The organism is Bradyrhizobium oligotrophicum, from assembly GCF_051168495.1.
In the GTDB taxonomy this organism is placed as follows: Bacteria; Pseudomonadota; Alphaproteobacteria; order Rhizobiales; family Xanthobacteraceae; genus Bradyrhizobium; species Bradyrhizobium oligotrophicum_A.
The window spans coordinates 451,723-507,284 of record NZ_JBNPVB010000004.1; the positions used below are offsets into that span (position 1 = coordinate 451,723).

Below are 55,562 nucleotides of genomic sequence, written 5' to 3' on the forward strand. Positions count from 1 at the left end.
CTGGCAAGGCCGAGAAGCTGCAGACGCTGATCGAGGCGTTCGAGGAGGCGGAAGGGCGCCGTCCCCGCATCCTCGTTGCCAAGATCGGCCAGGACGGCCACGACCGCGGCCAGAAGGTGATCGCCTCGGCGTTTGCCGACATCGGCTTCGATGTCGACATCGGGCCGCTGTTCGCCACCGCCGACGAGGCGGCGCGGCAGGCGGTCGAGAACGACGTGCACATTCTCGGCGTGTCGTCGCTGGCGGCCGCTCATCTCACTGCGGTGCCGGAGCTCAAGGCGGCGCTGAAGAAACAGGGCCGCGACGACATCATGATCATCATAGGCGGCGTGGTGCCGCCGCAGGATTACGATGCGCTGCTCAAATCGGGCGCCGAGGCGATCTTCCCGCCGGGCACCGTGATCGCCGACGCCGCCGAGGAGCTGATCCACAAGCTCAACGCCCGCCTCGGCCACAGCGAGGCGGCGGAGTAGCCATCCGTTTCCTCGGATTTGACGTTGCGATCTCAACGCGCAGCTATGAATGGCCGCGCGTTCGATCTGGGCAGGATCGAACCTTTGCGGTAGGTGGGCGCACCGACCACCACAACCCGGGTCATATGTCTCATGCATTCTGCCAAATTGCTTGCCGCCATCCTGCTTGGCCTTCTCACCCTCTCATCAGCCCTCGCCGCCGAGGCCAAGCCCGATGCGGCGATCAAGACCAAGGCCGCCAAGGCCAGCGTCACGCTGAATGCCAGCGTCAAGGCCGATCCGGCGCTCGCCGCGAACTGCCTCGCCGAGGGCCGGAAGTGGATGAACGAGCAGGCCGCGGAAGCCGCCAAGGACTACAAGGAAGACAAGGCGCTGTTCCGCGACGGCCCCTACACCTATGGCCGCGACTATTCGGTGCGCTCGATCGTCGCCGACCGCTATGTCAGCGTGCTGCGCAGCGACTACATGGACACGCACGCGGCCCATCCCAACCGAACCGTCGATACCATCCTGTGGGACAAGGCCGCCGCCAAGCGCATCTCGATCCGCCCCTTCTTCAATGAGACCGCCGACAATGGTCCGACCATGATCGCGATCCGCAAGGCGATCATCGCCTCGCTGAAGGGAGAGAAGAAGGCCCGCGACGCCGGCGACACCGACGAGGAGTGGTCGAAAGGCATCGAGCCGAAGCTGCTCGGCATCGGCGCGGTCACGCTCGCCCCCTCGACGGTGGCCGGCAAGAGCTCCGGCCTGACCTTCCACTATCCGCCCTACGCCGTCGGCGCCTATGCGGAGGGCGACTATGTCGCCTTCGTGCCGTGGGAAACGCTGAAGCCGTTCTTGACGTCCGAGGGACAGGCCGTTTTCGGCGGCAGCCGGCCCAAGGGGGATGCGGAGGATAACTGATGCCCGGGCCGGCGTGCAGCCGGGAGCCGAATATGCTAGATTGGACTCATGAACGAGGTCGTCGACATTCCCCTGACGAGCATCATTGGCCGGCTGCAGGCTCTTGCGCCGGCGCTGCGGGCGGTCGGCGTGACGCGGCTGTGGCTGTTCGGATCACGGGCGCGCGGCGATGCAAGGCCGGACAGTGATCTGGACGTGCTGATCGACAGCCGTGCCCGGGGCGAGGAGCCTCCCTTCGACTATTTCAAGGTGCTGGACCTGATCGAGAACGCGATCGGGCTGCAGGTGCAGATCTCGCAGCGGCATCTGCTGAAGCCGCGCATCATCGAGCGGATCGCCGATGATCTGATCGAGGTGATTTGATGCCGCCGACTGTCGAGGACCGGCTGCGGGATATTCTGGAAGCCATCGCTGAAATCGATGATCTGCTCGCCGGCACCGACTTTGTCCAATTTGCCGCGGACAAGATGCGGCGGATGGCGACCGAGCGATATCTCGAAATCGTCTGCGAGGCGGCGCGGCACCTGAGCGACGACGTCAAGCAGGATGCACCTGAGATCGAGTGGCAGAGAATGGTCGATTTCGGCAATCGGCTGCGCCATGCCTATCATGCGACGGACGTCGCAGTCGTCTGGAGCATTACTCGAGATCATCTGCCTCCATTGAAGGCCTTCGTTGAACGCCGCATTCGTGCGTCCAACGGATGATGGACATGCCTTCCAAGCAGACGAGCGGCCCGAGCACGCCAGACGTCAAATCCCTCGCCCGCGACCTGCGCGCCGGCAGCCGCGCGGCGCTGGCGCGTGCGATCACGCTGGTCGAGAGCCGCCGCGCCGACCATCAGGCCGCTGCGCGCGCGCTGGTGCAGGCGCTGCTGCCGCAGACGGGGAACGCGATCCGCGTCGGCATCACCGGCTCGCCGGGCGTGGGCAAGTCCACGACGATCGACGCGCTCGGCATGTATCTGATCGAGCAGGGCCAGAAGGTCGCGGTGCTCGCGGTGGACCCCTCCTCGGCGCGCACTGGCGGTTCCATCCTCGGCGACAAGACGCGGATGGCGCGGCTGTCGCATCACGCGCATGCGTTCATCCGCCCCTCGCCCTCCTCCGGCACGCTGGGCGGCGTCGCCGCCAAGACGCGCGAGGCGATGCTGCTGTGCGAGGCCGCCGGCTTCGACGTGATCCTGGTCGAGACCGTCGGCATCGGCCAGTCCGAGACTGCGGTCTGCGACATGACCGATTTCTTCCTGGCTCTGATGCTGCCGGGCGGCGGCGACGAACTGCAGGGCATCAAGAAGGGCCTGGTCGAGCTCGCCGACATGATCGCGATCAACAAGGCCGACGGCGACAATATCAAGCGCGCCAACGTCACCGCGGCGGACTATCGCGGCGCGCTGCATCTGCTGGCGCCCCGCTCCGAGCACTGGCATCCGCCGGTCCTGACCTATTCGGCGATATCAGGTACCGGCATCGCCGATCTCTGGCAGAAGATCCTCGACCACCGCAAGGCGATGATCGCCTCCGGCGAGTTCGCCGCGCGCCGCCGCGACCAGCAGGTGAAATGGATGTGGACCATGCTGGAGCAGCGCCTGATGGCGCGGCTGCGCACCGATCCGTCCATTCGCACGAAGGTGAAGAAGCTCGAAATCGACGTCGCCGAGGGCCGCGTCGCGCCGGCGCTCGCAGCCGAGCAGCTCGCGGAGCTGCTGACATGAACGAGCCGCTTCGGATCCTGCTGACGGGGTTCGGCCCGTTTCCCGGCGCGCCGTTCAATCCGACCATGCCGCTGGTCAAGCGGCTGTCCGAGTTGCGGCGCCCTGCGCTGGATGACGTGGAGATCAGCAGCCACATCTTTCACGTCACCTACGGCACGGTGGATCGCGAGCTGCCCCAGCTGATCGCGGAACGCCGCCCCCATGCGCTGCTGATGTTCGGTCTCGCCGGGCGCACGCCGTATCTCCGCATCGAGACCCGCGCCCGCAACGCAGTCACCACGACCTTCCCCGACGCGGATCGCCACGTCGCGCGCAAGGGCGTGATCGTGCCGGGAGCGCATCCGATGCTGTTCGGTCCGCACATGGCCCGGCTGCTGCGCGCAGCACGGGCCACGGGCATCGATGCCCGGCCGTCGCGTGATGCCGGCAGCTATCTCTGCAACTATCTGAGCTGGCGCGCGATCGAAGCGACCCGGACCGCCGACGGGCCGCGGCTGGCGGCCTTCATTCACATTCCCCCGCTGCCGCGGGCCGGCACAGCGTTGCCGCGCGGCAACTCACGCATCACGATCGAGCCCCTCGTCGATGCCGGCGAAGCGATGCTGATGGAAATGGTCAGGCTCGTGCGACGGAAATCCGTCCGCACGAGCTGAACCCTCTGACGGTTACTCGGTCCGACACTCGTCAATCCCGGACGTCAGACACTCCAGCGCCGGCGGCCAAACCCGCCGCCGATCAGGCGCAGCACGAGCAGCAGGACCACCGCGCCGATGAAGGCGTTGACGATGGCCGCGACCAGTCCGACGCCGAGATGAATTCCAAGCCTCGGCAGCAGCCAGTTGCCGATGAACGCGCCGAGGAGGCCGACGATCAAGTCGCCGATCAAGCCGAAACCGCCGCCTTCCATCACGCGACCTGCAAGCCACCCGGCAACGATGCCGACGAAAAGAATAACCAACAGACTTTCATTGGACAGATGCATGACCTTCTCCGCGCCGACCCCCATCGGCGGAACAATGTCGGTGAGTCTAATTCGTTCCCCTCCCCCGGACGGCAGCAGCGCTTTGCGGAAAGATTTACCCCTCCCTGCAACAATGCCATCGGCCGGCGCTCATCCTCGGCCTCAGCATTCAGGCTGTCGTCCAAGTCTTGGCAGAACAATCAATTTTCGCGCGGGGGCCTTACCATGGACGTCAATCGCCGACGCATTCTGGCTGGATCGGCTGCTGGCGCCGCCGAAGCATTGGCCTTGCCCGTGGACGCCGCACGGTCCGCCCCCCTGATCTCCACGCTCGGCCGTGATGCCACGCAATATGGCGTCAGGCCGAACAGCCCCGACGACCAGACCCGCGCGCTGCAGCGCGCGATCGATGAGGCGGCGCGCGCCCAGGCGCCGCTGGCCCTGCCGCCGGGCAGCTATCGCAGTTCGATGCTTCGCCTCGCCAAGGGCAGCCAGCTGGCCGGCGTCCGCGGCGCCACCCGGCTGGTCTTCATCGGCGGCGGCCCGTCGCTGCTGTCCGCCGAGGGCGCTGACGGCATCGGCCTGACCGGCGTGTCGCTCGACGGCGCCAGCATCGCCCTGCCCCCACGCCGCGGCCTTCTTCATGTCGCCGCTGCCCGCGACGTCCGTATCGTCGATTGCGAGATCACCCATTCCGGCGGCAGCGGCATCTGGCTCGAGCAGGTCTCAGGCGACGTCAGCGGCAACATCCTGACCGACATCGCCGTCACCGCGATCGTGTCGTTCGATGCGCAGGGACTGATCGTCTCGCGCAACACCATCCAGGGCACGCGCGACAACGGCATCGAAATCCTGCGCACCGCGAGCGGCGACGATGGCACGATGGTCACGGACAACCGCATCGAGGACATCAAGGCCGGTCCGGGCGGCTCCGGCCAGTACGGCAACGCCATCAACGCCTTCCGCGCCGGCAACGTCATCATCAGCGGCAACCGCATCAGGAACTGCGACTACTCGGCGGTGCGCGGCAACTCCGCCTCCAACATCCAGATCATCGGCAACAGCGTCACCGACGTGCGCGAGGTCGCGCTGTATTCGGAGTTCGCGTTCGAAGGCGCCGTGATATCGGGCAACACCGTGGACGGCGCCGCGTTCGGCGTCTCCGTCTGCAACTTCAACGAAGGCGGCCGCATCGCGGTCGTCCAGGGCAACGTCATCCGCAACCTGATCCCGAAGCGGCCGATCGGCACCGCGCCCGACGACGATGCCGGCATCGGCATCTATGTCGAGGCCGACAGCTCAGTGACCGGCAACGTGGTCGAGAATGCTCCGTCCTACGGCATCGTCGCCGGCTGGGGCCGCTACCTGCGCGACGTCGTCATCTCCGGCAACGTGATCCGCAACGCGCTGGCCGGCGTCGGGCTGTCGGTCGTTCCGGGCGCGGGCACGGCTCTCGTCAGCAACAATGTGATCTCGGGCACGCCACGGGGCGCCGTGATCGGGCTCGATCACATCAAGCCGGTCACCCCGGACCTGACGCAGGATGGCGCGCAGCGCTTTGCGCAGTTCGTGATCAGCGGCAATGCGGTGCGACGAAGCTGACGTGCCGCTCAGACACGCTGTGGTCGGGGCGTCAGCCTGACCTGGGTCATGGCGACCCCGGTGATTGCGAGCAGCCCACCCACGATCAGATTCGGGGTCACGCGATCGCCGAGGAACGCCACGCTCGATATGACGGCGAAAACCGGCAGCAGCAGGCCGAAGGGCGCGACGCGACTCATGGAGCAGCGGGCGATCAACCAGAACCACAGGCCAAACCCAATAATTCCTCCGATGAAAATCGTGTAGCCGAGGGCCAGCCAGCCACGCTCATCGGCGGTGGCGAGGCTCCCAAGTTGCCCATGTTCGACCAGTAACGACACCAGCAACACCTGCGGGACCGTGAACAGCGACGACCATCCCGTCAGCATCAGCGGATCGAACGGACCGTACCGCTTGGTCATGACGTTGGAGACCGCGAATGCGAAGGCGGCCCCGGCCACGAGCAGCAGCGGCAGCGCGTTCGCCGACAGGCCGGAGCCCGCGGCCAGCACGACCACACCGAGGAACGCGAGCGCCACTCCGGCGGTCGTGGCGAGAGACGGTCGCTCCGCGAGCAGCGGCCAGGCCAAGAGAACGGTGAAGGGAGTCGCGAGTTGATAGGCGACGGCCGACATGCTTCCCGAGCCGAGCCCGAGGCCGACATAGAACAGGCCGAAATTCAGCCCTCCGAGAAAGACGGAAATGGCCGCGATGTACCCGAATTGGCGGGCCGTGGGCGTCTTGACGAACGGGACGAGCAGCACCGCGATGACCAGGAAGCGAACGGCGAGGAAGAACAGCGGCGGAAACTGTGCTACGCCCACCTTGATGGCGACGAACTGATACCCCCAGAGCAAGGGAACGGCGACCGCGCAAACCATCTGGATGGCAGACATGGGCTTCCTTTTAAAGACCGATCAGTCCAGATATTGTCCCGCCGATCGACAAGGACACGACTTGTCGTCTAGCTGATGAAGCAGTCGAGCAGAGCGTCGACCGTGGCTTGCGATGCGATGGGCGTCGGCCCCGGTTTGGCGACCACGCGCAATCCCTCGACGAAACAGACGAGAATGCGAGCGGCGCTCGAAGGCTCGACACCGTCGGCCAGCCTGCCCGCCGTCTTCGCGCGAGACAATGCGTACGCGACCTTGACTTCCATGGCTTTGAAGAAGCCCGCGATACGCCGGCCCGCCTCGGCATCCTGGCCGGCAAGCTCCATCGCGGTGGCAACCAGCAGGCAGCCCCGCCGACCATCGGCACCGCGCGTGCGCTCGACGTAACCGGTGAGATAGGCGCGCAGACCATCGACAGGATCTCGACCGGGGTCGAGCTCGGTCTCCATTCGTGTCAAGGCATCGGCAATGTAGCGGTCGAGGGCGAGCAGGAACAGCGAGTGCTTGTCCCCGAAAGCAGCGTAAAGGCTGCCGCGCGAGAGCTTGGTCGCGCGCAGGAGGTCAGGGAGTGCGGTGGCATGATAGCCGCGCGACCAGAACACACCCATGGCGCGTTCGACGGCGGCTTCCACGTCGAAACTGCGCGGACGGCCGCGGGGCAACTGCTCCGAGGTTTGGCGTCTCATCGTCGATATATAGACTGAACGGTCTTGAAATGCAAGGCGAGCGCCTGCGCGCTTTGACGGTCCTGGCGATGGCTAGAGGTCGAGGCAGCCCGGTCGTCAGGCGCGCGCTGCTCGGCTTCGAACAACGACGATGCCGGACGCGCGGCGACGAGCGCTCGACGAACGGCCGGCGAAATACAGCGATTGGTACCCTCGTCGCCGGTTCGACGAAAACTAATAGGCCACTGCCAGTGCCGGATAGCGGCGCTCGATGGCGTCGAGATCGACCACCGGCTCGTCATACCCGGTGTCGGACTCCATGCCGACGCTCAAGGCCTGCGCCAGCGCCGCCATGTCGATGCGCGGCGGCGCGACGGTCAGCTCCGGCTCGTAGCGATCTGCGGCGACGATGTCGTCTTCGGCCACGTCATCCGGCTCGATGACGTAGTCCGGCTCCGGCTCGTCTCCGGCCGGCTCCATCGCGGCGTCGATGACGATCTCGGACTCCGCCAGGATGGTTTCGAGCGAGCGCGGCAGTTCGATCTGGCGGTGCGCGACCGGCTGCGGCTCCGGCGGGCGCACGGGCGTCGGCGGCGTGGCCACGATCACGGCCGGCGTCTGGCTCGGCACGATGCTGACCTGCTCGGCTTCGCCGAAGGCCAGCGTCTGCCAGGTCTGCACGGCGGCCTTCGCGTGCCGAAGATCGTCCAGGAAAGACTGCTCGGTGTAGTAGCGGCGCCAGCGGCCGCTGTCGAACAGCTCGGTGAGATGGTTCAGCCGCCTTTCGGCGAGCGCACACCAGCGCGCCGCCAGATCGCGGCTGCAGGTCACGTCCGGTCGATGTGTCATAGGGGGAGCCCGCGAGAGAAGGGGACGGACGCACTCGGCACGAATCAACGCAACGTGACGTGAATATTTTGTGGAAAAGGTTAACAAAGTCTAGCTAACGCCATGTTCGTCAGCGGCCAAACCGTAGTCGTGCGGAATTTTTGTCCGCGTTTTTTCGGGCTTGCCCGGCATCCCGGCAACGTCAACGCGACTGCGTAGCTCACCGGCAACCCGAGGATGTGGACAACCCGACGCTGTCACGCTGACCGGTGAGACGCCGGCCGGTCAGAGGACGTGCTGTGTTTGGACATCGGCCAAAACGAAAGAGCCGTCCGGGGGGACAACCGGACGGCTCGAGCCATATGGGCGCTTGGGGTGGATGGGCGCTCGCGCCTTATATAGCTTCGGGGAGGGGATCACCGCTCCCACGTACCTTCTGTCGTGACCGCGCCGGCCCACGTTCAAAGCGATGGCAGGAATTCCGGAACGTTCACGAAAACGTTGACGCTATGGCTGCGCGGGCCTGGGCGTGTCGGCAGCCGGAGCGCCGCCGGTCGCCATCGCTGCGTTCGAGGTGACCGCGTTCGAGCCGGCCGCGGCCGGACCCAGCTCGCGCGCAGGCGTTGTGTCCCGCCCCTGCTCGCGCGGCAGACCGGCCGCAGGAGCGGCCGAGAGCGCCGGTGCATCCTGGGGCGCCGCCACTGCCTCGACCGCCGCCAACGCATCAGCCTCCCCTGCTCCGTACAGATCGTCCGGCCCGGGGGCGCCAAGATCGCGCGCGGTCCTGGTCAGCACCATCCGCACCGTCTCCGGCTTCAGCGCCGGATTGCGCTCCAGCACCAGCGCCGCGAGGCCGCTGACATAGGCCGCGGCGAACGAGGTGCCCGAAATGATCTGATACTTGCCGTCGGGCGCCGGCACGAAGATGTCGGCGCCGGGCGCAGCCAATGCGATGTGGCGGCCGCGGTTGGATGCCGGCAGCAATTGATCCCCGGTGTCGGTCGCGCTGACGGCGATGACGTTCGGATGGGCGGCGGGATAGAGCGGCGGCGATCTCGCGCCGGCATTGCCTGCGGCGGCGATCATCACGACGTCCTTGGCGGCAACGGCCACGACCGCGCGTGCGACCACCGCATCGTTCGGCCCGGCGAAGCTCATGTTGACGATCTGCGCGCCATGCAGCGCCGCGTAGTCCAGCGCCTTGAGGATCACATAGGAGTTGCTCTCCGGACCGCCGCCCGTCCTGGCCACGCCGAAGGCGCGGATGGCGATGATCCGCGCATAGGGCGCGCTGCCCATCAGCCGCTTGTGCGACACGATCACGCCGGCGACGCCGGTGCCGTGGACGTGCGGCTTCTCGTCGCCGCCGAGCGCGTCGAAGGCATCGAATGCGGCATCGTCGAATTCCGGATGCGCAAGATCGACTCTGGAATCGATCACCGCGATGGTGACGTTGGAGCCCTGCGCGAGCTTATGGGCTTCGGGCAGTCGCAGCTTCGCCAGCGCGTATTGCGCCGGGTCGCCCTCCGTGGGCGTCGCGCTCTGCTGCAGCGTGTAGCGATAGTTCGGCTGCACCGAGCGGACGCTGCGATCGGCGGCGAGCCGGCGGCTCACCGTCTCGACCGAGCTTCTGTCGGTGATCCGAAACAGGCCGATGGTGGCGCCGATCAGCGGAAAGCTCTGCGAACTGATGCGCCGCAGGCCATGGCGGCGCGCCAGCGCGTCGGCCTGGTCGGCCGACAGGCTGCCGTCGATCTCGGCGACCAGTTCGTTGGCAATGGTGTTGGGATCGGCAGCGGCCTTGGCCGTCGGCTCGCGCCGCTGCGCGGCCTTGGCGGACTTGCCGTTGTCCAACCTGCCCTTGTCCAACTTCCCTTTGTTCAAATTGCCGTTGCGCGATGTCCGCGTGCCGGATCCGCCGTCGGCCGTCGCCGGGGGACGTCTCAGACATTCGCTGGAGGCGCTGCGATCGGCCGGGCTGCAGGACGTCTGCAGGTTCGGCGCAAAGCGCGCGTTCGGCAGCGCGGGCCGCACTGCAAGGCCGGGGCCCGGCCCAGGCACGCGCATCGCCGCGCCCGGATTGATGCTCGGCACCCGGCTCTGGATGTTGATGTTGGGCGAGCGCATCATCACCTGCGCCGAGGCGCTGATATCGCCGCTCGCCATGGCGAGCACCACGCCCGCGCTCAGCGCGGCGAGATGTTTTGCGAAGCGCCGCAACGCAACGGACGACATGGAGCCTCCGAATGACGTCTCGGACGGCACGGGCTATTGAGCGGCCACCGCGAGGCTGACGATCTTTTCCCGCGACAGGCGGCCGATCAGGCCATCGGCCTCGGCCTTCGACAGCGGCTGATTGCCCAATTGCAGCTTGAACAACCCGCCCTTGGCGCCCTCGACGACCGACGCCTGGTAGCTGTCGAGCAGCGCCGTGATGTCGGCCATGCGCGCATCGGGCGCGAACCGCACCAGCGCGTAGGCCGGAGCGGCGAATTGCGGCCCGAGGCCGCGGATCAGCGGCGCGGCGGGCGACGGCGCCTCGGCCATGCGCGAGCGGCTCATGCCGTCGGCCGCCCGCTGCTCCGCCGGGGCCACAGCGCTCGGCGGCGGCGCGGCGGGTTTCGGCGCGTCGGCGACCGCCTTGTCCTCGGTCAGCGACGCGGTCTGATAGGTCGCGCTCTGCGAGCGCATCAGCACGGCGCCGATGATGCCGGCCTGCGCCACCACCAGCAGCGCGCCGAGGCTCACCGTCCAGACCAGCGTGCGCGGCGACAGGTTCTCGAAGAATGCCATGAGGCGGGAGCCCAGGCCGGGCGACGCCTTGGGCGCCTGCTCCGGCTCGGCCTCGATCGCTGCGAACAGCTTCTGCATCGCGCGCATCGACGGCGCGCCGAGGGTTTCGTTCAGCGCGATGGTCTCGGCATATTCCTTCTGGATCTCAGCATACTGCCGGGCGAGATCGCCGTCCTGGGCCAGCGCCTCCTCGACCCGGCGCATGTCGCGCGCGCTCAGCGTGCCGGCAGCGTACCACGGCAACAGGAGTTCGATGTCACCGGGCTCTTGCTCCAGCATTTTCTTGCTCAAAGCCATCATGGCCAGCCTCTTTCAATGCCGGCCGCCTTCAGGAGTTCGGCCAATTTCTTGCGCGCATAGAACAGGCGCGTCTTCACGGTGTTTTCCGGAATTCCGACGATCTCGGCCACCTCCTCCACGGATTTCTCGTGGTAGTAGACGAGATCGACGATCTCCCGGTGATCAGGCGAAAGCGCGGTCAGGCACTTGCGCAAGGCTTCCCCGGTATTCTTCTTCTGCACCGCCACTTCCGGATCGTCGGACGTGTCCTCGATCGCGTTCGCGGCGTCGTCTTCCAACTCAACGTCCTTCCGGCGCCGAAGTGCCGAGAGAGCCTTGAATCGCGTGATGGCCAACAGCCAGGTGGAAACGGCAGAGCGGCCCTCGAACTTGCCGGCCTGACGCCACACGTCGAGAAAGACCTCGCTGATGAGATCCTCCGCGGCCTGTTCGTCCCGCACGAGCCGGAGCCCGAAACGGTACACCCTGACATGGTGCCGTCCATACAGGACCTGCATGGCGAGCCGGTCGCCTCGAGCGATCCGGGCAATCAGGGTTTCATCTGACGCCGCTGCTGTCACGCTCAATGGCCGTCTCGCAAGGTTGGTCTGGAGGAACGAGTTTGCGGTTCGAATACAACCGCAAAATTGTTCAAAATACCGGAAAGATACGTCCCCACGTGTGAGCTGGCGCACAGACACGCAATTTTTGCTGCCACGTCCGGGACGGTCGCGCCCAGCGGGTTCCCGCCTGCCATGTTACGCCCCGCCCTCGCCAACTGCGCCCCAAACGTGAATTCCGCACCGCGGCACGCCGCGACGTCATGGTCATCCCGGTTCCCTAGATACCAAAGTTAAAGGCTTTCCCACGTAGATTTTCAGTTGAACGACGAAGAATTGCGAGCAAATGGACACTACGGTACCGCCCTATCGCAGTCCCGACATCGCCGAGGCGGACGGCGCGCGGTCGCCCCCGGCGCGTGACCTGCGCGACCGGCGCGCCGGCCGGCGGCGGCAGATCCTGGCGATGATCGCCGCCTGCTACCTGATCGACGCCGTCATCCTGTTCATCTACGCCCAGGCCGGCACCGTGCCGTCCACGATCGCGCCGTCCTATGCCGCGATCGGCGTTCTCACCGTCGCGCTGTGGACGGTGCTGTCGGAGAGCGGCTTCAACGATCGCTTCCGCGATCACTATCTGGTCGTGCCGCAGTCGATCATCAGCATGATGACGACGGTGGCGTTCTGCTACATCGCGCCGGAAGTCAGCATCGTGTTCCTGTGCACGCTGTATCTGGTCGTCGGCTTCAGCTCGCTGCGCGCCACCCCGCGCCAGACCGCGATCTGCTGGACCTTCCTCGCGCTCGGGCTCGCCGGCCTGTTCCTGCTGACCGACAAGCCGCTCGGCATGCCCACCGGCAACGCCCTGGAGCGGCTCGCCACGCTGCTGGAGTTCCTGCTGACCATCGCCGGCTGCATGTTCCTCGGCATCTTCTCCAGCGCGCTGCGCGAGACGCTGTACCAGAGCGGCCTGAAGCTGAAGGAGGCCTATCGCCGCATCGAAGAGCTGGCCGAACTCGACGAACTCACCGGCGCGCTGAACCGGCGCTCCATCATGGACGTGCTGGAAGACGAGATGGCGCGGTCGCGGCAGGCCGGCAAGCCGTGCTCGGTCGTGCTGATCGATCTCGACTGGTTCAAGCGCATCAATGACGAGCACGGCCATCCGACCGGCGACGACGTGCTGCGCACCTTCGCCATCACCATGTTCGCCAACATCCGCAGCAGCGATCGCTTCGGCCGCTATGGCGGCGAGGAGTTCCTGCTCGTTCTGCCCGGCGCGCCGCCCGAGCCCGCATGCCGGCTCGCGGAACGGCTGCGTCGGATCATCGCCGACCTCGACTGGAGCGCGTTCTCGACCGGGCTGCAGGTCACGTTCTCGGCCGGCGTCGCCACCGCGCGCGGCGACGAGACGACCGAGTCGCTGTTGTCCCGGGCCGACCGCGCGCTCTACGACTCGAAGGCGCAGGGACGCAACCGCGTCACCCGCGCCTGACCGGACGATGTCCGCATGACCGGCAAGACCATGGCCAACGAAAGCCTGCTGGACGAATTGGAGGACACGCTCGCGCACGGCACCGTTGCGCGGCGGGTCGAGACCCTGCGCAAAGTGACCGACCTGTTCGCCGATGGCGCGGCCGACTTCGCCGATGACCAGATCGCGCTGTTCGACGACGTCTTCGCCTGCCTGATCGACCACATCGAGACATCGGCCCGGATGCTGCTCGCGAACAGGCTGGCGCCGCTCGATCGCGCGCCGCCACGGACCCTGCTCCGGCTGGCCGATGACGACGCCATCGAGGTCGCCGGTCCGGTGCTGTCGAAGTCCGAGCGGCTCGATGATGCGGCGCTGATCCGCACCGCGGAGACCAAGAGCCAGGCGCATCTGCTCGCGATCTCGATCCGCCGCGTGCTGAGCAGGGCCGTCACCGACATCCTGCTCCGGCGCGGCAATGAGGCGGTGGTCCACAGCACCGTCAGCAATCCCGGCGCCGATCTGTCGGAGCGCAGCTTCGACACGCTGGTCGACCGCGCCGCGCTCGACGAAAATCTCGCCGCATGTCTCGCCATGCGGCCCAATCTGCCGCGCCATCTCTATCTGAAGCTGGTGTCGAAGGCGTCGGCTACGGTACGCGCGCGGCTCGAAGCAGCGAACCCCAATCTGGCGCAGGAGGTCTCCTCGGCGGTCCGCACGGCAGGCCGGCGGGCGCGGTCGAGCGCCGTCGCGCTGACCAGCGAGACCGAGATCGCGCATGCGCTGGTGCGCTCGCTGCGGGCTGACGGCCGGCTCGACGACCGGCTCCTCGGACAGTTCGCCGAGCAGCGCAAGTTCGACGAGGCGAACGCCGCGATCGCCGCCATGGCCAAGGTGCCGGTCGCCGTTGCCGAGAGCATCATGATCGAAAGCCGCGCCGAGGGCGTCATGATCCTCGCCAAGGTCGCCGGCCTGTCATGGCCGACCGTCGTGTCGATCATCCTGATGCGCGACGAACTGGCTGGCGCGGCCCCCACCGATCTCGTCGCCTGCAAGGCCACCTATGAGCGGCTCCGGCGGTCCACCGCGCAGCAGGTGCTTCGCTTTCATCGCGTCGAGGATGCCGCGAACTCGGCGCGGGCTTGAACTTTGCTCAGTAGCGCAGCACCCGCGCCCCGATCGCGGCCCCCAGACCGGCAACGATCAACGCCGCCGCTGTGTACCAGGTGGCAACGAACAGCGGCGAATCGTCGATGCAATGGGCAGCGTACAGCGTGGCCGCAACGCCCGCCGACACCAGCCCGGCAATGGCGCCCGTCAGGGCCGGGCGCGACGGCGCGCCGTGACGCAGGCCGAACAGCGCCGCCGCCAGCAGCGGCAGCGACAGCACCGGGATCGCGCCGACGCACAGCATCGAATTGTGCCCGACCAGCCGCGCCATCATCGGCGCGCGCTGCGGCAGCATCATCTCCGCCGCCATGCCGCCGACCAGAACCACGATCGGCGCGATCAGCAGCCAGCTCCAGCCATGCAGCGACGCTTCGGGCCGCGACAGATGCAGGCTGATGATCAAGGCCGGAACAGCCAACGCCGTGGTGACGACGAACTTCAGGTCGAAGAACGGATTGCGCACTGCGAGCCAGATGTCGGGCCGGATGCCGAGACCGATGAGCAGCATCGCGGTCGACACCGGCGTCGCCGCCATCAGGGCCAGCGCCAGCACGATGCCGACCGGCAGCGCGCGTTGCGCATTGTCGGCTGCGAGGGTGCGGATGAGCTGATCGGTGTCCATGGTCATGTGTCCCGTAGCTTGGCCGTGAGGCTCGCGAGCGCCCGGTGCAGCGCCACCCGCACCGCGCCCTCGCTCATCGAAAACTTCTGCGCCGTCTGCTTGATCGAGGCAGCTTCCACCGCGATCGACTGCAGCACATCACGCTGGCGCTGCGGCAAGGTCTTCAGTTGCGCCTCCACCTCGCCGGCGGAAACGGACGGTGCAGGCGGCTCGTCGGCCAGCACGTCCTGGAAATCGTCGATATCGACGAACACCCGCCGCCCGCGCCGGCGCAGCATGTCGATCAGCTTGTTGCGGGCGATCGCGAACAGCCAGGGCGCGAACGGCGCGCTGACGTCCCAGGTGTGCCGCTTCAGATGAACCGCCAACAAAATTTCCTGCACGATGTCCTCGGCCTGGTCGGGCGGCTGGCCGGCGCGCGCCAGCCCGCGCCGCGATGCTGCGCGCAGCACCGGCGTGATCGCCTTCAGCAGACGATGATAGGTCTCGTCATCCCCGGCGACGGCCTGGCGCATCCAGGCCGTCCACTCGTCGTCACGCTCGCGCACCTGCGCTCCTACCCCGATAGTTCGTCCGGACCTTCGAGTCGTTACTTAGCAATAGCATCCATCACAAATTCGTGATCACTAGATTGGCCTCGGAACTATCCGACTTGCGCCACACGGAGAGCACGCCAACGGGCGAGTCTCGGAACCGATCGGAACCACTCTCTGCGAACGCTCATAGCACCGAATCGGGCGTTGCAGGATCGGACTTGTGAGCAGCATCGCCAAGGCCGCCGACCGGATCGGCGTCGCCTCTCTTTCGCCGTGAGCGGCAGGAAGATACCCACTTTCTGCCCATTTCTCGACATTTGTCAGGGTCTCACTTCCACCTGGGCTGGCAGGATGGGGAGAAGGCCAACATGACGATCCAAGCCAGTGGACGTTCAGCATTCATCATCGCCGCCGCGTTGGTCCTGAGCCTTGCCGGCACTGGATTGGGACGCGCTGCCGACACGCAGACCTACAGTCCGTTTCTGCCGGTCGGCACAGCCGACGGCGCGGCCGCAGCCAAGCAGGACGTGTTTCCGGCGCCGACGGCGGTCGAGGCGCAGGCTGCGCCCGCAGCGGCCCAGCCGTCCGAGAGCGAACCGGCGCCGGCCGAGCCCGCCACCGTGAACCTCGTCACCGTCAGCAATGACGACAGCTCCGGCTGGGACAAGGCCTCGATCATCGGCAAGATCTTCATCGCCTGCGGCACCCTTCTCACCCTGGGCTCCGCGGCGCGGATGTTCATGATCTGAGACGCCCGAGCGCGGCTCGCTCCTACTTGATGCACACCCCAGCAGCGGGCACATTGCCCGCTGTCTTGATTTGCGGGGTGGCATCATGAGCGTTTACGAGCACATCATCGTCGAGGGCAAGGGCGCGGTCGGTGTCATCACCTTGAACCGGCCGAAGATGCTCAATGCGCTGTCGTTCGGCGTGTTTCGCGAGATCGCCGCCGCCGTCGACGATCTGGAGGCCGACGACGCTATCGGCTGCATCGTGATCACCGGCAGCGAGAAGGCGTTTGCGGCCGGCGCCGACATCAAGGAGATGCAGCCGAAAAGCTTCATCGACATGTTCTCGAGCGACTTCACCGCGATCGGCGGCGACCGCGTCGCACGCTGCCGCAAGCCGACCATCGCCGCCGTGTCCGGCTACGCGCTGGGCGGCGGCTGCGAGCTCGCGATGATGTGCGACTTCATCATCTGCTCCGACACCGCCAAGTTCGGCCAGCCCGAGATCACACTCGGCACCATCCCGGGCATCGGCGGCACGCAGCGCCTGACGCGCGCGATCGGCAAGGCCAAGGCGATGGACCTCTGCCTCACCGGCCGCATGATGGACGCCGCGGAGGCCGAGCGCGCCGGCCTCGTCAGCCGCATCGTGCCGGCCGACAAGCTGATGGACGAGGTGATGGCCGCTGCCGAGAAGATCGCCGCGATGTCGCGCCCCGCGGCCGCGATGGCCAAGGAGGCCGTCAACCGCGCCTTCGAGACCCCGCTCTCCGAAGGCATGAACGTCGAGCGCAACCTCTTCCACGCCACCTTCGCACTCGAAGACCGCGCCGAGGGCATGGCCGCCTTCATCGAGAAGCGCAAGCCGGTGAACAAGAACCGGTGAGCGTCTGACGTTTCGGCCACAAAGCAAAGCGATTCGCCTGCACGCGATTGACGTCCCGCGTCGACCTACGCACCCGCTTACCGCGCGGCCATGCCGCAGCACCGCGACGATTGGTCTGTGGCGAGGGCGCCACAACAAACCATGGAAAAGCCTACGGGATTTCACATCCGCGGTTTGTGTGTGGCCGCCATCCGCCCTAAACGGGTAAACGACTGGTTAAGACAATGGGACGCGGCGGAGTCGGATGGTGGGTCGAGCCAAAGAATTTGGCGTCGGCAGGGTGTGTGTTCGAAGGGGCGGCCTTGGCCTGACCCTGGTCGCCAGCCTTGCTGCCGTCTGCTCGCCGGTGCACGCCGAGGATCTCGCGGCCGCGCTGGCGAAAGCCTATCAGACCAATCCGGCGCTCAATGCCGAGCGCGCCCGTCAGCGCGCCACTGACGAGAACGTGCCGCAGGCGCTGGCCGGCTATCGTCCGCAGCTGATCGCGAGCCTCGGCGCCGGCCTGCAGGCGGTGCGCAACCTGCTGCCCGGCAACACGATCCAGACCGCGACCCTCAAGCCCTGGACCATCGGCGTGACGGTGACGCAGACGCTGTTCAATGGCTTCAAGACCGCCAACAGCGTACGCATGGCCGAGCTGCAGGTGCAGTCGGGCCGCGAGGCGCTGCGCAATGTCGGCCAGGGCGTGCTGCTCGATGCCGTCACCGCCTACACCAACGTGCTCGCCAACCAGTCGCTGGTCGAGGCGCAGCGCTCCAACGTCGCCTTCCTGCGCGAGACCCTGTCGGTCACGCAACGCCGCCTCAATGCCGGCGACGTCACGCCGACCGATGCGTCACAGGCCGAGGCGCGGCTGTCGCGCGGATTGTCCGATCTCAACGCCGCCGAGGTCAACCTCGCCATCAGCCAGGCCACCTATGCGCAGGTGATCGGCATGACGCCGAGCCAGCTCCGCGTCGCCGATCCGATCGACCGCCTGCTGCCGCGCTCGCGCGATGACGCGATCGCACTCGCCAACAAGGAAAACCCGGCGGTCGCCGCCGCGAGCTTCGACGTCGACGTCGCCTCGACCTCGATCCGCGTCGCCGAAGGCAGCCTGCTGCCGACCGTGACCCTGCAGGGCAGCGTCAGCCGCAGCCGCGACACCGACCAGACGCTCGGCACCAACGCGACCGACCAGGCCTCGATCATGGGGAGCGTCAACGCGCCGATCTATGACGGCGGCACCGCGGCCTCGCAGACCCGTCAGGCCAAGGAGCTCGCGGCGCAGAGCCGCCTCGTGCTCGACCAGGTCCGCAACCAGGCGCGCACCGCGGTGGTCAGCGCCTGGGTCGCCAATGAAGGCGCCAAGGTCGCCGTCGGCGCCTCCGAAGCCGAGGTGAAGGCCGCCACCGTCGCGCTGCAGGGCGTCTCGCGCGAGGCGCAGGGCGGCCAGCGCACCACGGTCGACGTGCTGAACTCGCAATCGGACCTGATCCAGGCCAAGGCGCGGCTGATCGGCGCCCAGCGCGACCGCGTCATCGCCTCCTACACGCTGCTCAGCGCGGTCGGCCGGCTCGACGTCAAGAACCTCAATCTCAACACCCCGGACTATCTGCCCGAGGTCCACTACCACCAGGTCCGCGACGCCTGGCACGGCCTGCGCACGCCGTCGGGGCAGTAGCGCTCGTCACCATGCGCGATTGCGGGGCTCGCCGCGCAGATGACGATCCTGTTGTCGTTTGCAGTGAGACGAAAGGCAGCCCCCCCGCGCTCCGCTGTCGTCCCGGGCAAGCCGGAACGGCGCGCAAGCGCCGTGCAGGCGCCGACCCGGGACCCATAACCACAGGACACCGTGGTGACACCAGATCGGAGCCACGCGTGTGCCGCAACACGGCCTCCTGTGGTTATGGATGCCCGCGTTCGCGGGGATGACGACATTGGGTTTGCTTCGCTCTTGCCCCCTGCCCCGCGCCGGTTCACCCTCCTCCCGCACCACGCGCGTCATGCGAACGCACGCGCGACACCCGGGAGGATCACCATGCTCAACCGCCGCAGCCTGCTGCTGGCTTCGCTGGCCGCCGGAGTGACGATGACCACAACAGCCGCCCGCGCCAAGCCCTCACAACCCGCGACGCCGGTCGACTTCGACGTGCCTGCCGATGCCTGCGACTGCCACACCCATATTCACGGCGATCCGGAGAAATTCCCGTTCGCGGCGACCCGCGTCTACACGCCGGAGCCGGCCTCGCCGGAAGAAATGGCCGCCCTGCACAAGGCGCTGCACATCAAGCGCGTGGTGATCGTCACGCCGAGCGTCTACGGCACCGACAATTCCGCGACGCTCTTTGGCATCAAGGCGCGTGGCAAGGATGCGCGCGGCGTCGCCGTCATCGACGACAAGACCACCGAGGCGCAGCTCGACACGATGAACGCCGAAGGCTTCCGCGGCATCCGCCTCAATCTCGCGACCGGCGGCATCAACGATCCCAATGTCGGCCGCGCCCGCTTCCAGGCCGCCGTCGAGCGCATGAAGGCGCGCGGCTGGCACGTGCAGCTCTACACCACGCCGGCCATGATCGCGGCGATCAAGGACCTCGTGATTCAGTCGCCGGTCACGGCGGTGTTCGATCATTTCGGCGGCGCGCAGGCCGAGCTCGGCCTCGAACAGCCGGGCTTTGCCGATCTCATCGAGCTCGTCCGCAGCGGCAAGGTCTATGTGAAAATCTCCGGCGCCTACCGCTCCTCGAAGCGTGGCCCCGACTACGCCGACATGATCCCGTTCGCGAAGGCGCTGATCGAAGCCAACCCCGAGCGCATCGTCTGGGGCACCGACTGGCCGCACCCGGACTCCACGATACGCGCCGACCGCAAGCCGACCGACATCGCGCCGCTGTTCCAGATCGACGACGGCCGCCTGATGAACCAGCTGCCGGTGTGGGCGCCGGATGCCGCGATCCGCAAACAGATCCTGGTCGACAATCCGGCGCGGCTCTACGGGTTCTGACGAGCGACGGCGGCTGTTAGTCCGTAGGGCGGGTTAGCGTAGCGTAACCCGCCGCACGGTGGCGGATTGAGCTGCGCACGTGCTGCCAATGAGTTACTTCGTCATGCCCAGGCTTGTCCCGGGCATCCACGTCGTTCCCAGGGCGCCGGACCACGTGGATGGCCGGGACAAGCCCGGCCATGACGACGTGGAAGCAGAGGGGCGCAAACACGTAGAACGCGATACTAAATAGCGCTGCCCCCGAACGACGAGGGGCGCGGCTGGAGGGCCTTTAGCGCCTCGCCCCGACCTCGCGGAACGACACCAGGCGGCGCTGCTTCTCGTCCCACAGCACCAGCCGGACGCAACGCAGGCTCTCGGGCAGCGTGATGCGGCCGATCTCGCGCAGTTCGGGATGATCGCGCAGCACCACCGGTAGCCGATAATAGGGAATCCGGCTCGACAGATGGTGGACGTGGTGGATGCCGATGTTGGCGGTGAGCCACTGCAGCCATGCCGGCAGGTCGTAGTGTGAGCTGCCATAGAGCGCGGCCTGCTGCATCGTCCAGCGCTCGCCCCGCTCCCAGACGGTGTGCTCGAACTGATGCTGGACATAGAACAGCCAAACGCCGGCCATGGCGGCGAGCAGTATGATCGGGAGATGCACGACCAGGAACGCCTGGATGCCAATCAGCCACATCAGCCCGGCGACGAGCAGTGCGATGCCGAAATTGGTGGCCATCGTGCTGATCCAGGGCGACCAGCCGGCGCGCATCAGGCCGAACGGCAGGCGGTGCTGCAGGAAGAACAGATAGGCGGGTCCGGCCACGAACATCACCAGCGGGTGGCGGTACAGCCGGTAGCGCAGCCGCGCGAAAGCGGACCGCGCCTGATATTCCCGCACCGTCAGCGTATCGATGTCACCGATGCCGCGCCGGTCGAGGTTGCCGCTGGTGGCGTGGTGGATCGCATGCGTGCGCCGCCACCAGTCGTAAGGAGTCAGGGTCAGCACGCCGAGGATTCGGCCGACCCAGTCGTTCGCCTGACGCCCGGCGAAGAAGGTGCCATGGCCGCAATCGTGCTGGATCATGAACAGCCGCACCAGAAAGCCGCCGGCGGGGATCGCGATGAGCAACGACGCCCAGGCGTGGCCGAGCGAGAACGCGAACCAGGCGGCCGTCCACAGCGCCGCCAGCGGCACGGCCGTGATCACCAGCTCGGTGATGCTGCGCATGCGGCTTGGCGTGCGGTAGCTGCTGAGAATCTGCATCCAGTACCGGGCGTCGGCCGCCGTGCGGCCTTCGTCGCCGGCGCGCAGCGTCGCGCGCTCCTGGGGCGGCACAATCGCCATCGCGACTGGCTGATCGAATTGCAATGTCGTCTCCAACTTGTGTTCCCTGCGGGTCGCGCATTGGCGCGGCCGCGTCCAAATGGACCCCTGCGGAGCGCCGAACGGGCTGCAGGAGTTCGAAATCACGAACCTTCGCCGGTCCAATCGTGGTTGAAGCCAGATGGTTCGTCGCGCACGGGCGACGAACCGCTCTGGAAGAAAAAGTCTGTGACGTGCGCCGTCGGGAGGGAGGTCAAGGCGCGCAAGGCAGGCCACCGGAACTTAACCCGCCGAGCGCCCCATTGCTAGGAGAGGACGGGTTACGATCCGTTAATTCGGCCCATCAATTAACACGGTCGGGATCAGATGTGAGGCCGATCTTCCATGTTTCCGTATCATTCCGGACCCAGTTGCAACACGGCGGCCCCGGATTGACGGCCTTCGCCCTCCGGTCACCCGCCCGTCCTGCGCGTGGGATCCACCGCGAGGGCTCCGTTGCGTCGCGAATCGGAGAAGATGTCCCAGATCGCGATGAACATCGCCGCGATCACCGGCCCGATCACGAAGCCATTGAGACCGAATGCCTCGATGCCGCCCAGGGTCGAGATCAGCACCACGTAATCGGGCATCTTGGTGTCCTGCCCGACCAGGATCGGGCGCAGGACATTGTCGACGAGCCCGATGACGAGGGCGCCATAGGCGAGCAGGACCACGCCCTGCCAGATCGATCCGGTGGCCAGGAGATACAGCGCGACCGGAAACCAGACGAGGCCGGCTCCGACTGCGGGAAGCAGGGACAGGAAGGCCATCACGACCGCCCACAGCAGCGGCGCATTGATGCCGAGGAACCAGAAGATCAGGCCGCCGAGCGCGCCCTGCGCCAGAGCGACGAGCAGACTGCCCTTCACCGTCGCGCGGATCACGACCATGAACTTGAGCAGCAGCGCATCGCGCTGCTCCGGACGCAGCGGAATCGCGCTTCTGAGTCGCGTCGACAACGCGCCTTCGTCGCGCAGCAGGAAAAACAGAAGGTAGACCATGATGAACAGATTGACGAAGACCTCGAATGTCCCCTGCCCGATCGTGAGCGCCTGGCTTGCGATGACCTCGCTGCCCTTGAGCAGGCCGGCCGACAGCTTGTCCTTCATTCCGGCGAGGCTGCCGAGCCCGAAGCGGTTGAGCAGATCGACCACCGATGCGGGAAGCGCGGCCAGCATCTTCTGAAAGAACTCGGCGATGTTCAGCTCACCGGACTGGATCTGTTTGTAGACCCCGGACGCCTCCTGCGCCAGCGACGCTCCGATCAGCGACACCGGGAGGATGACGATCACGACGAAGATCAGCACCACGACGGCCGCCGCCAGACCATGCCGGCCGCGCATCGCGCGTGACAACCGGCGATGCAGCGGCACGAAGACGATGACGCCGATGACGCCCCACAGGACCGCGCCATAGAACGGCAGCAGGATCCAGCCGAACATCAGCGATATCGCGACGAGCAGCAGAAGCAGGGCGCGGTCTTCGAGGCTACGCATGTGGCTTCCCTATCCGACCGGGACCGTCGTATCGATCCAGTCTTATTTTCCGCGAACGGTTTGCCGCCTGGCCGGGCGATGGTCAACGTTCGAATCCGGCCTTTTGGCCCCTATTCTCGACGCGATGGCGCTGGCGAAAACATGCTTCGGGACGCCGATTTCGCCTGCCGTCTTAGTGACGAAGCCGATTTCAAGAGCCTGCATGAAAAATAAATCGCTTCTGAAAATCAGCAAATCAGGCGTATAACGTCCGCGTTCCGGTCCGGATGAGGGGCGTACGCGTCGTCACGAGACGTTGGGCCGGCAATGCGGTGGACGTGAGGGCATCGGCGCGCATGATGTGCGGACGAACGATGCGCTTGCGGACGTGAAATCGCGTGGTCCTGGCCTCCCGGTGCTGAGGCCAAGGTGTGCGGAGGTCTGACGAGCTCTGCGATCGACGGGGTCAATCAAGCCGGTCCCCGGGGAGAGCGCGTATAAGCGTTAAAACCGTCGCGCAGGGAATGCCGGGATGTCTCGGCTGACCTGTGGTGACTGCCGCCTGCTTTTTTTTCTGCAGGCGGGCCATGGGTGCGGCCAGCGCCCGGCATTCCCTGCGCCCTCATCATCGTGGAGGGCCCGCCTTCCGGATCAGCTCGGGCGCCCAGCGCCGCGGGATTGCGAACGCGTGCCAACTGCTCAGCGGTTTTAGTACAAAGAAGTCTCGCTGCTACCGCTCTACACCTATAGAGGAAAGCGACCGCCGATGATGAGATCGCTCGCGCGGCAATCTCTGCCACCCTCCCCTGGAGGGGCACGGCAATCGCATGCAGAGTTCCTCAACGAGCGATCCTGCCGATCAGTTACTCCGTCATGCCCGGGCTTGTCCCGGGCATCCACGTCGTTCCCAGCATGCCGGCCGACGTGGATGGCCGGGACAAGCCCGGCCATGACGACGTGGAAAGAGATGAGTAAAAAACTGCAACCATCACATGCGATTGCTCTGCCTGGAGGGGGGAGGTTGGCAGCGGGTTCCGCGGCAAGCCGTAGACAGATTCGAGGACCAGCTCGAATTCCGACAGGCCCCTCCCCCGTTGCCAACCGCGGGGCAAGTCGCAATAAACAGCGCTTTCCGAGCCGGCCGCGCCGGCCCGTCGACCTGGAGGCATGATGATGACGACGAGACCGGCCGCAAAATCATCCGACAAGGATGTCTGGCGCGTCGGCGTGCTGTTCTCGCGCAGCGGACTGATGGCGATCACCGAGTCCGAGCACTTCTTCGGTACGGCGCTTGCGATCCAGGAGATCAACCAGGCGGGCGGCGTGCTCGGCCGCGAGATCGAGGTCATCGCCTATGATCCGGGCTCGCAGCCGGAGACCTTTCGCAAGCTCGCCGACCGGCTGCTGACCGAGGACGGCGCCTCCGTCATCTTCGGCTGTTCGACCTCAGCCGAGCGCAAGGCGGTGCTGCCGGCGATCGAGCGCCGCAACGGCCTGCTCTGGTATCCTTCGCTCTACGAAGGCTTCGAATATTCGCCGAACGTGATCTACACGGGGCCCGCTCCGAACCAGAACGCGTTCCAGCTCGCCGAATACATCGTGCGCAAGCACGGCCCGCGCGTCTATCTGATCGGCTCCGACTACATCTATCCGCGCGAATCCAACCGCATCATGCGCGACCTCGTCGAATCCTATGCCGGCCGCGTCGTCGGCGAGCACTATGTCACGATGGAAGCGAGCGACCCGGAGCTGACGCGCGGACTCGACGCGATCAGGGACGCCGCGCCCGACGTGGTGTTCTCGACCATCGTCGGCCGCACCGCGCAGCGCTTCTACCGGATGTATGCGCAGGCCGGCCTCGATCCGAAGCAGCTGCCGATCGCGAGCCTCACCATGGCCGAAGGCGAGGTGCGTGCCATTGGCGCCGACTATTGCGCGGGCCATCTGACGGCCGCGAGCTATTTCGGCACGCTGGCGCGCGACAGCAACGACCGTTTCAAGGCGGCGTTCGCGGCATCGTTCGGCGCGGATACACCGGTCAGCATGTGGAGCGCCTCAGCCTATGCGCAGATCAAGCTGTTCGCGCGGGCGCTGGAACAGGCGGGCAGCCTCGACACGCAGAGACTGGTGGAGGCCGCGCTCGGCCTCAGCCTCGAGGCGCCGGAGGGACCGATCCGGATCGATCCCGACAACAACCATGTCTGGACGACGCCGCGGATCGGCCGCGTCCGCGCCGACGGCCAGTTCGACATCGTCTGGGAGAGCAAGAGCCCGATCAAGCCGGATCCGTATCTGTCGGTGTCGCCGATCGGCGGCCGCTGGCTGAGCGAAGAGGCGCTGTCAGCATGAGGCCGGATGACCGCATGAAGCCCGGCGTGCGCCGCCTGATCGAGGAGCTGCGCGGCGCCCGCGTGCTGGTGATCCATCCGCGCGACGCCGAGGGCGACGCGCTGATCGACCAGCTCAAGCGCATCGGCTGCAACGTCCGCGGCGTGTGGCCGCCGCCGGCCGCGATCCCGCACGACATCGACACGGTGTTCCAACTGATCGAGACCTCGGAAGAGATGATATTCCCTGAAGGGACCAGCGAGCATCCGCTCACCTTCATCGCCATCGTCGACTACGAGAATCCGACCATCTTGAAGCGCCTGCTCGACAGCAATGCGCATGGCGTCGTCAACAAGCCGATCCGCTCGTTCGGTATTCTCTCCTCGCTGGTGCTGGCGCGCTCGCTACGCGGCTACACGCGCCGGCTCGAAGGCAAGGTGCAGAAGCTCGAGGAGACCTTGAAGGCGCGCCGCGACGTCGACAAGGCGGTCAAGATCTTGATGGGATTGAAGCAGGTCGGCGAGGTCGAGGCCTATGAGCTGATCCGCGCGCAGGCGACCCAGAAGCGTGTCGCCATGGCCGATATCGCGATTTCCATCATCAATGCGCAGGAGACGCTCGGTGGATTGGGGGTGCTCGATGCGCCGGCCTCGCGCTGAACGTGTGTGTACGCGCTCACGCCTTGAGCAGGCGGGGCCTCAAATTTTTGCAAGTGACGGCGTTGACTTCGTTTCGTGCATGAGGGTTACTTGAGGGAGATGCGGACATCGGATGTCCGCCAATGGCCGGTCGGCCATTTTACATCAGGCTATGCAGCCCTCGCATTGCGCCGCAAGGCGCAGTCGGGGGCTTTTTGTTTGGCGCGCGCGGCTGCCGCGGGCGAACGGAGACTCGTGCCTTGACGACGGATGACGACAGCAAACTGCGGATCGCCTGCATCCAGATGCAGCCGATGGTCGGCGAGTTGGCCACCAACCTCGCCCACAGCCTCGATCTGATCCAACAGGCGGTGGCGCAAGGCGCCAAGCTCGTGGTGCTGCCCGAACTCGCCTCCTCCGGCTACGTGTTCAAGTCGCGCGAAGAGGCCTTCGCCGCCTCCGAGACAATCCCCGGCGGTCCCGCGGTGACCGCCTGGAGCGAGATCGCGGCAAAGTACGGCTTGCACCTCGTCGCCGGCATCTGCGAGCGCGACGGCGCCAAACTCTACAACAGCGCCGTGCTGATCGGGCCCAAGGGCTACATCGGCACGTTCCGCAAGGTGCACCTGTGGAACGAGGAAAATCTCTATTTCGAGCCCGGCAATCTCGGCTTCCCCGTCTACCACACCGAGATCGGCCGCATCGGCATGGCGATCTGCTACGACGGCTGGTTCCCGGAGAGCTATCGCCTGAACGCGCTGCAGGGCGCCGACATCGTCTGCGTGCCGACCAATTGGGTGCCGATCCCCGGCCAAGCCGAGGGCCGCGAGGCGATGGCCAACATCCTGGCGATGGCGGCGGCCCATTCCAATTCGATCTTCATCGCCTGCGCCGACCGCGTCGGCGTCGAACGCGGACAGCCGTTCGAGGGCCAGAGCCTGATCGTCAGCTACACCGGCTGGCCGGTTGCCGGGCCCGCGAGCCGCGACAAGGAGGAGATCGTGATCGCCGACGTGGCGCTCGGCGAAGCCCGCCGCGCCCGCAACTGGAATGCCTTCAACCAGGTCCTGCGCGACCGCCGCTCCGACGTCTACGACGAGATGCTCGGCAGCGACGTCCAGCGCGGTTGGTACTGACCGCTTCAACGTAACTTTTAATGTCGATCATTCACGGAGGACAATCGATGACATCGCGTTTGCTCACCACCTCGCTCGCGCTCGCCCTTATGGCAGGCACGGCGCTCTCGCCTGCCCTGGCCGCCGATCCGATCAAGATCGGCGTCCCCGTCGGCCTGTCCGGCGCCAACTCCGTCGTGGCGCCGTCGGTGGTGCAATCCGCCGAGCTCGCGGTCGAGGAGATCAACGCCAAGGGCGGCGTGCTCGGCCGCAAGCTGGAGCTCGAAGTCGCCGATGACGCCTCGGGTGCGGCCGGCGCCCAGAAGGCGTTCGACGCGCTGGTCTTCCAGAAGAAGGTCAACGTGCTGATCTCGATGGAGACCAGCGCGGCACGCAACGCGGGCCTGCCGATCGTCGCCCGCGGCAAGACGCCCTACATCTACACCTCGTTCTACGAGGGCAAGTCCTGCAGCCCCTATCTCTATGTCAACGCCTGGGTGCCGGACCAGCAGGTGCCGCCGATCGTCGACTATTTCAACAAGGAGAAGAAGGCGAAGAGCTATTTCCTGATCGGCTCTGACTACGCCTTCGGCCGCGGCATGCTCGGCTTCACCAAGATGTATATCGAGAAGACCGGTGGTAAGGTCGTCGGCGAAGAGTATCTTCCGATGGACGGCTCCGACTGGACCTCGATCATCTCCAAGCTCAAGGCCTCGGGCGCCGACGCACTGATCACCTCGACCGCCGGTGGCGCGCCGAACGTGACCCTCACCAAGCAGCTGCGCGCCGCCGGTGTGAACCTGCCCTACGGCAATCTCGCCGTCGACGAGGGCACCGCCAAGGGCATGGGCGCGGATGCGACCGGCATCTTCCTGTCCGCATCCTATGTGACCGGCATCGACACGCCCGCCAACAAGACCTTCCTGGCGTCGATGAGCAAGAAGTTCGGCGCAGAGCTCAAGACGCCGAACGATCTTTCCGTGCCGCAGTATGAGGCGGTCTACGCCTACAAGGCGGCGGTCGAGAAGGCCGGCAGCACCGACCAGGACAAGGTGCTGAAGGCGCTGGCCGAGGTCTCGGTCGAGGGTCCGCGCGGAACCATCAAGATGGACAAGCAGCGCCATGCGCCGCTGACCATGTATCTTGGCCAGGTCCAGGCCGACGGCAGCGTGAAGGTGATCCAGAGCTTTAAGGACGTCGATCCCGGCGCGCAGTGCCCGGGCAAATCGTGAACGATCAAGTCCTGATCGTCTATGATCCCGGCGAGGCGGAGCTTCTCCGCCTCGTCCCTCTCGACTGGGAAAGACCATGCTGACCGTCGCCCTCGATGCCGTCACGACGGCCGCCATGCTTTTCATCATCGCCGCGGGTCTTCTGATCGTGTTCGGCGTCATGAAGATCATCAACTTCGCCCATGCGGCCTTTCTCACCGTCGGCGCCTATGCCGCGCTGGTCGGCGCGCAACTGCATCTGCCTTGGTTCCTGGTGCTGCCGCTGGCCTTCATCGCCGGTGCCGTCTGCGGCGGCGTCACGGAACTTGTGATCGTGCGGCGTCTCTACAAGCGTCCGCTCGACGCCATTCTCGCCACCTGGGGTCTCGGCATCGTCCTCGGGCAGCTGATCACGCTGACGTTCGGCCGCGAAGTTCAATTCGTACAGGCGCCGATCTCGGGCACGGTTCATCTGTTCGGCGCCGACTACTCGGCCTATCGGCTGGTGATGATCGTCGCCGCCGTCATCGTCGCCCTGCTGTTTACCACTCTGCTCAACGGAACGCGGCTTGGGCTATCGACCAAGGCCGTGATCATGAACGAGATGCTGGCCCAAGGGCTCGGCGTCGATTCCTCGCGCGTGCGGCTCATCACCTTCGCGCTCGGCAGCGGGCTCGCTGCCCTGTCCGGCGCGCTGATCACGCCGCTCTCCAGCGTCGATCCGAACATGGGCGTGCCCTGGCTGATCGGCGCCTTCATGCTAGTCATGGTCTCCGGCGGCTCGCTGTTCGCGCTCGCCGGCTCCTGCGCCGTGCTCGGGACGTTGCAGGTGCTAGTCTCCACCTTCGTCAATCCTATCCTTGGCGGCCTCACCATCGCGATCTGCGCCGCCATTGTGCTGCGGATTCGGCCGGAGGGCTTTGCCCGTGCCTGAGGCCCGTCCCCTCGTCTCCCCCGACGCGCCGGCCGCAAGCCGCGCCATGCCGCGCCTGATCATTCCGGCCTTGCTGGTGGCCGTGGCGGCCGGCGTGATCGTCGCCGCGCCGCTGCTGTTCGACACCTATCTGGTGAACATCCTGGTGCGCGCCTGCTTCGTCGCCATCGCCGCGATCACCGTCGACATCATGTGGGGCTATTGCGGCACGCTGACCTTCGGCCAGTCGGCCTTCTTCGGCATCGGCGCCTATGCGCTGGCGATCATGTTCACCGAATATGGCTTCGGCCCTTGGCAGGTCTGCGCCGCGATTGCCGCCGCGGTCGTTGTCGCTGCAGCGGTTGCCGCCTTCACCGGCTGGCTGTCGTTCTATCCGGGCTCGACGCCGCTCTATGCCTCGATCATCTCGCTGGTGGTGCCGATCGTGCTGGTGCAGATCCTGTATTCCGGCGGCACCTTCACCGGCTCGTCGAGCGGCCTCGTCGGCTTCGAGAGCTTCGATCTGGAGATCGAGACCTGGCTGCGCTTCGCCGGTCTCGGGCTGCTGGCGACCGCCGTCCTCGCGCTCGTCCTGATGCGCAGCGACACCGGGCGCCTGCTCGCAGCGCTGCGCGACAATGACGCGCGATGCGCCTATCTCGGCATCGACACCTCGCGGCTGCGCATCATCGTGCTCTTGCTGTCGGCGGTCGTGTCCGCGCTCGCGGGCTTCTTCTACGCGGGATTCGGCGCTGTCGCGGCGCCTGAAAACGCCAGCTTCAGCTTCGGCACCAATCTCGTCATCATGGTCGCGCTCGGCGGCCGCGGCACGATCATCGGTCCGGTGATCGGCGCGCTGTGCATGGAGGTTGCGAGCGCCTATCTCGCGAACAGCCTGCCTTACGTCTGGGAATTGATCGTCGGATTGGCGCTGATCATCGTCATCCTCGTGTTCCCCGACGGCCTGCTCGGCGCCGTGCTGCGCCTGGTCAAGCGCGGCGGTTCGGGGCAAGGCAGCGCGACGATGCTGCGGCCGGCCGCTGCCGCCGCTGCGGTCAGCGATCCCCATGCGGTCGCCATCGAGGTGCGCGCGCTCGGCAAGCATTACGGCAGCCTCACGGTGCTGGACGGCGTGCAGTTCACGGCCCGCCGCGGCGAACTGCTGAGCCTGGTTGGCCCGAATGGCGCCGGCAAGACCACCTTGATCCGCTGCCTGTCCGATGGCCGCGAGCGTTCCACCGGTGACGTCGCCATCGCCGGCCACGACATCGGACGGCTGCCGCCGGACCGCGTCGTGCGCTTCGGTCTCGGCCGCAAGTTCCAGACGGCGTCGGTGTTCGAGACGCTGACCGTCGCCGAGTGCCTGCGGGTCGCACGCACGCATGCCGATCCGCCGGCTCTGTCGTCGCGCGCGGCGACGCTGGCGCTCCCGCCCGCAGCCATGTCGGTCGTGGAACGATCGGGCCTCGGCGAGCGGCTCGACGAGGAGGCGCGCAATCTCAGCCATGGGCTGAAGCAGGCACTGGAGCTCGCGATGGTGCTGTCGCTCGAGCCGGACGTGCTGCTGCTGGACGAGCCGACCGCCGGCCTGACCCGCGTCGAGCGGCAAAGCTTCGCGGATATCCTGACCGCGCTGGCGCAGCGCGACCGCCTCTGCATTCTCCTCGTCGAACATGACCTCGACTTCGTCCGCGAGATCTCCTCGCGCATCATCGTGCTGCACCAGGGCCGGCTCGCGCTCGACGGTTCGGTCGACGAGGTGGTCGATAGTGCGCTGGTGCGCGAAATATATACCGGCCAGCATGTGTCCGATGCGGAGGCCCACGCATGAGCACCGCGCTGGAAGTGAATGAGCTGGCGAGCGGCTACGGCTCGTCCGAGGTCATCAGCAATGTCGGCTTTGTGCTGGCGAAGGCTGAGACGCTCGCCATCGTCGGCAAGAACGGCATGGGCAAGACCTCGCTGCTCAAGACCATCATCGGCTTCCTGCCGGCATGGCGCGGCAGCGTCACGCTCGGCGGCAGAAACGTGACGCGGGTGGCGCCGCATCAGAAGCGCAAGATGGGGCTGGTTTATGTGCCCCAGGAGCATGCGCTGTTCCAGGATTTGTCGGTGCGCGACAATCTCAGGCTCGGTCTCTTGTCAGACAAGGACATCGACGCCTTGTTCGAACAGGTCGGCGGCTGGTTTCCCGTGCTGACCAAGCGGCTGAGCCAGCGCGCCGGGACGTTGTCGGGCGGCGAGCAGAAGATGCTGATCGTGGCGCGGGCGCTGATGGCCAAGCCCGACGTGCTGATGCTCGACGAGGTCACCGAAGGATTGCAGCCCTCGGTGGTCGATCGTCTTTCCGAGGTGCTGGTGCGGGTTCGCCGCGAGATCGGCACCTCCATGATCGTGGTCGAGCAGCATCTGCCGTTCGCGCTCGGGATCAGCGACCGCTACCTCGTGTTCAAGCGCGGCGAGATCGTCGATGCCGCCGCCGTGGATGAGACCTCCGCCGCGCGCATCGACGAGCACATGCGCATCTAGCGGACGCGCCGGCGCGAGAACAGCGAGATCAAGACCGGCAGCGTGATGAGGATGACCGCCGGCGCCAGCATCATGCCGGTCACGACGACGATCGCGAGCGGCTTCTGCACCTGCGAGCCGATCCCGGTCGAGACCGCGGCCGGCATCAGGCCGATGCCGGCGACGACGCAGGTCATCAACACCGGCCGCAATTGCAACTCGCCGGTGCGGATGACCGCCTCGATGCGGTCGACGCCCTCGTCGATCAGCTGGTTGAACTGCGACAGGATGATGATGCCGTCCATCACGGCAATGCCGAACAAGGCGATGAAGCCGATCGCAGCCGACACGCTGAACGGGATGCCGGTCAAGACGAGGCCGACGACGCCGCCGAAGATCGCCATCGGGATCACGCTCATGGCCAGTAGTGTATCGACCATCGAGCCGAAATTGAACCACAGCAGCACGCCGATCAGCGCGAGGCTGATCGGTACCACGATCGACAGCCGCTTGATCGCATCCTGCAGATTGCCGAATTCGCCGACCCATTCAACCCGCGAGCCGGCCGGCAGTTGCACCTGGTCGGCGACCTTCTGCTGGGCCTCCTGGATCGCGCTGCCGAGATCGCGCTCGCGCACCGAGAATTTGATCGGGAGATAGCGTTCCTGCTGCTCGCGATAGATATAGGCCGCGCCCGACACCAGCTTGATGGTGGCGACCTCGCTCAGCGGAATCTGCGTGATGCCGTTCGCTCCCTGCGCGCCTATGCGCAGGTTCTCGATCGCCTCGGCACTCTTGCGGTACTCCGGCGCGAGCCGGACGATGATCGGGAAATGCCGGTCGGAGCCGGGCTCGTAGAGGTCGCCCGCCGTGTCGCCGCCGATCGCGACCTTGATGGTGGCGTTGATGTCGCCGGGCGCGAGGCCATAGCGCGCCGCCTTGGCGCGGTCGATGTCGATCTGCACCGTTGGCTGGCCGAGCGAGGTGAACACCGCCAGATCGGTGACGCCCTGCACCGTCGACAGCACCTGCTTGATCTTGTTGGCGGTGTCGGTCAGCGCCTGCAGATCGTTGCCGTACAGCTTGATCGAGTTCTCACCCTTCACCCCGGACACGGCTTCCGAGACGTTGTCCTGCAGATATTGCGAGAAGTTGAACTCGACGCCGGGAAAGCGGTCGTCGAGCTGCTTCAGCAGCTCCGCGGTGAGCTGATCCTTGTCCTTGGTGCCCGGCCAGTCCTTCACCGGCTTCAGCGGCGCGAAGAACTCGGCGTTGAAGAAACCGGCAGCGTCGGTGCCGTCGTCAGGACGGCCGTGCTGCGAGACCACGGCCTCGACCTCGGGTCGCGCGCGGATCATCTTGCGCATCTCGTTGACGTAGGCGTTGCCCTCCTGCAGCGAGATCGTCGGCGGCAAGGTCGCGCGGATCCAGAGATTGCCCTCCTCCAGCTTGGGCAGGAATTCGAGGCCCAGCAGCCGGCCGACCACCACGGTCAGCAACACGAGTCCGATCGCGCCGGTCATCACCAGGTTGCGGTTGCCGACCGCCCAGCGCAGCACCGGCGAATAGATCGCGTGCAGCAGGCGCATCAGGCGCGTCTCGGTCTCCTCGACATGCGCCGGCAGGATGATGGCGCTCAGCGCCGGCGTCACCGTGAAGGTGGCCAGCAGGCCGCCGGCGAGCGCGTAGGCATAGGTGCGCGCCATCGGCCCGAAGATGTTGCCCTCGACGCCGCTCAGGGTGAACAGCGGCAGGAACGCGGCGATGATGATCGCGGCGGCAAAGAAGATCGAGCGCGACACGTCTGCGGCAGCCGACAGGATCGCGTGGCTCTTCATGCCCATCATCGTCTCAGGCGAGATGTGGCTTTCCTCGGCGGCGGACAATGGCGTCGTCTGCGTCAGGCGGCGGAAGATCGCCTCGACCATGATGACGGTGGCATCCACGATCAGGCCGAAATCGATCGCGCCGACCGACAGCAGATTGGCGGACTCGCCGCGCAGCACCAGGATGATGACGGCAAAGAACAGCGCGAACGGAATCGTGGCGCCGACGATCAGCGCGCTTCTGAGATTGCCGAGGAAAATCCACTGCAGGAGCACGATCAGGCCGATGCCGACCACCATGTTATGCAGCACGGTGTGGGTCGTAGTGTCGATCAGGTCCTTGCGGTCGTAGATGCGTTCGATGCGCACGCCCGGCGGCAGGATGGTCGAATTGTTGATCTGATCGACCAGTTGCTCGACCCGCGCGATCGTCGGCGAGCTCTGCTCGCCGCGGCGCATCAGCACGATGCCCTGGACGATGTCGTCGTTGTTGTTGAGGCCGGCAATGCCGAGCCGCGGCTTCTCGGCCACGGTGACGTTGGCGACGTCCTTCACCAGCACCGGGTTGCCGCCGCTCTGCGACACCATGGTGTTGGCGAGGTCGTCCATCGAGCGGATCAGGCCGACGCCGCGCACGACCGCCGACTGGGTGCCGATCTCGACGGTGTTGCCGCCGACATTGATGTTGGAATTGCCGACCGCCTGCAGCAGTTGCGGCAGGGTCAGACCGTTGGCGACCAGCTTGTTGAAGTCGACCTGGATCTCGTAGGTCTTGGTCTTGCCGCCCCAGCCGGTGACATCGATCACGCCGGGCACGGCGCGGAAGCGCCGCTGCAGCACCCAGTCCTGCAGGGTCTTGAGGTCGAGCACGCTGTAGCCGGGCGGACCGCGCAGGCGATAGCGATAGATCTCGCCGACCGCGCTGAGCGGCGAGATCTGCGGCGTGACGTTGCCGGGCAGCGGCGACAGTTGCGACAGCCGGTTCAGCACCTGCTGCAAGGCCTCGTCATAGGTGTAGTCGAACGAGAACTGCAGCTTGACGTCGGACAGGCCATACAGCGAGATCGTTCTGATCGTGCGCAGGTTCTTGATGCCGGCGACCTGGGTCTCGATCGGGATCGTGATGTAGCGCTCGATCTCCTCGGCCGAGAGCCCCGGGCTCTGGGTCACGATGTCGACCATCGGCGGGGTCGGATCGGGATAGGCCTCGATGTTCAGCTGCTGGAAGGCGATCACGCCGCCGATCAGGACGGCGACGAATAGTCCGACCATCAGGAAACGCCGCTGGACGGCGATGGCAACGAGACGGTCCATTCAGGTCGGGGCTTTCAGCACGGCAGGCAGGAGGACCACGTTCAGCTGCCGGAGGCAGCGCGATCGATGAACAGGCTGCCCTTGGTCACGATCTGCTCGCCCGCGGCCAGATCGCTCTCGACCGCGACCTGGTCGCCATTGATGAGGCCGGTCTTGATCTTGCGCAGCTCTATCGATTTGTCGGGGCGGGCGACCCAGACGCGAACCTGGTTGCCTTCGTAGATCAGCGCCTGCCGCGGCACCGCGACCGCGGGCCGTTCGCCTGGCGAATAGATCGTCACATTGGCAAACATCTCGGGCTTGAGCAGGCCGTCCTTGTTGTCGATGGTGGCGCGGACTAGCAGCCGCCGGCTGGCCGGATCGATCGACGCGGCGACATAGTTGATGTTGGCCTTGAGCGGCCGGCCGGGCAGTGCCAGCACGTTGACGAGAATGTCCTCGCCGACGTTCACCAGCGCCGCGTCGCTCTCGCGGACGAAGGCGGTGAGCCAGACCGTGGAGAGATCGCCGATCACGAAGACGGGATCGCTCGCGCCGGAATTGACGTATTGGCCCGGACCGACTTTACGCTGCACCACCGTGCCGGCAATCGGTGAATTGATCGTGATCTCGCGGTCGATCACACCCTTGTTCTGGAAATCGCCGATGGCGGCATCGGTGAAGCCCAGGATACGCAGCTTGTTGCGCGCGGCCTCCAGCGCCGTTTGTGACGATCGCATGTCGTTCTGGGCCTGAACGGAGGTCGCCTCGGCCTGCTGGAAATCCTTCAACGGGATGGCCCGGCCTTCGAACAGGTCCTTGGCGCGCTTGTACTGGATGTCGGCAAGGTCGAGCGCCGACTTCGCCTTGTTCATCGAGGTGATGGCGGCGATGAAATCGTTCTGGGCCTGCACGGTATCGGCGGCCTCGATCACGAACAGCGGCTGGCCCTGCTTGACGCTCTCGCCCGGGCGGACGAGCAGCTTGGTGACGCGGCCGGCATAGGGGGAGAACACCGGCGTCGAGCGGTCTTCATCGACGGCAACCTTGCCCTCGGTGACGTGCTCGGCGCGGAAAATCCTTTCGCAGACCGGCTCGATCGTCAGCGTCGCCCATTCCGACGCCGACGGCGTGAAGGTGGTGCCGTTGCGCCGCGACTGGCTGGACAGTTCGATGTTGTCCTTTGCGGGCGCCGCGCGGAATTGCATGTAGCCATAGCCGCCGGCACCGGCCAGCGCCAGAACGGCAAGACCGATCACCAGCCGCTGGGTGCCGAGCATCTGCGGATATGGATTCATGTCAGACGCCATGGCTCGCTCGGTCGGCTCGCTTCATCCGTGGTTGAGTCCGGCTTCAGCGGTCTCATCGTTGCGCTAATAGTGCGGAACTGGAGCTTTAAACAACCTAAAAATCGCCCCATTGGCCTCTGTTCTGCTTTAAAAATTTGAAAGTTCAACGACAACCGTTCAGCTCGCATTCAGCTCGTTTTTGACAGACGTGAATGACCATTGCGACGCACCATGACGCAGCGGTGGCTCGACACATCCCCGTCACCGTGTTGGCACTGGCCGAGCCAACTTCTGCGGGTACCCCATGCTGCCGACCAATGACATCCTCGTCGTCCCGCGCGGACGATGAGACACGCCCGACCATGTCGCCTGGCAAGCAAAACATCCGTGATGGGCACTGCCTGCGAACATGTCCCGTGCATCGGCGGCCAGAGACCGGGTCATCAATCACCTCGACGATGCACCGGATGGAAACAGCAGTAATCGTCTCGCGGCGCCCCATGCGTCCGAGTCTTGGCGGTCGTTTCACCCTCTCGTGAAGAGGGCGCAGGGAAGGCCAGGCGCCGGCTGGCGCCTGCGGCCCGCCTGCGAAAAAAATGCAGGCGGCAGGTACCACAGGTGCAGCCGAGAACGCCCGGCCTTCCCTGCGCGATGGTGTTACGGTTATAGCGCGCTCTCCCCGGTGTCCGGGCTTGATAGCCACCGTCGCCCTCGGGATCATCACCCGCGAACTTAGCGCCAGCGTCGGGGCGCCAGGACCACACGCCTTCACGTCCGCAAGCTGCCGTTCGTCCGCGCAAGGCCTCGCCCCACGCTGCGGCATCTCACAGCCATCGCATCCCCGCCCCGCGTGTCGTGACGATCGCGCGCAACGCCCCTCTTCGATGGAGCGGGATGCGCCGAATAGAACATGATTTCTGAAAAAAAGAAAGAAGAATTTTTGGGCGCCCTGCGCGCGTCGGCGTCATGAGAGTTCGCCGCGGGCGCTGCTGGTGCGCCGCGCGCAGAGCATGCGCGATCGCCTTCGTATGAGCTCGGCTGGGCCGGCACCAACGAAGCGGCATCACGATGGCGCTCCTCGACAGCGCCGATGACGCTGGACGCGCGTTGCCGCGACGAGCCATAGGCATCCCGGACCCCGCGTCAGCCCCCTGCACGCCGGAACCATCCACCAAGCCTAGAACTTGCGCATAACGCGCAAAACATATTTGCAATTTGCGCATTTCGAGCTTATCTGGCCGAGAGAGGGCACTTTTCCCGCAAAAACGCGCGCGAAATGCCCAGAATATGATATTTGCCAGGGAAGGACGCGGGACATGCAGCTGCCCATCAAGCAGACAATCGAGAAAGTGCCGGGCGGGATGATGGTGGTGCCGCTGCTGGTCGGCGCGCTGATTGCCACGTTCTTTCCGGAAACACCGAAATTCTTCGGCTCCTTTACCGGCGCCCTGTTCTCCGGATCTCTGACCATTCTGGCCGTGTTCTACGTCTGCATGGGCGCCAGCATCGATTTCCGCGCCACGCCCTATATCGTCAAGAAGGGCGGCACGCTGCTGATCGTGAAGGTCGGCGTCGCCATGATCCTCGGCGTGATCTTCGGCCGCATTCTCGGCGAGACGCCGGTGACGTCGGGCATGTTCGCAGGTATCTCGACGCTGGCGATCGTGGCGGCGATGAACGACACCAATGGCGGCCTCTACATGGCGCTGATGGGCCAGTATGGACGGCCGCGCGACGTCGGCGCCTACACGATCATGACGCTGGAGAGCGGTCCGTTCCTGACCATGCTCACGCTCGGGGTCGCCGGCCTGTCGGCCTTTCCGTGGCAGGCGATGGTCGGCGCCATCCTGCCGCTGCTGGTCGGCATGATCATCGGCAATCTCGATCGCGAGATGCGCGCGTTCCTGAGCCGCGCGATCCCGGTGATGATCCCGTTCTTCGCCTTCGCGCTCGGCGCCGGGCTCGACCTGTCGAAGGTCTGGCAGGCCGGCCTGCTCGGCCTCGGCATGGGCGTCGCCGTGGTGATCGTGACCGGCATTCCGCTGTTCTTCGCCGATCGGATGACGGGCGGAACGGGCGTGGCCGGTGTCGCCGCGGCCTCCACCGCCGGCAACGCGGCAGCGGTCCCGGCCATCGTGGCCGCCGCCAACCCGGCCTATGCGGCCGCAGCCGGCCCCGCCACCATCCTGATCGCGGCCTGCGTCGTCGTCACCGCGATCCTCACGCCGCTCCTGACCGCCTGGGTCAGCCGCATGGTCGGGCCAGGGGCGGAAACCGACAGCGACGAGGAGGTGACGACCGACGCGGCCATCACGCCCGCGCCGCATCCGGCGGGTCACTGATCCCATGACGGATCTCGTGGCTGACGGCTGGCTGATCGTCGCGGACGACCTCACCGGTGCAGCGGACTGCGCGATCGCCTTCGGCCGGCGGGGACGCGCCGCCGCCGTGACCTGGGGACCGGTCACGGACGCATCCGATCGACGGCTGCCGGTGCTGGCCTATGACGCGGCGAGCCGCGGCCTGTCGGCCGGGGACGCCGCACGCCGGCATGCCGAGGTTCTGGCGCGGCTCGGCCTTCGCGGACGGCGCCTGTTCAAGAAGATCGACTCGACGCTGCGCGGACAGCCCGCGGCGGAGACGGCGGCCACGCTTGCGCATCTTGCGCAATCTGGCCCGGCCTTCGGCCTGTTCGCGCCGGCGTTTCCGGCGACCGGCCGCACCACGCTCGGAGGACGTATCCTGGTGCAGGGACGGCCGCTCGAACAGGCCGAGGTCTGGCAGCGCGACCACACCTATGCGAATGCCGATCTGGCCGACGTGCTCGCCACGGCCGGAATCAGGACCGAGAAGGTCGCACTCGCGCAGGTACGGACCAGCGGCCTCCGTGGCACGCTGGCGCGGCTCGCGGCCGAAGGCAATGTCATCGCGGCCTGCGACGCCGAGACCGAGCACGATTTGCACCTGATCGCGGCGGCGAGCCGCGACATTGCGCCGGCACCTTTCTTCATCGGCAGCGCCGGCCTGGCGCATGCGCTGGCCGACCTCGACGCCGCCGGAGCCGTCGAACCGTTGCAGATTCCGGCGAGTGCATGCGGCACCCTGATCGTGGTCGGCTCACTCGCGGGGGCCTCGCGCAATGCAGCCCGCGCGCTGCAGGCGGGCGGCACCGTGAAGCATTTTCCGGTCGCACCGGAGATGCTGCTCGGACAGGATGACGCCGTCCGCACAGCGCTCGCGGCCGGTGTGGCGACGCATCTCACGCAAGGCGGCGATGCACTCGTCGAGATCACGATGACGGATCATCCCGACATGCGGCTCGGAACCCAGCTTGCAAACGCTCTTGCCGATGCGCTGCAGGCGGTCTCGCCCGCCATCGGCGCCTTCGCGGCAACCGGCGGCGAGACCGCGGCCGCCCTGCTCGCGCGCTTCGGCGTCAACGGCATCCGTCTCGCCGACGAGATCGAGCCGGGCGTGTCGCTCGGCCTCACGCTCGGCCAGATCGCCGTCCCGATTGCCACCAAGGCCGGCGCGTTCGGCGACGCGCACAGCCTGATCCGCATCAGCGAACGTCTGCGCACGATCAGAACCAGAGGAAGCTTTTCATGACCCGTCCGACGATCGCAATCACCATGGGAGATCCGGCCGGCATCGGTCCCGAGGTAATCATGAAGGCGCTGGATCGTCCGGAGACCCGCTCGATCTGCAAGGCGCTGGTGATCGGCGATGCGGCGCGGCTGCGCAAGGCGGGCCGGCTGGTCGGCGCAGCGCGCGGCGTCGATGCGCTGGGCGAGGCAAGCGAGGCCGATTTTGCCGCGGAGGCCGTGCAGTGCATCGACATGAAGCTGGTGCCCGACGATCTGCCGTTCGGCCAGATGTCGGCGGTGGCCGGCGAAGCGGCCTATCGCTTCATCGCGAAGGCCGTCGAGATCGTGCAGGCGGGCACCGCGCAGGCGATCTGCACCGCCCCGCTCTCCAAGGAGGCGCTGCATGCGGCCGGCCACAAATTCCCGGGCCATACCGAAATGCTGGCGCATCTGACCGGCACGCCGGAAGTGTCGATGATGCTGGTGTCGCCGAAGCTGCGTGTCATCCACGTCACCACCCATATCGGCCTGCTAGACGCGATCGAGAAGATCGAGCCTGGGCTCGTCGAGCGCGTGATCACGCGCGGGCATGACGTTCTGGTGCGCGCCGGAATCAAACATCCGAAGATCGGCGTCTGCGCCATCAATCCGCATGCCGGCGAGAACGGCTTGTTCGGCCGCGGCGAGGAGGCCGCCAAGATCACCCCGGCCGTGGAAGCCTGCCAGCGCAAGGGCTGGGACGTGCGCGGTCCCCTGCCCGCGGACACGCTGTTCTTCCTGGCCGGCCGAGGCGACTACGACATGGTGGTGGCGATGTATCACGACCAGGGCCACGGCCCGATCAAGGTGCTGGGGCTGGAAGCCGGCGTGAACATCACGGTCGGCCTGCCGGTGATCCGCACCTCGGTCGACCATGGCACCGCCTTCGACATCGCCGGCAAGGGCATCGCCGACGAGCGCAGCCTGATCGAGGCGCTGCGCCAGGCGGCCGACCTGGCGCCGAAGCAGGCCGCCTGACGCGTTGCATCGGCCGGGCAGCATGCTATGGCGTCCGCCATGCGCGGACGCGCTCGCAGGTGGGACTTTGAGGGCTGAAGGCCGATGTCGATGCGCAGCAAGGAGCGGCATGCCCGCCTCCTGGAAGCCCTGAATGCCGGCGAGATCGACGTCGACGATCTCGCCAGGCGCTTCGACGTCTCCGCCTCGACCGTGCGCCGCGACCTGCAGCATCTGTCGAAGAGCAACGCCGTGCGCCGCACCTATGGCGGCGCCATTCTCACCGGCCATGTCGCCGAGGCGACGCTGGAGCAGCGGCTGGCGGTGCAGGGCCGCGAGAAGCAGGCGATCGCCCGCGCGGCGGCCGAACTGATCGAGGACGGCGACACCCTGATCCTCGACGCCGGCTCGACGGTGGCCGCGTTCGGCCGGCTGCTGCTGCAGCGGCGGCTGCGCATCATCACCAACAATCTCGCGCTGCTGCCGTTTCTTGCCAAGGCGCCGGCGGTCGAGATCGTGGTGCTCGGCGGCGCGTTGCGCACCACCAGCATGAGCACGATGGGACCGCTGGCCAGCGATGCGCTGCGGCGGATGACCGCCGACCGCGCCGTCATGAGCGCCGACGGCGTAGTGACGGGCCGCGGCCTGTGCGAGGCCGATCTCGACCAGGTGGCGCTGAAATCGCTGATGATGCAGCAGGCGCGCGAGCTCATCGTGCTCGCCGACGCCGGCAAGCTCGGCCGCGCCGAACAGGACGCCTGGGCCCCGCTGCCGCCGCGCTGGACGCTGGTGACCGACGACGGCGCGCCGGAGGCGCAGCGCAAGGCGTTCGCGGAGACCGGCGCGCGGGTGATCATCGCGGCCACAGACTGATCCCGTTCATCAATAAAATCGCGCAAGCGCGATGCGGCCGATGGGCACGTCGCGACGCGCGATGCGTGCCATGGCTATGGTGCAATTCTCGGTACACATGTTTCGCCGGGTGATGTCCATAACGTCGCGCTGTGAGATACAGCGCCCTCTCCCCTTGTGGGAGAGGGCATGTGCGGCTTATCCAAGTGCGCGGTTGGGTGAGGGGTATCTCTCAGCGAACGGGCTCGCAGAAGCATACCCCTCACCCAACCGAGTTCGCCGCGCTGTCCTACATGCCCTCTCCCACAAGGGGGAGAGGGCACAATCATGGGCAGCGCTTGTCATGTGCTCGTCAAGCGCTGCAACGTGTCCAACTTTTACTACACGTAGTTGCTCGTGATTGGGTTAGTTCGTGAACGCGCTTCGCAACACGCCGCGTCAACCTCAATGAAAATCCCTCGACCGCGGCAGGATGCGGACGTTGCGGGGGTGGCGGACGCGCTGCGAGGGATTTTCCGGGTGGTCGCGTCGGTCGTCGTTGAGCGGCTCGGCCGGCATCGGACCTTGCGGGATGGCACTGAGGCGGTCGTCTGACAACAGCGCGAGATCGGCGCTGCGATCGACGAGGCGTTCGGCGACGAGATGCACGACTTTCTCGGGGCTGCTCTGGATGCGGCCTTCGACCAGCACGAGGCGTGCGCCCATCACCTCCTTGCGGAAGGTCTCCATCACCTTCGGCCAGACGACGATGTTGGCGATGCCGGTCTCGTCTTCGAGGGTCATGAACACGACGCCCTTGGCGCTGCCGGGCCGCTGCCGCACCAGCACCACGCCGGCGCAACGGACGAAGCGGCGGTCGTTGGCGTGGTTGACGTCGCGGCAGGCCAGCACGCGCTCGCGCGCGAAATGCTGCCGCAGGAATTCCATCGGGTGGCCCTTCAAGGACAGGCGGATGGTCTGATAGTCCGCGACCACCTGCTCCGGCAGCGGCATCTCGGGCAGCGGCTGCGCGCCCTCGTCCGGCTGCTCGCGTGCGGTCGCCGCCTCGAACAGCGGCAGCGGCACGTCGTCGGGCAGCCGTCGCACGGCCCAGAGCGCGGCACGGCGGTCGAGGCCGAGCGAGCGGAACGCATCGGCATCGGCCAGCAGCAGCAGCGCACGCTTGGGCAGAGCGGTGTCGCGGGCGAAGTCTTCGAGCGAGGCGAACGGCCCCCGCGCGCGGGCCTTGATGATGCGATCGGCCCAATCGTCGGTGAGGTCGTCGTTCTGGAGTGATGCGACAGCGTCGCCCCCTCGACCTTCATCGAGGGCTTGTGAGTCAGACACGACTGCCTCCACGCCGTCATTCCGGGGCGCCCGGAGGACGAGCCCGGAATCCATATTCCCGATCGCGGTTATGGATTCCGGGCTCGCGCTCCGCGCGCCCCGGAATGACATCGAGGAGATGGCTGGCAAAGAGGGTGTAGAAGCCGCCGCCACCTGTGTCTTTTTTCGCGCCGCTTCCGATAATTTTCTGATCCTTTCCTCGTCGCGATCGATCCAGCGGAAGCCGTCGATCTGGCGGAAGCCGAGGCGCACGGCGCAATATTTGCCATCGGTCTCCTCCAGCGTGTTGTCGGCAAAGCTGTGGGACACGTCGATGTTGCGGATCTTGACACCGTTCTTGTAGGCGTCGCCGACGATCTGCGCCGGCGCGTAGAAGCCCATCGGCTGCGAGTTCAACAATGCGCAGCAGAACGCGTCGGGATGGAAGCATTTCAGCCAGGACGAGACATAGACGAGCTGGGCGAAGCTCGCGGCATGGCTCTCAGGAAAACCATAAGAGCCGAAACCCTTGATCTGGTCGAAGCAGCTCTTGGCGAAGGCCGGATCGTAGCCGCGCGTGATCATGTTGCCGACCATCTTCTGCTCGTAGGAGCCGATGGTGCCGACGTTGCGGAACGTCGCCATTGCGCGGCGCAGGCCGTTGGCCTCTTCGGGCGAGAACTTTGCGGCTTCGATCGCGATCCGCATCGCCTGTTCCTGGAACAGGGGCACGCCGAGCGTCTTGTGCAGCACCTTGTAGAGCTCGTCCTTCGGGCCGTTCGCCGGCGACGGATAGCTGACTTTTTCGAGACCGTTGCGCCGGCGCAGATACGGATGCACCATGTCGCCCTGGATCGGTCCGGGCCTGACGATCGCGACCTCGATGACGAGGTCGTAGAAGGTGCGCGGCTTCAGCCGCGGCAGCATGTTCATCTGCGCGCGGCTCTCGACCTGGAACACGCCGAGCGACTCGCCCTTGCACAGCATGTCGTAGACCTTGGAGTCCTCGCGCGGTACGGTGGCGAGCGTGAGCGGCCGCCCCTTGTGCCGCTCGATCAGCGCAAAGCTCTTGCGGATGCAGGTCAGCATGCCCAGCGCCAGCACGTCGACCTTCATCATGCTGAGCGCATCGACATCGTCCTTGTCCCATTCGATGAAGGTGCGGTCGTCCATCGCGGCGTTGCCGATCGGCACATAGCTGTCGAGCCGATCCTGCGTCAGCACGTAGCCGCCGACATGCTGCGACAGATGGCGCGGAAAGGTGATCAGCTCGCCAGCGAGCTCGACCGCGCGGCGGATCATCGGATTGTGGGGATCGAGCCCCGCCTGTCGCACCTGCATGTCGGAGAGGCCGTCGCCCCAGCTGCCCCACACGGTGTCGGCGAGCACCGACGTGACGTCCTCGGTCAGGCCCAGCGCCTTGCCGACGTCGCGGATGGCGCTGCGCGGGCGATAATGGATGACGGTGGCGATGATCGCGGCGCGGTGGCGGCCGTAGCGGCGATAGACATATTGCATCACCTCCTCGCGCCGCGAATGCTCGAAATCGACGTCGATGTCCGGCGGCTCCAGCCGCTCCTTGGAGATGAAGCGCTCGAACAACAGATCGATCTTGGTCGGATCGACCGAGGTGATGCCGAGCAAATAGCAAACGGCCGAATTGGCCGCCGAGCCGCGCCCCTGGCACAGGATGCCCTGGCTGCGGGCGTAGCGGACGATGTCGTGGACGGTGAGGAAATAATGCGCGTAGTTGAGCTCGGCGATCAGCGCCAGCTCCTTCTGCAGGGTGGCGCGCAGCCTGTCATCGAGATCCTCGCCGAAATATTTTGCGGCGCCTTCCCAGGTGAGATCCTCCAGATGCCCCTGCGCGGTCTTGCCCGGCGGCACCGGCTCGTCGGGATATTGGTATTTGAGCTGGTCGAGCGAGAAGACGATGCGGTCGGTGAAGCGGAGAGTTTCGGTAATCGCGTCCGGGTGATCGCGGAACAGCCGCGCCATCTCGTGTCCTGGCTTGAGATGGCGCTCGGCATTGGCCTGCAGCCTTCGGCCGACCGTCTCGATCGTACTCTTCTCGCGGATGCAGGTCAGCACGTCCTGCAGCATCCGCTGCTGGGGATGATGATAGAGCACGTCGTTGGTGGCGATCAGCGGCACCTTGCTTGAAGCAGCGAGGCGCGCCAGCCGCGCCAGCCGGCGGCGGTCGTCGCCGCGATACAGCAGGCTGCCGGCGAGCCACACGCCGTCGGCCGAGCTGTCCTTCAGCCGCGCCAAGATTGCGCCGAGGGCGTCCTCGTCGAAGCGATGCGGCGGCATCAGCACGACGAGTTGCCCCTCGATGGACTCGAGGAGATCTTCGAAGCTGATGCGGCAATCGCCCTTGGCGACCTTGTCGGCATCGCTGCCGCGCTTGCCGCGGGTGAGCAGCTGGCACAGCCGGCCATAGGCGGCACGGTCGCGCGGATAGACCAGGATGTCCGGCGTGCCGCAGGTGAAGACGAGACGCGCGCCGTAGAGCAGTTTTGGCTTGTAGCTCAGCTTGTCGTTATTCAGCTCACTGTAGGCGCGGACGATGCCGGCGAGCGTGTTGTGGTCGGCGATGCCGATGGCCGAGAGGCCGTACTCGGCGGCCTGATGCACATAGTCCTGCGGATGCGAGCCGCCATGCAGGAAGGAGAAGTTGGTGGTGATGCCGATCTCGGCGTAAGCGACGGGAGTCATGGCGCGGCCGCGGAGATTGTGGCGGCGCGATGCCTACTCCCATTGTGAGCACATCTCTCGCGGCTGGCGCTGTTCTTACCTCGCCCCGCTTGCGGGGAGAGGTCGGATTGCATCGAAAGATGCAATCCGGGTGAGGGGGGCCCTCCGCGAGTCTGGTGCCCGTGGCTGCCCCTCACCCCAACCCTCTCCCCGTGAAGAACGGGGAGAGGGAGCGCACCATCTGCGCCGCATGTATCTCGGTCCCCTGCCCTCATGCGAAAAGGCCGTGCATGTACCAAGCGGGCTGGACCGGCACGCCCTCCTGCGGCTCGAACTCGCGGTCATACAAGCCGTCACGATACAGCCAGAAGCGCAGGCCGTGCTCGTCCTCGACGCGGAAATAGTCGCGGGTCAGGCCCTGCCCGTCCGGTCGCCACCATTCCATCGCGATGCGCTCCGGGCCTTCGGCGCGCACGACCGCATGCGCGGCGCGGCGCCAGACGAAGCGCGCGGGCGGGCCATCCGGCACGCCGGCGATGACCTGGATCGCCTCGGGCTGTGCGAACAGCCGCAGCGGGCGCAGCGGCGGCTCGCCGTCGGTACGTTCGGGCCAAGCGGCCGTGCTGGTGGCTGTCAGATTGTGCTGGGCGGGCAGCGGCAGCGCCGCGCGCTCCGGGATGTGGGTATCGACCGGCAGATGCACGACCACGCGTTTGCCGCCGATGCGCGCGGCGATGCGGTCGATCAAGGCCGACAGTTCGTCATTGTCGTGGACATGGGCATCGAGATCGCGCTGCTGCTGCACCACGATCTCGCTGCGACCCGCGGCGAGCCGGATCATGTCGAAGCCGAAGCCGGGATCGAGCGGATCGCTCAGCGCCTCCAGCCGCTCGCGGAACAGGCGGTCGATGACGGCTGCCTCGGTCACCGGCTGGCCGGTGTCGACGGCAATGACGCGCACCAGGCCATCGGTGCGGAAGAAGCAGGCCTCCAGCCGCCGCGCGCCCTTGCCCTGCTGGGCCATCGCGCCGACCAGCATGGCGGCAAGGCGGGACAGGCTGGCCGCGATCACCGTGTCGGTCGCGACCGGCTCGGCAAAACGCTTCTCGACGATGTAGTCCGGCGGCACTTTCCGCGGGCTGATCGGCGCATCGGCCTCGCCCAGCGCCTGCGCCAGCGCGCGGGTGAAGGCGGCGCCGAAGCGCGCGGTGATCTCGTTGCGGCCGCGCGAGGCGACATCGCCGATGGTCTTGAGGCCCGCACGGCGCAGGCCGAGCGTAATCGCCTCCCCGCCGCCGAGCGCGCCCACCGGCAGCGGCGCCACTGCGGCCGGCTCCTCGCCATCGGGCACGATGCGGCCATGGACTTGCCGGTTCAGCGTCCGCGCGCACACCGCATTGGAGGCGATCGCCGCCGAAACAATGAGGCCGTGCGCGGTCAGCGCGTCGCAGACCGATTGCATCAGCTTTGTTTCGCCGCCGAACAGATGCACGCAGCCGGTGATGTCGAGCGCCAGCCCATGCGGCGGATCGAGCGCCACCAGCGGCGTGAAGCGGTCACACCAGTCGGCGATGCCCTCCAGCATCTTGGCGTCGGCCGCGAGATCGGCCTCGTGCGCGATGAGATCGGGACAGACGGCGCGGGCGTTCGCGAGGGGCTGGCCGAGCGACACGCCGTGGCGCGCCGCGGCCTCGTCGAGCGAATGGATCAGCAGCGCATTGGCGTCCTTGATGACGACGACCTGCGGCTTGCTCTCAGGCGGAGCGCCGGTGAACGCCTGCTGACGCCTGATGCGATCGATGGGCAGGCGCGGCAGCCACAGGCTGAGGATCCGCCGCCGGTTCGCTGAAACGGCACGCATCGGGCATCCACTCCATGATCCATCGTCCGGTCTGGCCGTGACGGTTGCGAATGAGTTCGGCATCGAGACGCGGCGCGCCCCATGCCATCCACGGCGCGACCTCGGACGATGGCGCGGTGCGCACCATCCAGCGCGTCTCCGCGGTCGACGGCTCCGGCGTCGCGGCGACCCGCAGCAGCAGCGCGGTCACGCCGGACTCCTGCGCTGCCAGGGTCAGCTTGCGGCTGGCGACGAGATCGAGCTTTTGCGTCTCGCCCCACACCTCCAGCATCACGCCGCCCAGCGCATCGCAGGCGAGCGCGTCGGCGGCGGTGCGCAGAGCGTGATCGAGATCGGGCGCGCGCACGACCACGAGACGGCACGGATCGAGGCCGAGCTCGGCGAGCCCGCTCATCGACAGCGCGCCGGCCTCGCGCTCGGCAAAGTCCTGCCGGATCCAGATCAACGGCTTCCGCGCGGCGACACGCGCGGCGAGCCCGCACACGAAGCCGGTCGCGGCCGCGGCCTGGCGGCCGGCCTCGGCGAACACCTCATGCAGCGCGCCGGTGGCGAGCCCGCCCTGCAGCACCGCGTCCGCCTCAGCATGGCCGAGCGCGACCCGGCGCAGATCATGCGCGCCATCGGCCGCCTCGAGACGGGCAATGCGGCCGCGCAGACGCGCGAGCGTATCCATGCGTGCGCCGGTCATCCGTCGCCGCTCCTTTCAATCCATCGTGCGGGTGCTGCCGTTCTCTTTGTGAACGCAGGCAATGAACCCGCGACGATCTCCTTTGTTCATGATACGTTCTAATATAAAGCTAACGCGTCCGAGAGAGTCAATCGGGATTGACCCGGTCCGGATTCAACGAGTGGAATCAAAGGGATTCAATGCCATGGAGCTGCTGCGCAAACTCGAGATCCTGGCCGATGCCGCCAAGTACGACGCGTCCTGCGCCTCCAGCGGTACGGAGATGCGGGATTCCCGCGACGGCAAGGGTCTCGGCTCGACCGCGCCCGGCATGGGCATCTGCCATTCCTATGCGCCGGACGGACGCTGCATCTCGCTGCTCAAGATTTTGCTGACCAACGCCTGCAACTTCGACTGCCTGTATTGCGTCAACCGCGCCTCCTCCAACGTGGCCCGCGCCCGCTTCACCGTCGACGAGGTGGTGAAGCTCACCATCGACTTCTATCGCCGCAACTACATCGAGGGGCTGTTCCTGTCGTCGGGCATCATCCGCAGCCCCGACTACACGATGGAGCAGGTCGTGAGCGTCGCACGCAAGCTGCGCGAGGAGCATCGCTTCCGCGGCTACATTCATCTCAAGACCATTCCGGAGGCCGACGAGGCGCTGATCGCGGAGGCCGGCAAATATGCCGACCGGCTCAGCATCAACATCGAGACGCCGCTGGAGGCGAGCCTGACCAGGCTCGCGCCGGAGAAGGACCAGCGCGCGATCCGCCGCACCATGGGCCGGCTCCGGCTCAAGCTCGACGAGACCGCGGAAGCGAAGAAGACCATGCGCCGGGCCAAGCCGCCGCGCTTTGCCCCCGCAGGCCAGAGCACGCAGATGATCGTCGGCGCCGACGAGGCCAACGACCGCACCATCCTGTCGACCTCGGCCAATCTCTACGGCGCCTACAAGCTCAAGCGGGTCTACTACTCGGCCTTCAGCCCGATCCCCGATGCCAGCCGGGCGCTGCCGCTGCAGGCGCCGCCCCTGGTGCGCGAGCACCGGCTTTACCAGGCCGACTGGCTGATGCGATTCTACGGCTTCGACGCCGACGAGATCGTCGAGGAAAGCGAAGGCATGCTGCCGCTCGACATCGATCCCAAGCTCGCCTGGGCGCTGCGCCACCGCAACCGCTTCCCGCTCGACATCAACACAGCGAGCCGCGAGGAGCTGTTGCGGGTACCCGGCTTCGGCACCCGCACCGTGCAGCGCATCCTGTCGACCCGCCGCTCTACCACGATCCGCTTTGCGGACCTCGCCCAGCTCAACGTCATCAGGAACAAGGCGCTGCCGTTCATCGTTCTCTCCGACCACCGGCCGTCGCCGTCTTTGCTGGACGGCGCCAGCCTCAGAGCCCGGCTGCAGCCGAAACCGCAGCAGCTGGGATTTGGATTCTAGCCAAGTCGTCATTGCGAGGGGCGAAGCCCCGAAGCAATCCAGGGGCGACACGACGACTCTGGATTGCTTCGTCGCTCTGCTCCTCGCAATGACGAGAGAGGTGAAATGCACGTCGTAACCCTCGACAGCGACACTGATTTCGATGGCTGGCGCAAGGCGGCGCGGGCGCTGGCGATGAACGACGTCAGGCCGGCTGAGGTGAGCTGGCGCGTCAAGGGCGCGGCGGCCGATCTGTTCGACGATCAGGCCGACACGCAGCTCCCGGAGGTGCCCAAGGGGGCATTCTCGGTGCCAGCGAGCTTCATGGAGCTCGCCGAGAGCGCGATCCTGCACAGTGACCCGAACCGCTTCACCCTGCTCTATCGGCTGCTGTGGCGTCTGCGGACCAACCACGATCTGATGGAGATCGCGACCGATCCCGATGTCGCCCAGGCCAACGCGCTCGCCCGCGCCGTCCGCCGCGACGTCCACAAGATGCACGCCTTCGTGCGCTTCCGCGAGGTCGGCCGCGAGCGCGAGGCGCGCTATGTCGCCTGGTTCGAGCCGGAGCACCACATCGTCGAACGCGCCGCGCCGTTCTTCGCCCGCCGCTTCGCCGACATGCCCTGGTCGATCCTGACGCCCGAGCTGTCAGCCCATTGGGACGGCAGCCACGTGTCCTTCACACCCGGTGTGAGCAAGGCCGAAGCGCCGTCGGAAGACCGGCTCGAGGAGGTGTGGCTGCGCTATTACGCCAGCATTTTCAATCCGGCGCGGTTGAAAGTGAAGGCGATGGAAAAGGAGATGCCGAAGAAATATTGGCAGAACCTGCCCGAGGCCAAGCTGATCCAGCCGCTGATCGCGGCCGCCAACAGGCGCACCACGGAGATGATCGCCGAGCCCGGCACCGAACCCCACAAGCCGCAGAAGCGGGTCGAGGAGACCGTGATGACGCGCAAGACGAAGGACCACGCGCCCGCCACTGCTGAGAACTCACGTGATGTCGGGGCTGTCGATCTTGAGACCTTGCGTGAAGAAGCCGCTTCGTGCCGTGCCTGCCCGCTGTGGAAGGACGCGACCCAGACCGTGTTCGGCGAGGGCCCTGCGCATGCGCCGCTGATGCTGGTCGGCGAGCAGCCCGGCGACAAGGAGGATCTCGCCGGCCATCCCTTCGTCGGCCCCGCCGGCCAGATGCTCGACCGCGCGCTGCAGGAGGCCGGCATCGACCGGTCCAAGGTCTACGTCACCAATGCGGTGAAGCATTTCAAGTTCGTCCCCCGCGGCAAGATCCGGCTGCACCAGAAGCCGGCGACGCCGGAGATCAAGGCGTGCCGGCCCTGGTACGAGCGCGAGCTCGCTGCCGTCCAGCCCGCCCTCGTCGTGGCAATGGGCGCGACGGCAGCGCAAAGCGTGTTCGGCAAGATCACGCAGGTCACCAAGAACCGCGGCCACATCGTCGACCTGCCCGATGGTGTCAGGGCGATGATCACGGTGCACCCGTCCTACCTGCTGCGGCTGCCCGACGCGGAGGCCAAGGCGCGGGAGTATGAACTCTTCGTCAAGGATCTTAAGATCGCCGCCGCCGCGCTCAAGCGCGCGCAGGCCGCGTAAGGGCGCCAGCTTCCCGATCTGCCGCAGCGCCGTCCACCTCATCGTCTTGCCGCAACGACACAACCGAGAGATGATTGCGCTCGACTGGGCGCAGCGGGCTCCATGCTGCTTGATCTTCGCGAGGCCGTTCGGCATTCAAATGAAGATGAGGACCACGTGGCTGCCGGCTGCGTGCGGGGGTGTCGAGCGAGAGCGATGACGGACGAACCAGAAACGGGCAGCCGGACGACCACGGCTCCCCTCCCCGATGGCAAGCCGGGCGATCATCGAACAGCCGAGTTCATCGAACGGGGCAGCGTCCTGCCGCGGATCTTTCTCGGGCTGATCATGGCAGCCGCGATCGTCGGCGGCGGCATCTATCTGCTCCGGCCCGACTGGGCCGCGCCGGTCGATCAAGTCATCCAGAGCTTCCGAACGCCGGTCCGTGCCGACCTCGGCAGGCCCGCCCCGGCGGAGGACGCCAGGGTCGAGAGCCGGTTCGTCGGGCTCTATCAACGCTACCGCATCCCGCCGCTTCCGACCGACGTCGAAAGCGGCGCCAAGCTCAACGCACTGCTCGCCGGCCTGCAGAAGGAGCCGTGCGACAAGCAGACCGTTTTCCAGGCTTCCGTGGTCCTGCAGGAACGCCGCGAGACCCGCGCGGCTGCAGACATGCTGAACGGCTTTGCCGACAGCTGTCCGGAAAGCAGCGCCGAGCGCGCCCGGGCCGGCGAGCTCTATTATCTGCTGGGCGACTACGAGAAGGCGATCAGGCTGAGCTCCGACGTCATCGATCGTCGTCCCGAGGTGCAGAAGCCCTATGTGATCCGCGCCCGGTCCGAGCAGGCCCTGAAGCGCTATGCTGCGTCGATCGACGACTACACGACGCTCATCCGCCTGATGCCCGACGCAAAATTGATCATGTCGGATGTCTTCACCAGCATGTCGGACAGCTACGAGAAGCTCGACCGCCCCTGCGAGGCGATCGGTCCTATCCAGACCTATATCGCCCTGGACAGCGAGAAGCGCTCGACCCAACCTCTGCTCCGCCGCATCGCCGCACTCGCCGCCAAGGGCAATTGCACGCAGGTGTACGCCACCGGCACCGCCCGGATCCCGCGCCGGTCGAACGGCGTTTCGACAGCAAAGGCCCAGATCAACGGTGTCACCGGCACGTTCATCGTCGATACCGGCGCAAGCTTCGTCACGCTCACCCGAAGCTTCGCCGACAGGGCGAAGCCGCAGATGTTCAAGACCGACCCGGTCGAAATGCAGACGGCCAATGGCACCACATCGGCCACCCTGGCGACCGTCGACCGCGTCAAGCTGGCCAGCGTGTCCGCCTCCAGCGTGCCCGCCGTCATCGCAGAGAAGAGCCTGGGTGACGGCGTGGACGGCCTGCTCGGCATGTCGTTCCTCAGCTGCTTCACCGTGGTGATCGAGGATCGCGAGATCCAGCTCAAGGCGAAGACGCTGGGCGAATAGAGGCGACTGGAGCCTGGCTCACGCCGCCAGCGTGTTCTCCACCACCTTGATGAAGAACGAGGTGCCGTAGACGATCGCCTCGTCGTTGAAGTTGTAGGCGGGGTGATGCAGGCCGGCCGAGTCGCCATTGCCGACGAAGATGAAGGCGCCGGGGCGGGCTTCGAGCATATAGGCGAAATCCTCGCCGCCCATCATCGGCGGCATCTCGTGGACGTTGGCATCGCCCGCGACCTCCTTGGCGGCGCGGATGGCGATCTCGGTCTGCTCGGCGTGATTGACCACGACGGGATAGCCGCGGGCGTAGTTCAGGTCGATCTTGGCGCCGGTCATTTGCGCCACGCCGGTCACGACCTCGCGCACCCGCTTCTCCATCAGCTCGCGCACTTTCGGCGTCAGCGTTCGCACGGTGCCGCGCAGCACTGCGCTCTGCGGGATCACGTTGCGGGCATTGCCGGCGTGAAACTCGCAGATCGACAGCACCGCCGCCTCCAGCGGATCGACGCTGCGCGACACGATCTGCTGCAGCGCCGTGACGAGCTGGGCGCCGACCAGCAGCGAGTCGATGCAATTGTGCGGCTTGGCGGCGTGGCCGCCATGGCCCTCGATGGTGATGTCGATGCCGTCGGTCGAGGCCATCAGCGCCCCCTGGCGGATCGCGAAGGCGCCGACCGGCAGGCCCGGACCATTGTGCATGCCGTAGACTTGGTCGATCTTGAAACGCTCGATCAAGCCGTCCTTGATCATCGCATCGGCACCGCCGCCGCCCTCCTCGGCCGGCTGGAAGATCACGGCGACCTCGCCGGCGAAGTTGCGGGTCTCGGCGAGATAGCGCGCGGCGCCGAGCAGCATCGCGGTGTGGCCGTCATGGCCGCAGGCATGCATCAGGCCCGGAGTCTTCGAGGCATAGGGCAGCCCGGTCGCCTCCTCGATCGGCAGCGCGTCCATGTCGGCGCGCAGCCCGAGAACCTTCACGTCGCCATTGCCGGGCTTCCGGCCCTTGATGACGCCGACTACGCCGGTCTTGCCGAGGCCGGTCACGACCTCGTCACAGCCGAACTCGCGCAGCCGATCGGTAACGAAGGCCGCGGTGCGGTGCACGTCGTAGAGCAGCTCCGGATGCGAATGGATATCACGCCTCCAGGCCTGGATATCGGGCTGCAGATCGGCGACGCGGTTGACGATGGGCATGGGGAATCTCGTAACTCCAGTGGGACTTTGCGCCTGTTTAGCATGCAAAACTCGCACCGCCCAAGTTCTGAGCAAGTTTCTGGGCTGCGCTGCCCTCATGGCTCGGTCAACCAGCCATGAACGTGGCGCTTGTCCGGCGCGGTCCCGGCTGACTAAAAGCGTCCCCAACGGAAGGAAATGCCGATGCCGAGACAGCTCGCGGGGGATTACGACTATATCGTGGTAGGCGCCGGCACCGCCGGCTGCATCCTCGCCAACCGGCTGTCGGCCGATCCCAAGAGTCGCGTCCTGATGCTCGAGGCCGGCGGCAACGACAATTGGATCTGGTTCCATATTCCGGTCGGCTACCTCTTCGCGATCGGCAATCCGCGCTCCGACTGGATGTTTCGCACCGAGGCCGAGCCCGGCCTCAACGGCCGCTCGTTGGCCTATCCGCGCGGCAAGGTGATCGGCGGCTGCTCGGCGATCAACGCCATGATCTCGATGCGCGGCCAGGCCGCCGACTACGACCATTGGCGGCAACTAGGTCTCTCCGGCTGGTCCTATTCCGACGTGCTGCCGGTGTTCCGGCGGCTGGAGGATCATTTCCTCGGCGAGAGCGAGCATCATGGTGTCGGCGGCGGCTGGCGGATCGAGGCGCCGCGGCTGTCCTGGGCGGTGCTGGATGCGGTCGGCGATGCCGCCGAGCAGATGGGCATCCGCCGCATCCCCGACTTCAATACCGGCGACAATGAAGGCATCAGCTACTTCCACGTCAACCAGAAGCGCGGCCGACGCTGGTCCTCCGCGCGCGGCTTTCTCAAGCCGGCGCTGAACCGCGCCAACCTGCGGCTTGAAACCAATGTGCTGGTCGATCGCCTGATCGTCGAGAATGGCCGTGCCGTCGGCGTCCGCTTCCAGCAGAATGGCGAGACCATCGAGGCGCGCACCAAGGGCGAGGTGATCCTGAGCGCCGGCTCGATCGGCTCGGTGCAGGTGCTGCAGCGCTCGGGCATCGGCCCGGCGGAGTGGCTGTCGGAGCTCGGCATCGACATTGTCCTCGACAGACCGGGCGTGGGCCGCAATCTGCAGGACCATCTGCAGCAGCGCGCGATCTACAAAGTCACCGGCGTGAAGACGCTGAACGAGACCTACTACTCGCTGGCGCGGCGCGGCCTGATGGGGCTCGACTACGCAGTCCGCCGCCGCGGCCCCCTGACCATGGCGCCGTCGCAGCTCGGCATCTTCACGCGCTCGGATGCCACGCGCGACCGTGCCAACATCCAGTTCCACGTGCAGCCGCTGTCGCTCGACAAGTTCGGCGATCCCCTGCATCGCTTCCCGGCGATCACCGTCAGCGCCTGCAATCTGCGGCCGACCTCGCGGGGCACGGTGCGGATCCGCTCGCCGAAGATCGATGAAGCGCCGTCGATCGCACCCAACTATCTGGCCACCGCTGATGACCGCCAGGTCGCCGCCGATGCCATCCGCGTGACGCGCCGGCTGATGAAGCAGAGCGCGCTGTCGGCCTACAGGCCGGAGGAATATCTGCCCGGTCCATCGGTCGGCGACGACGATGCGGCGCTGGCCAAGGCGGCCGGCGATATCGGCACGACGATCTTCCATCCCGTCGGCACGGCAAAGATGGGCACGGCTGATGATCCAATGGCGGTCGTCGACGAGCGGCTGCGCTTCCGCGGCCTCGACCGCCTGCGCATCGCCGACGCCTCGATCATGCCGACGATCACGTCAGGCAACACCAACACCCCGACCGCGATGATCGCGGAGAAAGCGGCGGCGATGATCCTGGAAGATGGGCGGTGAGAGAGGCGCACGACTCTTAAGGTAAGAAGAAATCGTAGATTCCATGGGGGAGCGGTGAGCGAGCCCTTCCGATAGGTTTGGGTTTCCACACTCGAACCCTCGGAGAGTC

General features: G+C 66.4%; 46 protein-coding genes (1 of these 46 running past the window's edge). 29 read left to right on the top strand and 17 right to left on the bottom strand.

The window, feature by feature from the left end; all coding sequences use genetic code 11:
- The 6 genes from scpA to ACQR1B_RS11465 form a co-directional block, all read left to right on the top strand.
- Positions 1 to 473 carry the 3' end of a methylmalonyl-CoA mutase gene (gene scpA / locus ACQR1B_RS11440; protein WP_434830835.1) on the top strand. It extends 1,684 nt beyond the left edge of the window, so only the last 473 of its 2,157 coding nucleotides appear in the window; its start codon lies off the left edge, out of view; the stop codon is at positions 471 to 473.
- A 132-nt stretch (positions 474 to 605) separates the two neighbouring features.
- On the top strand, positions 606 to 1,379 hold the full coding sequence (locus tag ACQR1B_RS11445; protein WP_434830834.1) for an RsiV family protein: 774 nt from the start codon (positions 606 to 608) through the stop codon (positions 1,377 to 1,379).
- A gap of 48 nt (positions 1,380 to 1,427) precedes the next feature.
- On the top strand, positions 1,428 to 1,742 hold the full coding sequence (locus ACQR1B_RS11450; RefSeq protein WP_434830833.1) for a nucleotidyltransferase family protein: 315 nt from the start codon (positions 1,428 to 1,430) through the stop codon (positions 1,740 to 1,742).
- Positions 1,742 to 2,086, top strand: a complete 345-nt coding sequence (locus ACQR1B_RS11455) for a HepT-like ribonuclease domain-containing protein (RefSeq protein ID WP_434830832.1) — start codon at positions 1,742 to 1,744, stop codon at positions 2,084 to 2,086. Before ACQR1B_RS11450 ends, ACQR1B_RS11455 begins: the two co-directional genes overlap by 1 nt.
- A gap of 5 nt (positions 2,087 to 2,091) precedes the next feature.
- Positions 2,092 to 3,093, top strand: coding sequence for a methylmalonyl Co-A mutase-associated GTPase MeaB (gene meaB, locus ACQR1B_RS11460; protein ID WP_434830831.1), 1,002 nt, complete (start codon positions 2,092 to 2,094; stop codon positions 3,091 to 3,093).
- On the top strand, positions 3,090 to 3,746 hold the full coding sequence (locus ACQR1B_RS11465) for a pyroglutamyl-peptidase I (RefSeq protein WP_434830830.1): 657 nt from the start codon (positions 3,090 to 3,092) through the stop codon (positions 3,744 to 3,746). Before meaB ends, ACQR1B_RS11465 begins: the two co-directional genes overlap by 4 nt.
- A gap of 44 nt (positions 3,747 to 3,790) precedes the next feature.
- Here the strand turns inward: ACQR1B_RS11465 and ACQR1B_RS11470 are convergent, their stop codons facing one another.
- Positions 3,791 to 4,075, bottom strand: a complete 285-nt coding sequence (locus ACQR1B_RS11470) for a GlsB/YeaQ/YmgE family stress response membrane protein (protein ID WP_434830829.1) — start codon at positions 4,073 to 4,075, stop codon at positions 3,791 to 3,793.
- A 204-nt stretch (positions 4,076 to 4,279) separates the two neighbouring features.
- Here ACQR1B_RS11470 and ACQR1B_RS11475 point away from each other — a divergent pair, with 204 nt between their 5' ends.
- Entirely contained in the window at positions 4,280 to 5,656 is a 1,377-nt protein-coding gene (locus ACQR1B_RS11475; RefSeq protein ID WP_434830828.1) for a TIGR03808 family TAT-translocated repetitive protein, read from the top strand.
- Positions 5,657 to 5,664: 8 nt separating this feature from the next.
- Here ACQR1B_RS11475 and ACQR1B_RS11480 read toward each other — a convergent pair whose 3' ends face one another.
- The 6 genes from ACQR1B_RS11480 to ACQR1B_RS11505 form a co-directional block, all read right to left on the bottom strand.
- A complete protein-coding gene (locus ACQR1B_RS11480; RefSeq protein WP_434830827.1) occupies positions 5,665 to 6,531 on the bottom strand; it encodes a DMT family transporter in 867 nt (288 codons plus the stop codon).
- Between the two features lie 68 nt (positions 6,532 to 6,599).
- Positions 6,600 to 7,214: a TetR/AcrR family transcriptional regulator gene (locus ACQR1B_RS11485; RefSeq protein WP_434830826.1), complete on the bottom strand. Its 615-nt coding sequence runs from the start codon at positions 7,212 to 7,214 to the stop codon at positions 6,600 to 6,602.
- A 213-nt stretch (positions 7,215 to 7,427) separates the two neighbouring features.
- Positions 7,428 to 8,042 carry a TIGR03809 family protein gene (locus tag ACQR1B_RS11490; protein WP_434830825.1) on the bottom strand — a complete coding sequence of 205 codons (615 nt, stop codon included), beginning with the start codon at positions 8,040 to 8,042 and terminating at the stop codon, positions 7,428 to 7,430.
- A gap of 486 nt (positions 8,043 to 8,528) precedes the next feature.
- Entirely contained in the window at positions 8,529 to 10,256 is a 1,728-nt protein-coding gene (locus ACQR1B_RS11495; protein WP_434830824.1) for a S8 family serine peptidase, read from the bottom strand.
- A gap of 33 nt (positions 10,257 to 10,289) precedes the next feature.
- Positions 10,290 to 11,114, bottom strand: a complete 825-nt coding sequence (locus ACQR1B_RS11500; protein ID WP_434830823.1) for a hypothetical protein — start codon at positions 11,112 to 11,114, stop codon at positions 10,290 to 10,292.
- Positions 11,111 to 11,680, bottom strand: a complete 570-nt coding sequence (locus tag ACQR1B_RS11505; RefSeq protein ID WP_434830822.1) for a sigma-70 family RNA polymerase sigma factor — start codon at positions 11,678 to 11,680, stop codon at positions 11,111 to 11,113. The genes ACQR1B_RS11500 and ACQR1B_RS11505 overlap by 4 nt, the downstream gene beginning before the upstream one ends.
- A 319-nt stretch (positions 11,681 to 11,999) precedes the next feature.
- Here ACQR1B_RS11505 and ACQR1B_RS11510 point away from each other — a divergent pair, with 319 nt between their 5' ends.
- Complete coding sequence (locus ACQR1B_RS11510; RefSeq protein WP_434830821.1) at positions 12,000 to 13,148, top strand: GGDEF domain-containing protein; 1,149 nt, start codon at positions 12,000 to 12,002, stop codon at positions 13,146 to 13,148.
- Positions 13,149 to 13,163: 15 nt separating this feature from the next.
- Positions 13,164 to 14,273, top strand: a complete 1,110-nt coding sequence (locus ACQR1B_RS11515) for a DUF2336 domain-containing protein (RefSeq protein WP_434830820.1) — start codon at positions 13,164 to 13,166, stop codon at positions 14,271 to 14,273.
- A 7-nt stretch (positions 14,274 to 14,280) separates the two neighbouring features.
- Here ACQR1B_RS11515 and ACQR1B_RS11520 read toward each other — a convergent pair whose 3' ends face one another.
- Positions 14,281 to 14,919, bottom strand: coding sequence for an NrsF family protein (locus tag ACQR1B_RS11520; RefSeq protein WP_434830819.1), 639 nt, complete (start codon positions 14,917 to 14,919; stop codon positions 14,281 to 14,283).
- Between the two features lie 2 nt (positions 14,920 to 14,921).
- Positions 14,922 to 15,467, bottom strand: a complete 546-nt coding sequence (locus tag ACQR1B_RS11525) for a sigma-70 family RNA polymerase sigma factor (RefSeq protein ID WP_434830818.1) — start codon at positions 15,465 to 15,467, stop codon at positions 14,922 to 14,924.
- A gap of 356 nt (positions 15,468 to 15,823) precedes the next feature.
- Here ACQR1B_RS11525 and ACQR1B_RS11530 point away from each other — a divergent pair, with 356 nt between their 5' ends.
- The 4 genes from ACQR1B_RS11530 to ACQR1B_RS11545 all read left to right on the top strand — a co-directional run bounded on the left by ACQR1B_RS11530 (position 15,824) and on the right by ACQR1B_RS11545 (position 20,055).
- Positions 15,824 to 16,204, top strand: a complete 381-nt coding sequence (locus ACQR1B_RS11530) for a hypothetical protein (RefSeq protein ID WP_434830817.1) — start codon at positions 15,824 to 15,826, stop codon at positions 16,202 to 16,204.
- 85 nt (positions 16,205 to 16,289) lie between these two features.
- Complete coding sequence (locus tag ACQR1B_RS11535) at positions 16,290 to 17,069, top strand: enoyl-CoA hydratase (RefSeq protein WP_434830816.1); 780 nt, start codon at positions 16,290 to 16,292, stop codon at positions 17,067 to 17,069.
- 244 nt (positions 17,070 to 17,313) lie between these two features.
- Positions 17,314 to 18,732: a TolC family outer membrane protein gene (locus ACQR1B_RS11540; protein ID WP_434830815.1), complete on the top strand. Its 1,419-nt coding sequence runs from the start codon at positions 17,314 to 17,316 to the stop codon at positions 18,730 to 18,732.
- 357 nt (positions 18,733 to 19,089) lie between these two features.
- A complete protein-coding gene (locus ACQR1B_RS11545; RefSeq protein ID WP_434830814.1) occupies positions 19,090 to 20,055 on the top strand; it encodes an amidohydrolase family protein in 966 nt (321 codons plus the stop codon).
- Positions 20,056 to 20,326: 271 nt separating this feature from the next.
- Here the strand turns inward: ACQR1B_RS11545 and ACQR1B_RS11550 are convergent, their stop codons facing one another.
- Positions 20,327 to 21,385 (bottom strand): fatty acid desaturase, encoded by a 1,059-nt coding sequence (locus ACQR1B_RS11550; RefSeq protein WP_434831195.1) that lies wholly within the window; start codon positions 21,383 to 21,385, stop codon positions 20,327 to 20,329.
- A 431-nt stretch (positions 21,386 to 21,816) separates the two neighbouring features.
- Complete coding sequence (locus ACQR1B_RS11555; RefSeq protein WP_434830813.1) at positions 21,817 to 22,899, bottom strand: AI-2E family transporter; 1,083 nt, start codon at positions 22,897 to 22,899, stop codon at positions 21,817 to 21,819.
- Here ACQR1B_RS11555 and ACQR1B_RS11560 point away from each other — a divergent pair.
- The 8 genes from ACQR1B_RS11560 to ACQR1B_RS11595 all read left to right on the top strand — a co-directional run bounded on the left by ACQR1B_RS11560 (position 22,898) and on the right by ACQR1B_RS11595 (position 31,612).
- A complete protein-coding gene (locus ACQR1B_RS11560) occupies positions 22,898 to 23,146 on the top strand; it encodes a hypothetical protein (protein WP_434830812.1) in 249 nt (82 codons plus the stop codon). The two genes, ACQR1B_RS11555 and ACQR1B_RS11560, sit on opposite strands and share 2 nt — an antisense overlap.
- Positions 23,147 to 24,051: 905 nt before the next feature.
- On the top strand, positions 24,052 to 25,227 hold the full coding sequence (locus ACQR1B_RS11565) for a transporter substrate-binding domain-containing protein (protein ID WP_434830811.1): 1,176 nt from the start codon (positions 24,052 to 24,054) through the stop codon (positions 25,225 to 25,227).
- Between the two features lie 14 nt (positions 25,228 to 25,241).
- On the top strand, positions 25,242 to 25,865 hold the full coding sequence (locus ACQR1B_RS11570) for an ANTAR domain-containing response regulator (protein WP_172131072.1): 624 nt from the start codon (positions 25,242 to 25,244) through the stop codon (positions 25,863 to 25,865).
- Positions 25,866 to 26,149: 284 nt separating this feature from the next.
- Positions 26,150 to 26,980, top strand: a complete 831-nt coding sequence (locus tag ACQR1B_RS11575) for a nitrilase family protein (RefSeq protein ID WP_434831194.1) — start codon at positions 26,150 to 26,152, stop codon at positions 26,978 to 26,980.
- A gap of 47 nt (positions 26,981 to 27,027) precedes the next feature.
- Positions 27,028 to 28,191 carry a substrate-binding protein gene (locus tag ACQR1B_RS11580; RefSeq protein WP_434830810.1) on the top strand — a complete coding sequence of 388 codons (1,164 nt, stop codon included), beginning with the start codon at positions 27,028 to 27,030 and terminating at the stop codon, positions 28,189 to 28,191.
- 76 nt (positions 28,192 to 28,267) lie between these two features.
- Positions 28,268 to 29,104, top strand: coding sequence for a branched-chain amino acid ABC transporter permease (locus ACQR1B_RS11585; protein WP_434830809.1), 837 nt, complete (start codon positions 28,268 to 28,270; stop codon positions 29,102 to 29,104).
- Positions 29,105 to 29,150: 46 nt separating this feature from the next.
- Positions 29,151 to 30,914, top strand: a complete 1,764-nt coding sequence (locus ACQR1B_RS11590; RefSeq protein ID WP_434831193.1) for a branched-chain amino acid ABC transporter ATP-binding protein/permease — start codon at positions 29,151 to 29,153, stop codon at positions 30,912 to 30,914.
- A complete protein-coding gene (locus ACQR1B_RS11595) occupies positions 30,911 to 31,612 on the top strand; it encodes a branched-chain amino acid ABC transporter ATP-binding protein (protein ID WP_434830808.1) in 702 nt (233 codons plus the stop codon). The genes ACQR1B_RS11590 and ACQR1B_RS11595 overlap by 4 nt, the downstream gene beginning before the upstream one ends.
- On the opposite strand, the gene ACQR1B_RS11600 is transcribed toward ACQR1B_RS11595, so the two are convergent.
- Positions 31,609 to 34,731: an efflux RND transporter permease subunit gene (locus tag ACQR1B_RS11600; RefSeq protein ID WP_434830807.1), complete on the bottom strand. Its 3,123-nt coding sequence runs from the start codon at positions 34,729 to 34,731 to the stop codon at positions 31,609 to 31,611. The genes ACQR1B_RS11595 and ACQR1B_RS11600 overlap by 4 nt on opposite strands.
- A 41-nt stretch (positions 34,732 to 34,772) precedes the next feature.
- Entirely contained in the window at positions 34,773 to 36,020 is a 1,248-nt protein-coding gene (locus ACQR1B_RS11605; protein WP_434830806.1) for an efflux RND transporter periplasmic adaptor subunit, read from the bottom strand.
- 1,295 nt (positions 36,021 to 37,315) lie between these two features.
- On the opposite strand from ACQR1B_RS11605, the gene ACQR1B_RS11610 reads away from it, so the two are divergent.
- From ACQR1B_RS11610 to ACQR1B_RS11625, 4 genes are all read left to right on the top strand, one after another.
- Positions 37,316 to 38,341, top strand: a complete 1,026-nt coding sequence (locus ACQR1B_RS11610; protein ID WP_434830805.1) for a 2-keto-3-deoxygluconate permease — start codon at positions 37,316 to 37,318, stop codon at positions 38,339 to 38,341.
- Between the two features lie 4 nt (positions 38,342 to 38,345).
- Complete coding sequence (locus ACQR1B_RS11615) at positions 38,346 to 39,608, top strand: four-carbon acid sugar kinase family protein (protein WP_434830804.1); 1,263 nt, start codon at positions 38,346 to 38,348, stop codon at positions 39,606 to 39,608.
- On the top strand, positions 39,605 to 40,603 hold the full coding sequence (gene pdxA, locus ACQR1B_RS11620) for a 4-hydroxythreonine-4-phosphate dehydrogenase PdxA (protein ID WP_434830803.1): 999 nt from the start codon (positions 39,605 to 39,607) through the stop codon (positions 40,601 to 40,603). The genes ACQR1B_RS11615 and pdxA overlap by 4 nt, the downstream gene beginning before the upstream one ends.
- A gap of 84 nt (positions 40,604 to 40,687) precedes the next feature.
- A complete protein-coding gene (locus ACQR1B_RS11625) occupies positions 40,688 to 41,455 on the top strand; it encodes a DeoR/GlpR family DNA-binding transcription regulator (protein WP_434830802.1) in 768 nt (255 codons plus the stop codon).
- 423 nt (positions 41,456 to 41,878) lie between these two features.
- Here the strand turns inward: ACQR1B_RS11625 and ACQR1B_RS11630 are convergent, their stop codons facing one another.
- The 3 genes from ACQR1B_RS11630 to ACQR1B_RS11640 all read right to left on the bottom strand — a co-directional run bounded on the left by ACQR1B_RS11630 (position 41,879) and on the right by ACQR1B_RS11640 (position 47,985).
- Entirely contained in the window at positions 41,879 to 45,457 is a 3,579-nt protein-coding gene (locus ACQR1B_RS11630; protein ID WP_434830801.1) for an error-prone DNA polymerase, read from the bottom strand.
- A 250-nt stretch (positions 45,458 to 45,707) separates the two neighbouring features.
- Positions 45,708 to 47,297, bottom strand: a complete 1,590-nt coding sequence (locus ACQR1B_RS11635) for a Y-family DNA polymerase (protein ID WP_434830800.1) — start codon at positions 47,295 to 47,297, stop codon at positions 45,708 to 45,710.
- Positions 47,191 to 47,985, bottom strand: a complete 795-nt coding sequence (locus ACQR1B_RS11640) for an ImuA family protein (protein WP_434830799.1) — start codon at positions 47,983 to 47,985, stop codon at positions 47,191 to 47,193. The genes ACQR1B_RS11635 and ACQR1B_RS11640 overlap by 107 nt, the downstream gene beginning before the upstream one ends.
- 184 nt (positions 47,986 to 48,169) lie before the next feature.
- Here ACQR1B_RS11640 and ACQR1B_RS11645 point away from each other — a divergent pair, with 184 nt between their 5' ends.
- The 3 genes from ACQR1B_RS11645 (at position 48,170) to ACQR1B_RS11655 (ending at position 52,462) form a co-directional block, all read left to right on the top strand.
- The gene (locus ACQR1B_RS11645) at positions 48,170 to 49,408 is read left to right on the top strand and encodes a putative DNA modification/repair radical SAM protein (RefSeq protein WP_434830798.1); all 1,239 of its coding nucleotides are present in this window, start codon (positions 48,170 to 48,172) and stop codon (positions 49,406 to 49,408) included.
- Positions 49,409 to 49,513: 105 nt separating this feature from the next.
- On the top strand, positions 49,514 to 50,998 hold the full coding sequence (locus ACQR1B_RS11650; protein ID WP_434830797.1) for a UdgX family uracil-DNA binding protein: 1,485 nt from the start codon (positions 49,514 to 49,516) through the stop codon (positions 50,996 to 50,998).
- Positions 50,999 to 51,193: 195 nt separating this feature from the next.
- The gene (locus ACQR1B_RS11655; protein ID WP_434830796.1) at positions 51,194 to 52,462 is read left to right on the top strand and encodes a TIGR02281 family clan AA aspartic protease; all 1,269 of its coding nucleotides are present in this window, start codon (positions 51,194 to 51,196) and stop codon (positions 52,460 to 52,462) included.
- A gap of 18 nt (positions 52,463 to 52,480) precedes the next feature.
- On the opposite strand, the gene ACQR1B_RS11660 is transcribed toward ACQR1B_RS11655, so the two are convergent.
- On the bottom strand, positions 52,481 to 53,650 hold the full coding sequence (locus ACQR1B_RS11660; RefSeq protein ID WP_434830795.1) for a M20 aminoacylase family protein: 1,170 nt from the start codon (positions 53,648 to 53,650) through the stop codon (positions 52,481 to 52,483).
- Positions 53,651 to 53,833: 183 nt separating this feature from the next.
- Here ACQR1B_RS11660 and ACQR1B_RS11665 point away from each other — a divergent pair, with 183 nt between their 5' ends.
- Positions 53,834 to 55,453 carry a GMC family oxidoreductase gene (locus ACQR1B_RS11665; protein ID WP_434830794.1) on the top strand — a complete coding sequence of 540 codons (1,620 nt, stop codon included), beginning with the start codon at positions 53,834 to 53,836 and terminating at the stop codon, positions 55,451 to 55,453.
- Positions 55,454 to 55,562: the final 109 nt, after the last annotated feature.

Coding starts and splice junctions, on each gene's coding strand:
- ACQR1B_RS11445 (WP_434830834.1), top strand. CDS start 606: ATGCATTCTGCCAAATTGCTTGCCGCCATCCTGCTTGGCCTTCTCACC.
- ACQR1B_RS11450 (WP_434830833.1), top strand. CDS start 1,428: ATGAACGAGGTCGTCGACATTCCCCTGACGAGCATCATTGGCCGGCTG.
- ACQR1B_RS11455 (WP_434830832.1), top strand. CDS start 1,742: ATGCCGCCGACTGTCGAGGACCGGCTGCGGGATATTCTGGAAGCCATC.
- meaB (WP_434830831.1), top strand. CDS start 2,092: ATGCCTTCCAAGCAGACGAGCGGCCCGAGCACGCCAGACGTCAAATCC.
- ACQR1B_RS11465 (WP_434830830.1), top strand. CDS start 3,090: ATGAACGAGCCGCTTCGGATCCTGCTGACGGGGTTCGGCCCGTTTCCC.
- ACQR1B_RS11470 (WP_434830829.1), bottom strand. CDS start 4,075: ATGCATCTGTCCAATGAAAGTCTGTTGGTTATTCTTTTCGTCGGCATC.
- ACQR1B_RS11475 (WP_434830828.1), top strand. CDS start 4,280: ATGGACGTCAATCGCCGACGCATTCTGGCTGGATCGGCTGCTGGCGCC.
- ACQR1B_RS11480 (WP_434830827.1), bottom strand. CDS start 6,531: ATGTCTGCCATCCAGATGGTTTGCGCGGTCGCCGTTCCCTTGCTCTGG.
- ACQR1B_RS11485 (WP_434830826.1), bottom strand. CDS start 7,214: ATGAGACGCCAAACCTCGGAGCAGTTGCCCCGCGGCCGTCCGCGCAGT.
- ACQR1B_RS11490 (WP_434830825.1), bottom strand. CDS start 8,042: ATGACACATCGACCGGACGTGACCTGCAGCCGCGATCTGGCGGCGCGC.
- ACQR1B_RS11495 (WP_434830824.1), bottom strand. CDS start 10,256: ATGTCGTCCGTTGCGTTGCGGCGCTTCGCAAAACATCTCGCCGCGCTG.
- ACQR1B_RS11500 (WP_434830823.1), bottom strand. CDS start 11,114: ATGATGGCTTTGAGCAAGAAAATGCTGGAGCAAGAGCCCGGTGACATC.
- ACQR1B_RS11510 (WP_434830821.1), top strand. CDS start 12,000: ATGGACACTACGGTACCGCCCTATCGCAGTCCCGACATCGCCGAGGCG.
- ACQR1B_RS11515 (WP_434830820.1), top strand. CDS start 13,164: ATGACCGGCAAGACCATGGCCAACGAAAGCCTGCTGGACGAATTGGAG.
- ACQR1B_RS11520 (WP_434830819.1), bottom strand. CDS start 14,919: ATGGACACCGATCAGCTCATCCGCACCCTCGCAGCCGACAATGCGCAA.
- ACQR1B_RS11530 (WP_434830817.1), top strand. CDS start 15,824: ATGACGATCCAAGCCAGTGGACGTTCAGCATTCATCATCGCCGCCGCG.
- ACQR1B_RS11535 (WP_434830816.1), top strand. CDS start 16,290: ATGAGCGTTTACGAGCACATCATCGTCGAGGGCAAGGGCGCGGTCGGT.
- ACQR1B_RS11540 (WP_434830815.1), top strand. CDS start 17,314: ATGGTGGGTCGAGCCAAAGAATTTGGCGTCGGCAGGGTGTGTGTTCGA.
- ACQR1B_RS11545 (WP_434830814.1), top strand. CDS start 19,090: ATGCTCAACCGCCGCAGCCTGCTGCTGGCTTCGCTGGCCGCCGGAGTG.
- ACQR1B_RS11550 (WP_434831195.1), bottom strand. CDS start 21,385: ATGGCGATTGTGCCGCCCCAGGAGCGCGCGACGCTGCGCGCCGGCGAC.
- ACQR1B_RS11560 (WP_434830812.1), top strand. CDS start 22,898: ATGTGGCTTCCCTATCCGACCGGGACCGTCGTATCGATCCAGTCTTAT.
- ACQR1B_RS11555 (WP_434830813.1), bottom strand. CDS start 22,899: ATGCGTAGCCTCGAAGACCGCGCCCTGCTTCTGCTGCTCGTCGCGATA.
- ACQR1B_RS11565 (WP_434830811.1), top strand. CDS start 24,052: ATGACGACGAGACCGGCCGCAAAATCATCCGACAAGGATGTCTGGCGC.
- ACQR1B_RS11570 (WP_172131072.1), top strand. CDS start 25,242: ATGAAGCCCGGCGTGCGCCGCCTGATCGAGGAGCTGCGCGGCGCCCGC.
- ACQR1B_RS11575 (WP_434831194.1), top strand. CDS start 26,150: ATGCAGCCGATGGTCGGCGAGTTGGCCACCAACCTCGCCCACAGCCTC.
- ACQR1B_RS11580 (WP_434830810.1), top strand. CDS start 27,028: ATGACATCGCGTTTGCTCACCACCTCGCTCGCGCTCGCCCTTATGGCA.
- ACQR1B_RS11585 (WP_434830809.1), top strand. CDS start 28,268: ATGCTGACCGTCGCCCTCGATGCCGTCACGACGGCCGCCATGCTTTTC.
- ACQR1B_RS11590 (WP_434831193.1), top strand. CDS start 29,151: ATGCCGCGCCTGATCATTCCGGCCTTGCTGGTGGCCGTGGCGGCCGGC.
- ACQR1B_RS11595 (WP_434830808.1), top strand. CDS start 30,911: ATGAGCACCGCGCTGGAAGTGAATGAGCTGGCGAGCGGCTACGGCTCG.
- ACQR1B_RS11600 (WP_434830807.1), bottom strand. CDS start 34,731: ATGGACCGTCTCGTTGCCATCGCCGTCCAGCGGCGTTTCCTGATGGTC.
- ACQR1B_RS11605 (WP_434830806.1), bottom strand. CDS start 36,020: ATGGCGTCTGACATGAATCCATATCCGCAGATGCTCGGCACCCAGCGG.
- ACQR1B_RS11610 (WP_434830805.1), top strand. CDS start 37,316: ATGCAGCTGCCCATCAAGCAGACAATCGAGAAAGTGCCGGGCGGGATG.
- ACQR1B_RS11615 (WP_434830804.1), top strand. CDS start 38,346: ATGACGGATCTCGTGGCTGACGGCTGGCTGATCGTCGCGGACGACCTC.
- pdxA (WP_434830803.1), top strand. CDS start 39,605: ATGACCCGTCCGACGATCGCAATCACCATGGGAGATCCGGCCGGCATC.
- ACQR1B_RS11625 (WP_434830802.1), top strand. CDS start 40,688: ATGTCGATGCGCAGCAAGGAGCGGCATGCCCGCCTCCTGGAAGCCCTG.
- ACQR1B_RS11630 (WP_434830801.1), bottom strand. CDS start 45,457: ATGACTCCCGTCGCTTACGCCGAGATCGGCATCACCACCAACTTCTCC.
- ACQR1B_RS11635 (WP_434830800.1), bottom strand. CDS start 47,297: ATGCGTGCCGTTTCAGCGAACCGGCGGCGGATCCTCAGCCTGTGGCTG.
- ACQR1B_RS11640 (WP_434830799.1), bottom strand. CDS start 47,985: ATGACCGGCGCACGCATGGATACGCTCGCGCGTCTGCGCGGCCGCATT.
- ACQR1B_RS11645 (WP_434830798.1), top strand. CDS start 48,170: ATGGAGCTGCTGCGCAAACTCGAGATCCTGGCCGATGCCGCCAAGTAC.
- ACQR1B_RS11650 (WP_434830797.1), top strand. CDS start 49,514: ATGCACGTCGTAACCCTCGACAGCGACACTGATTTCGATGGCTGGCGC.
- ACQR1B_RS11655 (WP_434830796.1), top strand. CDS start 51,194: ATGACGGACGAACCAGAAACGGGCAGCCGGACGACCACGGCTCCCCTC.
- ACQR1B_RS11660 (WP_434830795.1), bottom strand. CDS start 53,650: ATGCCCATCGTCAACCGCGTCGCCGATCTGCAGCCCGATATCCAGGCC.
- ACQR1B_RS11665 (WP_434830794.1), top strand. CDS start 53,834: ATGCCGAGACAGCTCGCGGGGGATTACGACTATATCGTGGTAGGCGCC.